Annotated in this window: 43 protein-coding genes and 2 tRNA genes; 21 read left to right on the top strand and 24 right to left on the bottom strand. The window is 43.3% G+C overall.

Going from position 1 to position 57,671, the window contains the following annotated elements; genetic code table 11:
- Nucleotides 1–187 precede the first annotated feature (187 nt).
- Nucleotides 188–937: an MBL fold metallo-hydrolase gene (locus JMX89_RS08735; RefSeq protein ID WP_201551376.1), complete on the bottom strand. Its 750-nt coding sequence runs from the start codon at nt 935–937 to the stop codon at nt 188–190.
- A gap of 1,094 nt (nt 938–2,031) precedes the next feature.
- On the opposite strand from JMX89_RS08735, the gene JMX89_RS08730 reads away from it, so the two are divergent.
- The gene (locus JMX89_RS08730; RefSeq protein ID WP_201551414.1) at nt 2,032–2,811 is read left to right on the top strand and encodes a YdcF family protein; all 780 of its coding nucleotides are present in this window, start codon (nt 2,032–2,034) and stop codon (nt 2,809–2,811) included.
- A gap of 83 nt (nt 2,812–2,894) precedes the next feature.
- Complete coding sequence (gene cls / locus JMX89_RS08725; RefSeq protein WP_201551374.1) at nt 2,895–4,334, top strand: cardiolipin synthase; 1,440 nt, start codon at nt 2,895–2,897, stop codon at nt 4,332–4,334.
- A 70-nt stretch (nt 4,335–4,404) separates the two neighbouring features.
- On the opposite strand, the gene JMX89_RS08720 is transcribed toward cls, so the two are convergent.
- The 7 genes from JMX89_RS08720 to rsmH form a co-directional block, all read right to left on the bottom strand.
- Nucleotides 4,405–5,346 (bottom strand): putative RNA methyltransferase, encoded by a 942-nt coding sequence (locus JMX89_RS08720; protein WP_201551372.1) that lies wholly within the window; start codon nt 5,344–5,346, stop codon nt 4,405–4,407.
- A gap of 158 nt (nt 5,347–5,504) precedes the next feature.
- Nucleotides 5,505–6,623: a phospho-N-acetylmuramoyl-pentapeptide-transferase gene (gene mraY / locus JMX89_RS08715; protein WP_201551370.1), complete on the bottom strand. Its 1,119-nt coding sequence runs from the start codon at nt 6,621–6,623 to the stop codon at nt 5,505–5,507.
- A 3-nt stretch (nt 6,624–6,626) separates the two neighbouring features.
- The gene (locus JMX89_RS08710) at nt 6,627–8,075 is read right to left on the bottom strand and encodes a UDP-N-acetylmuramoyl-tripeptide--D-alanyl-D-alanine ligase (RefSeq protein WP_201531874.1); all 1,449 of its coding nucleotides are present in this window, start codon (nt 8,073–8,075) and stop codon (nt 6,627–6,629) included.
- A 111-nt stretch (nt 8,076–8,186) separates the two neighbouring features.
- Nucleotides 8,187–9,905: a UDP-N-acetylmuramoyl-L-alanyl-D-glutamate--2,6-diaminopimelate ligase gene (locus JMX89_RS08705; RefSeq protein ID WP_201531873.1), complete on the bottom strand. Its 1,719-nt coding sequence runs from the start codon at nt 9,903–9,905 to the stop codon at nt 8,187–8,189.
- A 70-nt stretch (nt 9,906–9,975) separates the two neighbouring features.
- A complete protein-coding gene (locus tag JMX89_RS08700) occupies nt 9,976–12,063 on the bottom strand; it encodes a peptidoglycan D,D-transpeptidase FtsI family protein (RefSeq protein WP_201551368.1) in 2,088 nt (695 codons plus the stop codon).
- Nucleotides 12,060–12,572, bottom strand: coding sequence for a cell division protein FtsL (locus JMX89_RS08695; protein ID WP_201551366.1), 513 nt, complete (start codon nt 12,570–12,572; stop codon nt 12,060–12,062). Before JMX89_RS08695 ends, JMX89_RS08700 begins: the two co-directional genes overlap by 4 nt.
- A gap of 212 nt (nt 12,573–12,784) precedes the next feature.
- The gene (gene rsmH / locus JMX89_RS08690; protein WP_201551412.1) at nt 12,785–13,813 is read right to left on the bottom strand and encodes a 16S rRNA (cytosine(1402)-N(4))-methyltransferase RsmH; all 1,029 of its coding nucleotides are present in this window, start codon (nt 13,811–13,813) and stop codon (nt 12,785–12,787) included.
- A 400-nt stretch (nt 13,814–14,213) separates the two neighbouring features.
- On the opposite strand from rsmH, the gene gltX reads away from it, so the two are divergent.
- The 5 genes from gltX (at nt 14,214) to JMX89_RS08665 (ending at nt 17,551) form a co-directional block, all read left to right on the top strand.
- Nucleotides 14,214–15,743: a glutamate--tRNA ligase gene (gene gltX / locus JMX89_RS08685; RefSeq protein WP_201551364.1), complete on the top strand. Its 1,530-nt coding sequence runs from the start codon at nt 14,214–14,216 to the stop codon at nt 15,741–15,743.
- Nucleotides 15,744–15,888: 145 nt separating this feature from the next.
- Nucleotides 15,889–16,254, top strand: a complete 366-nt coding sequence (locus tag JMX89_RS08680; protein ID WP_201531871.1) for a hypothetical protein — start codon at nt 15,889–15,891, stop codon at nt 16,252–16,254.
- Nucleotides 16,255–16,376: 122 nt separating this feature from the next.
- Nucleotides 16,377–16,452: transfer RNA gene (locus tag JMX89_RS08675), tRNA-Ala, on the top strand.
- Between the two features lie 145 nt (nt 16,453–16,597).
- Nucleotides 16,598–16,673: transfer RNA gene (locus tag JMX89_RS08670), tRNA-Glu, on the top strand.
- Nucleotides 16,674–16,897: 224 nt separating this feature from the next.
- On the top strand, nt 16,898–17,551 hold the full coding sequence (locus tag JMX89_RS08665; protein WP_201531869.1) for a LysE family translocator: 654 nt from the start codon (nt 16,898–16,900) through the stop codon (nt 17,549–17,551).
- A gap of 88 nt (nt 17,552–17,639) precedes the next feature.
- Here the strand turns inward: JMX89_RS08665 and acnA are convergent, their stop codons facing one another.
- Nucleotides 17,640–20,447: an aconitate hydratase AcnA gene (acnA, locus tag JMX89_RS08660; protein ID WP_201531867.1), complete on the bottom strand. Its 2,808-nt coding sequence runs from the start codon at nt 20,445–20,447 to the stop codon at nt 17,640–17,642.
- A gap of 411 nt (nt 20,448–20,858) precedes the next feature.
- Nucleotides 20,859–21,902 (bottom strand): DUF3025 domain-containing protein, encoded by a 1,044-nt coding sequence (locus JMX89_RS08655; RefSeq protein ID WP_201531866.1) that lies wholly within the window; start codon nt 21,900–21,902, stop codon nt 20,859–20,861.
- Nucleotides 21,903–22,016: 114 nt separating this feature from the next.
- Between JMX89_RS08655 and JMX89_RS08650 the strand changes: the two genes are divergently transcribed.
- Nucleotides 22,017–22,733, top strand: a complete 717-nt coding sequence (locus JMX89_RS08650) for a metal-dependent hydrolase (RefSeq protein ID WP_201531864.1) — start codon at nt 22,017–22,019, stop codon at nt 22,731–22,733.
- 42 nt (nt 22,734–22,775) lie between these two features.
- Nucleotides 22,776–23,339: a YchJ family protein gene (locus tag JMX89_RS08645; protein WP_201531862.1), complete on the top strand. Its 564-nt coding sequence runs from the start codon at nt 22,776–22,778 to the stop codon at nt 23,337–23,339.
- 23 nt (nt 23,340–23,362) lie between these two features.
- Here JMX89_RS08645 and JMX89_RS08640 read toward each other — a convergent pair whose 3' ends face one another.
- The 3 genes from JMX89_RS08640 to JMX89_RS08630 are packed head-to-tail and all read right to left on the bottom strand — an operon-like array spanning nt 23,363 to nt 25,759.
- Nucleotides 23,363–24,286: a class II glutamine amidotransferase gene (locus JMX89_RS08640; protein WP_201531860.1), complete on the bottom strand. Its 924-nt coding sequence runs from the start codon at nt 24,284–24,286 to the stop codon at nt 23,363–23,365.
- The gene (locus JMX89_RS08635; protein WP_011514694.1) at nt 24,287–24,547 is read right to left on the bottom strand and encodes a hypothetical protein; all 261 of its coding nucleotides are present in this window, start codon (nt 24,545–24,547) and stop codon (nt 24,287–24,289) included.
- Between the two features lie 42 nt (nt 24,548–24,589).
- On the bottom strand, nt 24,590–25,759 hold the full coding sequence (locus tag JMX89_RS08630; protein WP_201531858.1) for a homoserine kinase: 1,170 nt from the start codon (nt 25,757–25,759) through the stop codon (nt 24,590–24,592).
- A gap of 188 nt (nt 25,760–25,947) precedes the next feature.
- Here JMX89_RS08630 and hisF point away from each other — a divergent pair, with 188 nt between their 5' ends.
- The 7 genes from hisF to glmS all read left to right on the top strand — a co-directional run bounded on the left by hisF (nt 25,948) and on the right by glmS (nt 33,845).
- Nucleotides 25,948–26,730: an imidazole glycerol phosphate synthase subunit HisF gene (hisF, locus tag JMX89_RS08625; RefSeq protein ID WP_011514696.1), complete on the top strand. Its 783-nt coding sequence runs from the start codon at nt 25,948–25,950 to the stop codon at nt 26,728–26,730.
- A gap of 205 nt (nt 26,731–26,935) precedes the next feature.
- A complete protein-coding gene (gene ribE / locus JMX89_RS08620; protein ID WP_011514697.1) occupies nt 26,936–27,457 on the top strand; it encodes a 6,7-dimethyl-8-ribityllumazine synthase in 522 nt (173 codons plus the stop codon).
- Between the two features lie 230 nt (nt 27,458–27,687).
- The gene (gene nusB, locus JMX89_RS08615; RefSeq protein ID WP_227673063.1) at nt 27,688–28,749 is read left to right on the top strand and encodes a transcription antitermination factor NusB; all 1,062 of its coding nucleotides are present in this window, start codon (nt 27,688–27,690) and stop codon (nt 28,747–28,749) included.
- A 2-nt stretch (nt 28,750–28,751) separates the two neighbouring features.
- Complete coding sequence (gene thiL / locus JMX89_RS08610) at nt 28,752–29,786, top strand: thiamine-phosphate kinase (RefSeq protein ID WP_201531856.1); 1,035 nt, start codon at nt 28,752–28,754, stop codon at nt 29,784–29,786.
- A gap of 3 nt (nt 29,787–29,789) precedes the next feature.
- A complete protein-coding gene (locus JMX89_RS08605) occupies nt 29,790–30,368 on the top strand; it encodes a phosphatidylglycerophosphatase A (protein ID WP_201531855.1) in 579 nt (192 codons plus the stop codon).
- 96 nt (nt 30,369–30,464) lie between these two features.
- Nucleotides 30,465–31,841, top strand: coding sequence for a bifunctional UDP-N-acetylglucosamine diphosphorylase/glucosamine-1-phosphate N-acetyltransferase GlmU (gene glmU / locus JMX89_RS08600; protein ID WP_201531853.1), 1,377 nt, complete (start codon nt 30,465–30,467; stop codon nt 31,839–31,841).
- A gap of 159 nt (nt 31,842–32,000) precedes the next feature.
- Nucleotides 32,001–33,845, top strand: a complete 1,845-nt coding sequence (glmS, locus tag JMX89_RS08595) for a glutamine--fructose-6-phosphate transaminase (isomerizing) (protein WP_011514702.1) — start codon at nt 32,001–32,003, stop codon at nt 33,843–33,845.
- A gap of 248 nt (nt 33,846–34,093) precedes the next feature.
- Here glmS and ahr read toward each other — a convergent pair whose 3' ends face one another.
- The 5 genes from ahr to recG form a co-directional block, all read right to left on the bottom strand.
- On the bottom strand, nt 34,094–35,095 hold the full coding sequence (gene ahr / locus JMX89_RS08590) for an NADPH-dependent aldehyde reductase Ahr (RefSeq protein ID WP_227673062.1): 1,002 nt from the start codon (nt 35,093–35,095) through the stop codon (nt 34,094–34,096).
- Between the two features lie 369 nt (nt 35,096–35,464).
- Entirely contained in the window at nt 35,465–38,563 is a 3,099-nt protein-coding gene (locus JMX89_RS08585; RefSeq protein WP_201531851.1) for an efflux RND transporter permease subunit, read from the bottom strand.
- Nucleotides 38,560–39,882, bottom strand: a complete 1,323-nt coding sequence (locus JMX89_RS08580) for an efflux RND transporter periplasmic adaptor subunit (RefSeq protein WP_201531849.1) — start codon at nt 39,880–39,882, stop codon at nt 38,560–38,562. The genes JMX89_RS08585 and JMX89_RS08580 overlap by 4 nt, the downstream gene beginning before the upstream one ends.
- Nucleotides 39,883–40,280: 398 nt before the next feature.
- Nucleotides 40,281–41,396: an OmpW/AlkL family protein gene (locus tag JMX89_RS08575; protein WP_201531847.1), complete on the bottom strand. Its 1,116-nt coding sequence runs from the start codon at nt 41,394–41,396 to the stop codon at nt 40,281–40,283.
- A 426-nt stretch (nt 41,397–41,822) separates the two neighbouring features.
- Complete coding sequence (recG, locus tag JMX89_RS08570; RefSeq protein ID WP_201531845.1) at nt 41,823–44,171, bottom strand: ATP-dependent DNA helicase RecG; 2,349 nt, start codon at nt 44,169–44,171, stop codon at nt 41,823–41,825.
- A gap of 267 nt (nt 44,172–44,438) precedes the next feature.
- On the opposite strand from recG, the gene JMX89_RS08565 reads away from it, so the two are divergent.
- Entirely contained in the window at nt 44,439–45,446 is a 1,008-nt protein-coding gene (locus JMX89_RS08565; protein ID WP_201531843.1) for a patatin-like phospholipase family protein, read from the top strand.
- Between the two features lie 124 nt (nt 45,447–45,570).
- Here the strand turns inward: JMX89_RS08565 and JMX89_RS08560 are convergent, their stop codons facing one another.
- Nucleotides 45,571–46,158 carry a hypothetical protein gene (locus JMX89_RS08560; RefSeq protein WP_011514709.1) on the bottom strand — a complete coding sequence of 196 codons (588 nt, stop codon included), beginning with the start codon at nt 46,156–46,158 and terminating at the stop codon, nt 45,571–45,573.
- A 402-nt stretch (nt 46,159–46,560) separates the two neighbouring features.
- On the opposite strand from JMX89_RS08560, the gene argA reads away from it, so the two are divergent.
- Complete coding sequence (gene argA / locus JMX89_RS08555; protein WP_020444499.1) at nt 46,561–47,883, top strand: amino-acid N-acetyltransferase; 1,323 nt, start codon at nt 46,561–46,563, stop codon at nt 47,881–47,883.
- A 125-nt stretch (nt 47,884–48,008) separates the two neighbouring features.
- Here argA and JMX89_RS08550 read toward each other — a convergent pair whose 3' ends face one another.
- Nucleotides 48,009–48,740: an FKBP-type peptidyl-prolyl cis-trans isomerase gene (locus tag JMX89_RS08550; RefSeq protein WP_149409678.1), complete on the bottom strand. Its 732-nt coding sequence runs from the start codon at nt 48,738–48,740 to the stop codon at nt 48,009–48,011.
- A gap of 426 nt (nt 48,741–49,166) precedes the next feature.
- Here JMX89_RS08550 and JMX89_RS08545 point away from each other — a divergent pair, with 426 nt between their 5' ends.
- The gene (locus JMX89_RS08545; protein WP_201531841.1) at nt 49,167–50,864 is read left to right on the top strand and encodes a mechanosensitive ion channel; all 1,698 of its coding nucleotides are present in this window, start codon (nt 49,167–49,169) and stop codon (nt 50,862–50,864) included.
- Nucleotides 50,865–50,985: 121 nt separating this feature from the next.
- Here the strand turns inward: JMX89_RS08545 and JMX89_RS08540 are convergent, their stop codons facing one another.
- Complete coding sequence (locus JMX89_RS08540) at nt 50,986–52,368, bottom strand: hypothetical protein (RefSeq protein ID WP_227673061.1); 1,383 nt, start codon at nt 52,366–52,368, stop codon at nt 50,986–50,988.
- 279 nt (nt 52,369–52,647) lie between these two features.
- On the opposite strand from JMX89_RS08540, the gene JMX89_RS08535 reads away from it, so the two are divergent.
- Complete coding sequence (locus JMX89_RS08535) at nt 52,648–53,460, top strand: SDR family NAD(P)-dependent oxidoreductase (protein WP_020444503.1); 813 nt, start codon at nt 52,648–52,650, stop codon at nt 53,458–53,460.
- A gap of 131 nt (nt 53,461–53,591) precedes the next feature.
- Here the strand turns inward: JMX89_RS08535 and JMX89_RS08530 are convergent, their stop codons facing one another.
- The 3 genes from JMX89_RS08530 to JMX89_RS08520 form a co-directional block, all read right to left on the bottom strand.
- Nucleotides 53,592–54,287: a lysophospholipid acyltransferase family protein gene (locus JMX89_RS08530; protein WP_227673060.1), complete on the bottom strand. Its 696-nt coding sequence runs from the start codon at nt 54,285–54,287 to the stop codon at nt 53,592–53,594.
- A 134-nt stretch (nt 54,288–54,421) separates the two neighbouring features.
- Nucleotides 54,422–56,308, bottom strand: coding sequence for a DNA topoisomerase IV subunit B (gene parE, locus JMX89_RS08525; RefSeq protein ID WP_201531837.1), 1,887 nt, complete (start codon nt 56,306–56,308; stop codon nt 54,422–54,424).
- Nucleotides 56,309–56,418: 110 nt separating this feature from the next.
- On the bottom strand, nt 56,419–57,051 hold the full coding sequence (locus JMX89_RS08520) for a YqiA/YcfP family alpha/beta fold hydrolase (RefSeq protein WP_201531836.1): 633 nt from the start codon (nt 57,049–57,051) through the stop codon (nt 56,419–56,421).
- A gap of 188 nt (nt 57,052–57,239) precedes the next feature.
- Between JMX89_RS08520 and JMX89_RS08515 the strand changes: the two genes are divergently transcribed.
- The gene (locus JMX89_RS08515) at nt 57,240–57,500 is read left to right on the top strand and encodes a DUF1289 domain-containing protein (RefSeq protein ID WP_201531834.1); all 261 of its coding nucleotides are present in this window, start codon (nt 57,240–57,242) and stop codon (nt 57,498–57,500) included.
- The last annotated feature ends 171 nt before the right edge of the window (nt 57,501–57,671 follow it).

Here is a 57,671-nt window from a genome sequence, read left to right as displayed (position 1 = left end):
GGCGATTTTTGGTTATGTCGGTAGGTGCTTAAGGCCGAACGATATTAACGATTTTCCAGTTGATCAGGGTGTCGCACTATACCTCTATGGTAAGCACTAGCCTTTGGCTTGATCATTTATGTCGAATCAATTTATATAGCAGAAGCATTGTATTTATAGATAAAAGCATTACAGAGCTTAACTAAAATCAGCCTTGAGGACTTTGTGCCATCTGACGACAGTATTCAGCTAAATTATTTGGCAAGTCCTCAGGGCAAACACCACATTGCTGGTTGCCAGGAACTGCGTAGTCAATAAATTTCGGATATGGCAGGTTTAGATTATTCATGATTACCCTAAACTCTTCGAGTGTTATGTCCCCACCTAGCCTTGGATTACGCTTTTTTTCCTGAGCGATTGAAGAGACACAGCGCTCTTTATAGTCGTGTGCAGGATAGACCAGCGTCTCATCTGGTAAAGAAAATAGCTTTTCGCGCACAGAGTTGTATAAAGCGTCGGCATCACCGTGCTGAAAGTCAGTTCGACCACACCCTTCAATAAGTAGAGCATCACCAGTAAATACACGCTCATTAAAGAGATAAGCAAAATGTCCTGCAGTATGACCTGGAGTATGCAATGGGTGCAAGGTAATGCCAGCAACTTTAAAGGGTATGCCTTCTTCTAGCCCAACATCCGCACATGCCAGTCGGTCATAAGCAGGTGCAGCGATCTTACTGCCAACAGCGCGCTGCATCTCTAGGGCTGCTGTGATGTGATCTGCATGAATATGCGTATCAACAGTGTAGGCCAGTTTCAGACCTAATTTATGCACCTCAGCTAAGTCGCGCTCCATCGTTGCAATGACAGGATCGATCAGAATCGCCTGCCCTGTATCCTCATCCCCTAGCAAATAGGTATAAGTGCTCGAAAGATGTTCGTATAACTGCCGAAATATCATAATAAAACCTCTTTTGATAATTTAATATGAACAGTAGTAGGACGTGTCATTAATTCAACCAGACCATGCAAGAAGCTAGATGAATCACACTGAAAAAAATGACGAGCTAATTTGTCATATCAAGCAGCAATCGCACGGTACTGCTTAATCTTGGCATAGAAGTTTCTTATCAGATACCGTGCCTTACAAAGCTCTTTATCACAGTTTCTTGGCTGTAGTCAGTCGGTGACATTTAGATGGTATAACAGCACTACCTTATAAGAGCTAATAAGGACAAAGACTGGCCCAATGGAGATGCGCCTAAAGACGTACGTCGATAATAGAATTAGAGCTCAAGTATTCTCTCAAAAGAACAAGGATTTTTTATCATTTTTATACATTGATCTATTTATCTAAAGCGTACTGTTAGGTGGCGCTTAATCTAATTAATGATCATGCTGAAAGTGATTAAAATTTTCTTGTTCAACTATAATCTGCTTTATCTTTAAAGTTCGACACGTTTTGCTAAGAACAGTTTTTTAATGATAATATGTATTTGAAATTAGATTCTCAGTTAAAAATATCTTGTTACAAATAATGGGAAGAAAAATTCTGTTATTCGCTTTCCATCCGATACTTGAAAGATGTTGGTCTAATTGTTGGTCTATACCTATTAATATTTATAAAAAATAATTTAAAATCAATTACTTAAATTACAAGTGCGACTTCCTCCTTCACCGCCAATCTTAGTTATTCCCTGGTTTCCTGTCTTGTCCTACCCCCTCCTAAATATCCCTTAAAAACTTTTAAGATAAATCTTATAGTTTTCTCATGCTTGTTTTTCTGATATCACCTTCTACGATTTCCTTATCACTAAATTTACATTAATGGATGATTTCTTCAACCTTAAACTGCTTTAACTCTCTCTTCCACCCTTATCATTGAATTTGTCTTTCCTAGTAACAACAATGAGACGTTATCTCAAAACAGGGTGCGTTATGATGGGATCAAACAGTCTCTTATCAAACACGCTATAGCGTCCAAACTAATATCCCATAGAAGATCCATTGAATATATTGCCTTTAAACAATCGTACACCCCTGCCAAAAAACTTCATGATGCCAGTGCGAGTTATATTAACCATTATCGGTAGCCTTATAATCGTCGACTGTATGATTTTGATGGCAGTAGGTAAGGTAAATTTTGGTTCTGTTGTACCCTTTTTAGTAGGTATGGTGTTTGTTGCTCATGGTATTTTTTGGCGTAATATCATAAGATTTATCTACCAAAATCGTTGGTTAAACCGTCTGTGGTATGGGCTATGGATGGTGTTTTTTATCTGGTTGATCAGTTTTGGCATTTTTGTTTATGCATTACAGCAGCAGATTAAACAAAGTGCTAAACCCGTACCTGAAGTCGCTGCCATCATTGTGCTAGGGTCAGGTACGGTCGCAGGCAAACCCACACCAACACTTGCCAAACGCTTAGATACTGCTGCGCCCCTTATCGATTCACAAAAAAGCGCGCTAGTCATCACTAGCGGTGGTATAGGTTTTGGTCAGACACGTAGCGAAGCCTATATTATGGCAACCTACTTGTACGATACATATGACATTCCTCTTAAGCATATTTTGCAAGAAGGTCAAAGCACGAGTACAGCAGAAAACCTTATTTATAGCCAAGAGATATTAGCGGCAAAAGGCATTTCTATTAAAGCGCCCATCGCTATCGTGACCAGTGATTTTCATATTATTCGCGCCGCAAACATCGCTCGGCATCAAGGCTACGTGCAACCTATTATGCTTGCCAGCCCTACTCCGTTATCCATCCGCTATAACGCGTGGTTTAGAGAGTACTTTGCCTTTGTCAGCGGTTGGCTTTTTGGAGAATACTAGACGGTTTTCATAGTACTTCTCTTTTTGATTAGTTAAAGCGATTGATACTTTTTAGATATAAAATAATAATAAGGGACGCTGTTATGATCGTAGATATTTTGTTGACGATACATTTTATCCTACTGATACTGATTTCTTTACGGGTCTTATCTCGCCATGATTTGACCTCGCCTGCCAGATTAGCATGGATTGTCATCCTGTTTATTTTGCCTTATTTTGGCGTGCTGATTTACTGGATGTTTGGTGAAGTGCATTTGGGTCATGACTTTGGGCAAAAACGCGACGATATCATTAAGCGATTAAATACTCATAGTCCAAGCGTTCTTGGTCATGAGACGACGTTAGAGAAGATGATCAAGCCCGCTTATCAAGCTTCCTTTGCTTATGCAGCAAAAGCCACCGGTTTTCATACTATGGAGGGTAATCAGGCAGAGCTCATGGCAGATGCAAGCGAAACACGCAGACGCATGATTGCTGATTTTGATGCTGCAACAGACCATATCCATGTGCTGTATTACATTTGGCTTGTCGATGGCATGGGTATTGATACCGCGCAAGCTCTCATCCGAGCAGCAAAGCGCGGCCTTACTTGTCGAGCAATGGTTGATGGCATGGGCTCACGGAAGATGGTGAGCTCAAAGATATGGCAAGAAATGCAAGATGCTGGCGTACAAGTCAGTGTAGCTCTCCCACTGACCAACTTTGTAAAAGTAATGCTGTTTAGCCGTATTGATCTGCGTAATCACCGCAAAATTACCGTTATTGATGGCAAAATTGGTTACTCTGGTAGTCGTAACTGCGCCGATCCTGAATTTATGGTAAAGCCAAAATATGCTCCGTGGGTCGATATTATGCTGCGTATCGAAGGACCTGTGGTCGCGCAGAATCAGATGTTATTTGCCAGTGATTGGCTGATTGAAAACCCAGATACTTCGCTTGATAGCTTTTATTATGATAGCACGCCAAAGCCTAATGGCTTTCCTGCCCAAGTTTTTTCAGATGGTCCCACTCAGCGGCACGGTACCACGCCACAGTTTTTGGGTGCTTTGATTAGCCAAGCGCAAGAGACGCTGATTATCTCTACGCCTTATTTCGTGCCCGATTATTCACTCATCAGTATTTTATGCGCTACCGCCTATCGCGGGGTTGAATTGATGATGGTTTTTCCAAAAAATAACGATTCCTTTATCGTTGCCGCGACCAGTCGCAGTTATTATTGGCAATTGCTCGAAGCGGGCGTAAAAATTTATGAATATAAACCAGGCTTGTTACACGCCAAGACCTTGACGATTGATGGTGAAATTAGCTTAATTGGCTCGACCAATTTAGACTTGCGTAGCTTTGATTTGAATTATGAGAATAACGTTGTCTTTAGCGATAAAAAGCTGACGGCGGATATTATCGAGCGCCAATACCTATATATCGCTGATTCAGACGAAGTAACACGTGAAGAGGTCAAAAACTGGCCACTATCTTCTAGGATTTGGAACAACATCATTGCTACGATGGGACCTGTTTTATAAGCCTTTTACTTTAAGCCCATCAGGTTATTTTGTGAAGTGTCTTGATAAGATGACATAGCGATAAGTAAACTTATAAGTTAGTTGTTTTCTGCAAAATATATATGACAAACTTGGCTTCAGTTGCAAATGTTTCGGTTGCAACTGAAGCTAGTAGCGCTTGTCTTTTTTCGGTATGCGCACGATATGCATAAGGAGTCATAGTCAGCAAATCAGCCAAATTATCTGCTGATAATTTTAACTCAGTACTGACATTATAAGTGTTAAGCAGCGTAAAATATGGCGCTAATTCCTGCAAAAACTTGTCAGAATCGTGCTCACGGACATCGTCAAACAAAGCCTCACGCATCGTTGCTAAATGCCCGATATCTGGCTTAGCAATGATTAAATAACCCTCATCGCTTAATACTTCATTGAACGCTTCTGGCAGAATGGGACTAAAAATACTGCTAATCCCATTGATACTTTGCGCACGCAAGGGCAAATGAGCAGCACTGGTTACTAATGGATAAATCACTGCTGTTTCAATACCATCGTTCTTATCTTGCTGATTCCAAAGAGAACTTGCTGCCTTGCTCGCTTTTGCAAGCTCTACTATGGCAGGTTTACTAATATCTGCCGCAATAAGTGTATCCATACCCGTCTGAGCCATCGCTTGGGTGTAATAACCTTCGCCGCAACCGATATCTAGCCAATTGACTGGTTTACCAGTTTGTTCAGATGGCAACTCGTTTTTTGCTAATAGTTCCACCATTTTTTGGCAGATCAGTGCCTGTAATGGCTGATAATGCCCTGCATTTAAAAACCGTTTCCGTGCCTCAATGGACGCTTGACTATCACCCGGTGCTTTAGATTTTTTTTGTTGGACAGGTAGCAGATTAACGTAACCCTGACGCGCCACATCAAAAGGATGCGCAGTTTGTTTTGGGTGCAAGCTACCATCACAGCGCCATGTATCGATTGCGGGCTGCAGTGGCGACTGACAAAGGGGACAAATAAATAAGGACACAGGCATCTCAAATCATAGCAATATGGCTGTTATTTTACCAAAATTCAGCCATGCTAAGTATTAAAAGGTATGAGAAAAGATAGTATGAGAAACAAAAAAGCCATCTCAAACTTGTTGAGATGGCTTTTTAATGAAGAATATCGAGATTAATCTGAGTTACTGTTTTAACGCAGCTTTAACGTCATCAATCCAAGGATAACCAAGATAATGGCGATAATCCAAAACCTTGCGACCACTTGGGTTTCTTTCCAGCCAATCTCTTCAAAGTGATGATGCAGAGGTGCCATGCGAAATACGCGCTTTTTGCGTAGCTTATATGAGCCAACCTGTAGCATTACCGACAGTGCTTCTGCAACGAACAGTCCACCCATAATTGCGAAAGCGATTTCTTGACGGGTCATCACCGCAATGGTACCGAGCATCGCGCCCAGTGACAGCGCACCCACATCACCCATAAACACTTGCGCTGGATGGGCGTTAAACCATAAAAAGCCAAGCCCTGCGCCAATCATCGCGCCACAGACAATAATGACCTCAGAGTTATAGGCAATATAAGGTACGTGCAAGTAATCCGCAAAGCGTACGTCACCAGAGACATATGCCATTGCGCCCAAGCCTGCAGCAACCAAGACCACTGGCAAAATCGCCAAGCCATCCAAGCCATCAGTTAAATTGACCGCGTTAGAGGCGCCATTAATCACAAAGTAAGTAAAGATAATAAAGCCAATACCAAACGGCACTGTCGAAAATGGAATCATCCAATCTTTAAAAATAGGTATTAATAAATCCTGCATCTCGCGAGTCGTCGCAATATCTGGCTGAAGTGTGGCAATATAATATAAAGAAATGCCGACGAATAATGCGCCCATCGAGAGCCAAAAATATTTTTTGCGAGCGATTAGACCTTTTGGGTTCTTATATTTAATTTTGAGCCAATCATCCGCCCAGCCTACCGCACCAAAGATAATCATGACGATGAGCAAAATCCAGACATACGGATTATTCAAACGCGCCCAAAGCAAGGTTGATACCCCAATCGCGCTTAAAATCAGCACCCCACCCATGGTCGGGGTACCAGTTTTGACCAAATGCGACTGTGGTCCATCATTACGAATCGCCTGACCGTACTTAAGTGCACGCAAACGTCGAATAACGCGATTACCAAAAACCATGCTAAAAGCAAGGGCGGTAACGACCGCCAGTAACGCGCGCAGCGTCAAAGAAGAAACCGCATAAAACGGGGCATAATAATGACCAAGCCAGCTAAACAACCAAACTAACACCGCCTACTCCTCGACTAGCGCATTGATAAGTGTTTCCATTTCCATGGAACGAGAACCTTTAAACAACACCGTACAAGGTTGCGCCTGCTGCGCTTGCAAATAAGGTTTCAAATACGCCAATAAACTGTCTTTATCGGTAAACGCATGGGCATTGATATCAGAAATCTCCTGCGCACCTTCGACTGTATAAGGGGCATATTCACCAACGCAAAGCAGTACATTAATACCTGTGGTCGCAATGGTACGACCCAAGCTTCGATGCTCGCTCACTGCAGCCTCACCTAACTCAGCAATATCGCCTAATACCATCACTTGCGTACCCGTTTGCGCTGCCAATACTTTGGCAGCCGCCCGTACCGAATGTGGATTGGCATTATAAGTATCATCAATCAGTCGATGCATGCCTAACAGCTGACTGTTCAAGCGACCTTTGGCAGGACGCGCATTTTCAAGTCCGACGACGATATCACTAACTTCAATATTTAATGCATGGGCACAGGCAGCAGCGGCTAAAGCATTATTGACATTGTGCTCGCCTGCTAGTGGCAAGTTAATATCATGGACTTGATTGCCGATATGCAGCTTAAATTCACTACGCTCAGGCTCGACATCTAAATGGCTGGCACTGACATCAGTATTACCAAAGCCAATCACGTGTGATGTATGCTTTTCAGCGATACGGCGTAATTGATTGGTAAAATCATCTTTATCAGGAACGATCGCAAATTGGCTATCATTCAAGGTATGGTAAATCTCAGCCTTGGTTTGGCAAATCCCTTCACGGCTGCCAAACTCACCCAAATGCGCCGTACCAATATTTAAGATACACGCAACATCTGGCTGGACAATCTCCGTAGTATAAGCAATTTCGCCGATATGGTTTGCGCCCAACTCCAAAATGGCATAGCGATGATGATCGGATAATTCGAGCAACATCATCGGCACACCCAAGTCATTATTTAGGTTGCCACGCGTGATAAGCGTTGGGGCAAGTCTGCCAAAGATACTACCGAGCATCTCTTTACAGGTGGTCTTACCGCTAGAGCCAGTAATAGCAATAACGGTTAAATTTTGATGCTGTTGACGACGATACGCAGCCAATTGTCCTAACGCTAAACGGGTGTCGCTCACCACTAACTGCGGAATGCTATTTGCATCAGCCGTAGCAATAGGGCGAGCGACGATAACCGCAACCGCACCTTGCGCGATGGCAGTATCGATATAGTCGTGACCATCAAAATTATCACCCGTTAACGCTAAAAATATATCACCAGGCTTTATCGTACGGGTATCGGTGGCAATACGAGTGCTCATTACATCGTTTTTTGAGCCGGATTGTCCCTCACTCAGCTGCCAATGCCCGTCGAGTGCTGCGGTTGCTGCGAGCAGATTGTCTGCTTGCCAAACATACAGCCCTTGCGACTGAATGCTGTTATCGTTGTCGGCTGTCATAATGATTACCTTATATATGATGACTACTTATTTATTTTTTATAGTTAACGACTAATACTTTTTAAATATCATGGAAAACTAATTATAAGCGCTATTATTTATCTATAAATGCTATACACGCCCTGCTTGTTTTAAGGCGTTTTGCAAAATAACACTGTCGTCAAAATCATAACGAACATGATTAATCTCCTGATAGGTCTCATGACCCTTGCCAGCAATAACGACGATATCATCAGCCGCTGCTTGATTGACCGCATACTCAATCGCTGCTTGGCGCGCAGGCTCAATATGGGTACGCTGATATTGCTCAGTGCTCATCCCTGCCTGCATATCTTGCAATATCGCATTGGGATCTTCGGTGCGTGGATTGTCTGCCGTTAACACGACTTTATCTGCGCCTGCCAATCCTGCTTGCGCCATCAAAGGACGTTTGCCCGCATCACGGTCGCCCCCACAACCAAACACTGCCCACAGCTGACCCTTACAATGGGTCTTTAGGCTGGCAAGCACCTGACTTAAGGCATCAGGCGTATGTGCATAATCAACGATAAAGCAGCCATCATTCGACGGTACACGCTGCATACGCCCAACTGCACCTTGCAATTGCGGAATGATTGCAGCAATCCGCTCAAGATTAATGCCCAAAGCTACGGCAGCTGCCATAGCAGCAAGTAAATTGGCAACATTAAAACGCCCCAATAATGGGCTGACGATATCTAAATGATTCATTGTCCCATCGCCAAAATCTGTACGCAGGCTAATCTCAACACCTTGCAGACTTGGCTTGATTTCAGCAGCAACAAAGGTTGCAGATTTTGATGGGTCTAAACTATACGTCCAAACTATTAATTGGCTAGCGTGTGCCGTATCAAGCATAATCTGGGCATGCTCGTCATCGATATTGATAATAGCGTGGGTCAAATCTGGAAAATGGGCTTTATCAAACAGCTTGGCTTTTGCTGCTGCATACTCTGCCATATCAGCATGATAATCTAAATGATCGCGACTCAGGTTGGTATAAATCGCCACCGACACTGGCATACCTTGCAGACGCTGCTGATCCAAACCATGTGAGCTGGCTTCTAATGCCAATAATTCAGCATTCTCTGTACCCATTTGATATAAAAATTGCTGGACCGCTAAGGCATCGCCCGTGGTATGGCTGGCTTGTACCAAAGCACCAAGCCTACCATTACCTGCCGTGCCCATAACTGCGCTGCTTATACCTGTCAGCTGCGTCAATTGCGCCACCAATTGACTAATGGTGGTTTTGCCATTGGTGCCCGTCACCGCTATGACAGTTGGTAATGTCACGGGCTGCTGATACTGTAAACGTGCTTGAATTAAGCTGCCCAGAAAATCACGGATATGAGGTATATATAATACGGGGCAAGGCAAAGTATCTAATTGCTGCTGTGCGATAGATTTTGCATTATCAGTTTTAGTCAATTCGAGATTGGCGTGAGGCGAGACATTAGCCGTGGCAAGCAAAGCAATAGGGTCGATTTCCGATAGGATAAAAGCCGCATTGTTAGCGGCTTGATAGAGGTGGTCACGGCTTTTTTGGCAATTTGGCGTATGGCTTTTTAACAAGACGAACACGTCGTTGCTGGCTAGTTGACGGCTGTCTAAACAGAACTGCTGGAATGGAATATTAATCACCGCATCCAGTTGAACAGCGGTCATTTGATTCGATAACTCGCTAACAGATGCGGTCATATTCGCTGTAAATACCTGCTGTAGACTATGTCTATCGTCGCTGCTACTAGCTGCAAGCAGCTGGTGCAAGGTAACTGTGATACTGCATGGCGACGAGGTAGACAGGGTCATTGGCAAATCCTAAACGGTTAAAACACATCAAATAGTTAAGAGCTGGATATTAAAAAATTTACTTTTATATCTATTGAGCTTCGGTTTTGAGCGGCTTATCTAAGGGCACATTATATAAACGTAGTGCCTCTTTCATGACATTATGGAAAACAGGAGCCACGGTTAAACCAGCATAAATCTGACCACGCGGGTCTTCGATTAACATGACACCGACCAGTTTTGGATTAGAAGCTGGTGCCATACCCGCAAAGACATTACGATACTGGTCAGTATAGTAGCCACCTTTTGGATTGATACGGCGCGAGGTTCCTGTTTTACCAGCAACGCGGTAACCATCAATAGCCGCACCTTTAGCCGTACCGCCGTCTTCTGTGACACTTTCCATCATCTGTACGATGGCCATCGCTTGTTCATGCGCCATAATACGTTTGCTTGGTAGCGCTTTGTCATTTTTATTCAACGTTAGCGGATGCATGACGCCACCTGCCGCCAGCGCTGAATAAGCTTGCGCTATCTGTGCCAGCGTCACCTGTATACCATAGCCATAACTGACCGTTGCCCGTCTCGAAGTTTCTTTTTCTTCTGGTGTCACCACAAGCCCACTGCCTTCACCTGGGAATTGCAGTGGTGTTTTTGCCCCAAAGCCAAACTGTCTTTGCATATTGGTAATGCCGTCAGCCGGTAGAGACAAAGCAATCTTGGTCGAGGCGACGTTACTAGATTTCTGTAGTAGCGTTGCCATCGTGATCCGCCCTAGATTATTATGGTCACGAATCGTATAACCACGGACACGGATAGAGCCAGGATTGGTATCGATCAAAGTAGTGGCAGTGTATTTCCCTGAATCTAAAGCCGCAGCAACGGTGAATGGCTTCATGACTGAACCGGGTTCAAAGACATCAAGGAGCGCACGGTTACGCTGATTTTCACCCGTCATCTCATTTAGATTATTAGAGTTAAATGACGGCCATGTCGATAGCGCCAATACTTCACCCGTTTGTACATCGACTACCATACCCGTCGACCAGCGCGCTTTTTGCAAACGCCCCGCCTTTTCTAACTCTTTATAAAGCAAATATTGCAAACGCGAATCAATGGTCAATGTCACATCTTTGCCTGGTACTTCTGGCTCAACCTGCTTGATTTCTTTAAGACTGTTTTGTTTGGCGTCTTTGAGCACCAAAACCTTGCCATCATCGCCTGCCAGCTCTTTCTCATACTGACGTTCGATACCAGCACGTCCTTCGTAACCACCTTCAGGATCGTTGGCATTTTGTCCCATGAAACCTAGTAGTTGCGAGTTAGGCTGTGGCTGCGGATAATAGCGCTGAAAAAAGTTTTTCTCATTAACACCAGGAAAATCAAGCGAGCTAACGCTTTCTGCAATCTCCGGCGTTACTTTATTTAATAGTGGCAAATAATGCGAGCCTGCACCCGATGGCAGCGCTGCTTTGACTGCCACTTCATCCGTTACATCAATAGTAGGGTCGATAGCTGTCACTTTTTTTAGCTCATCGGCTGAGATGTTGGCAGCCGCCGCAAGCGTCGTCAAATCCATATTATCCAAGCGCTTTTGCATACGTGCGATAAGCTGCGGACTTTCAGGATTGGTGATAATAATACGCTTAAGCTCGTAGTATTCACGGGCATAGTCATGCGGGCTAAAAGAGACTGTCGCAAGTGGTGCACTGACAGCCAATGGCAAATCGTTGCGATCCGTAATCATGCCACGATAGGATTTTTGCGTGCGTACACTGGTGATGAGCTCATTGCCTTTATCTTGATAAAACTGAGTATTGGCAATTTGAATATAGTAAGCACGACCGATAAGTGCCACCAAAATAAGCAGCGCTATACCCCAAATCAAACGGAAACGGTTCTTATCTTGTTCGACACCGCCGCGAGAGGAAGCGCCAGACGCTTTACCCAAAATTGATCTTTTACTTTTTAGGTTCTTGACACTGGTATAAGCACCCTGTTCTTCATTCTTTTTTAAGCGACCAAATAGCTTGGCTTTACGGCCATCATCTGATTTATTGTCAGGCTTGCTACTCGTTTGCCCAGATTTGGCCGCACTAGCACGGCGTAGTGGCTTAGTAACCTTGCCGCTGGCGGGTTTTTTGCTGGTCGCTTTAGCACTGGGTTTTTTATCGCTCATTGTCCTGCCTCCGCTAGGTCAGAATCGGTAGTAGCAGTCTTAACGGGTGCATCGCTCACAGCATCAGCTTCGAAAACATCAGAATCATTCGTCGTTAAAGTGTCTGGATTACTGGCATCAGGGTCCACAAGTGCAACTGCTGTCGCAGCACCTGGCTGGATAATCAGCTTATCTTTGAGTGTTGGTGAAAACATACCCAATTCAGCAACCGCACGACTGGCAATCTGCGGCGTCGCACTAAAGGTCTGCTGTTCAATAAGCAGACGCTGATGCTCAACTTGTAATTTTCGCTCTTGTTTTTTCATGTCTTGCAAGGTTTTATAATCCTGATGATATTGCTGAACACCTTCAGCCGTTTTGATGCCACTCCATACAATACCAGCCGCCAACAGTACCAATATAGCCACATAGATATTTGATATTTTAAATTTACGCACAAATAAGGCGCCAACATCGGTATTCGATGGCGTTGCGGCGCGGCGGTTTGCAGGTTTGTCGGATATTGCCATGACAATCTCAAAAAAGTGAACTTCAAAATATAAAAAGCGATAACCATTTACGAGTTATAAAACTCTTATAAGCCATCAGCACCATCAATAAAAACAATACCAAGCAAAAAAGTAACTGCTGAGCCTAGCAGATAATGTTTACAGCTTTTTAACAGCCGCGTAATCATTAAAACATTCAGTCATATTTAAACCACATAAGTTAATAATGGCATTCATGGATGAATATCTGCTACATAGTCAGCATCAGTACGTGTTGCCATGCGTAACCATGCACTACGCGAGCGTGGGTTATGACTTATCTCTGCTTTACTTGGACCGACCCGTTTAGGCTTACTAAAGTAACGCGGACGCTTGGGCGGCATCGGCAAATTCTCATCTTCTGGATATTGCCCTTTACTATGACGCTGCAAAAACTGCTTGATACGTCGATCTTCTAAGGAGTGGAAACTAATCACTGCTAGCTGTCCGCCTACCTTTAATATCGGGATACTTTGCTCTAAAAAGTTATCGACATCACCAAGCTCGTTGTTAATAAAAATCCGCATCGCCTGAAAGCTCTGGGTCGCTGGATGCTTGCCGCGTTGCCAGTTTGGGTGCGCAACTTTTATCACTTCAGCCAATGCTAAAGTAGAGTCGTAACTGTCCATCTGCTTAATCGCACGAGCGATACGGCGACTGTGACGCTCTTCGCCAAATTCATAAAGCACATTGGCCAAGGTTTCATCATCGACCGTCTCAAGCCACTCAGCAACCGACTGCCCGCGGCTGATATCCATACGCATATCGACCGCGCCATCGCGCATAAAACTAAAACCACGACTGCCATCATCAATTTGCGGTGATGAGATACCTAAGTCTGCCATTAAGCCGTCAACTTGAGTGATTCCCATTGCAGCAAGACTGTCTGTTAACGTCGCAAAGCTATCATGCACCACTTTTACGCGACTGTCGCTATTTGCCAATTCACGAGCAACGCTAATGGCCGTTGGGTCTTTATCAAAAACAATCAAGGTTGCGTCATCGGCAAGCTGGCTCAATAGCAAGCGACTATGGCCACCACGACCAAAGGTAGCATCGACGTAGATACCGCTTGCTTGCAAGCTATTTTGACTTTCGTCGTCTGTCTGCTTCGGTAGCGCTTTGACACCCAACACTGCGGCGACTGCTTCTTGCAATAGCACCGCATCATGGACAAAACTCAATTTGTCAGACGTAGCTTGATCTTCACTAGGCTCTTGCATAAGTTTTTGAGTAGAAGTGCTTTCTTCAGAAAACAGACTCGCCGCTGACATAGAATGATCAGGGTCAGAAGGATTGTGATTAGCATTTGGCGTATTTTTTGGCTTACTATTCGATATGGACACAAACAACTCAATAGATGATGGTCAAATTGACCAGTAATAGTAAAAAATCAGATGAAAATAAACAAGTTATGACTTACCTAACATTATTATCGCAAGGATACACGGGTAGTCAAGCGCTAGAAGGGCATTTCGTTAAAAATATCCCATCTCTCTGTTATACTAGCGCTATATTTTACGCTATTTTTCAACGTTGACTTCCATTCTTTCGTTCATATTTTCACTTTTCACTACTACTTTTGACTGTCCCATTCATTAACAACAACATTCTGAGATTTTTATGATGCAACCATCTACTTCTACTAATAGCATACGCCCTGTTCGTACCCGTATTGCCCCTTCGCCTACTGGCTTCCCGCACGTTGGCACTGCTTATATCGCACTGTTTAACTTGGCCTTTGCCAAAGCTCATGGTGGCGAATTTATTTTGCGTATTGAAGACACTGACCAAACGCGCTCGACAGAGCAATCTGAAAAAATGATTTTAGATGCATTGCGTTGGGTCGGTCTTGACTGGGCGGAAGGTCCAGACATCGGTGGTCCACACGCGCCTTATCGTCAGAGCGAGCGTAGCGATATTTATAAAAAGCATGCAGAGCAGCTGATAGAAAACGACCATGCGTTTCGCTGCTTTTGTAGCAGTGAAGAGCTTGATGCCATGCGTGCTGCGCAAATGGCCAATGGTGAAACGCCGCGTTACGACGGTCGCTGTGCCCATTTAGCACCAGAGAAAACCGCGCAATTGGTTGCTGAGGGCAAACCAAACGTCATTCGTATGCGTGTGCCAACCGAAGGCGTCTGTCAGGTACAAGATATGCTGCGCGGTACGGTCGAGATTCCTTGGACGCAAGTGGACATGCAAGTGCTTCTCAAAACCGACGGCATGCCAACTTATCATCTAGCCAACGTTGTCGATGACCACTTGATGGACATCAGCCATGTGTTGCGCGGTGAAGAGTGGCTCAACTCTGCGCCGAAACATCAGCTGCTTTATGAGTATTTTGGATGGGAGATGCCAGTCCTTTGCCATATGCCACTGCTGCGTAACCCTGATAAATCAAAACTGTCTAAGCGTAAAAACCCAACCTCTATCACGTATTACCGTGATGCCGGCGTGCTACCTGAAGCCTTGCTAAATTACCTTGGTCGTATGGGCTACTCCATGCCTGACGAAGCTGAGAAATTTACCTTGGATGAAATGATTGCCAGCTTTGATATTCAGCGTGTGTCACTTGGCGGCCCTATTTTCGATATCGAAAAGCTTAATTGGCTCAATGCAGAATGGCTACGGGCGCTAACGCCAGAAGAACTCAAAAACAAAATCCTCGACTGGGCAAGTAACAGCGATAAATTAACCGCTATCGCAGCAGCGATTCAGCCGCGTATTGAGCTGTTATCTGATGCAGTTAATTGGGGTGGCTTTTATTTCCAAAACCTACCTGATATCAATGCTGAGAGCTTTACCCATAAATTACTCTCGGCTGAACAAATTACTGAGATGCTGCAATTAGCGCTTTGGCAGCTAGAGACCTTACCAACGTGGTCGGAAGAAAACATCTATGCCACCTTAAAAGGTCTTGCTGCTCACCTTGACATTAAAATGCGTGATTTTATGGCGCCGTTCTTCATTGCTATCGCTGGTAGCACCTCATCGACGCCAGTCATGAACTCTATGGCAATTATCGGCGCTGATATGACATTGACACGCTTGCGTCATGCGGTTGACGTACTTGGTGGTTTGGGCAAAAAGAAGCTGAAAAAACTAGAGAAACAAGCGGCAGAGTTGCCAGATTTTTTGGCAGCTGAATAGTTGTTTGTTAATAATATTGTTGATTCATAATACTATTAGTGAATAAAAAAGAGGGGTCAGGCTATTACTGACCCCTTTTTACGTGAATATCAGCATTTGCATACGAATACTGATTCTTTATTTAATACTTAAATTGGAAATAAAAATGGCCGCCAAGACCGTCACCATCGAAAGCAAAGACTATGTCTTTAACACGCTAAAAGAAGCGCAGAAATACTACGATGCCATCGTAAAAGAGCTATACGATACCAAGTTAACCCTCACTACCGGTCAAGATTTTGATGACTTAAAGTGGATATATCTCTCTTATTGCAGTTATATCAATCATAATGTCGATCGATTGAAAGAATCTGACATCGTTGGCTTTAAAGGTATCAGCACAGTACAACTAAAAGGTGGGCAATATATCCCCACAGAATGCGGTGCAGTTATTTTTTCAGATGGTACTGAAGAAGAATTCTTTACCGATAAAGCCATCAAAGAGATAGCCAGTCAGCAAAACCCACGCTAAATTGGGCTTAGTAAGTTAATAAAATAGCTTTGAACACTTTTTTTTGCATATTTATGCATTATTTTTAAAATAGCAGTTGACAAGACTGCTGGTCTTACATAAAATACGCACACTCTTAGCGAGGGGCTATAGCTCAGTTGGTAGAGCACTTGCATGGCATGCAAGGGGTCAACGGTTCGACTCCGTTTAGCTCCACCATACTATTTATTGCAAAGCTCAGTTCACTGAAACTTTAACGTAAATACTCGCTAGTAGGACGATATCAGCACCTAGGCAATGCTTATTTATAAGCTATCTGATATTGTGAAGTACCGTTGTAACCCCTGGTTATAACACTCTATGCGTCCCCATCGTCTAGAGGCCTAGGACACCGCCCTTTCACGGCGGTAACGGGGGTTCGAATCCCCCTGGGGACGCCACTATACGGCGTCACTTATTAGCACTTTTGCTTAGCATAAGATTAGACTAATAAGCGAACAATAAAAAAGCCCAGTCATCATACGGTGACTGGGATTTTTTATGTCTGTCATTTCTGAAAAATGCTAGCAAGGCTATATATACCATTAGGAATATTGATAGAATGCAATGTAAAGGCGCTCTATAAAATGTTGAGCTGAATTTCTATCACAAGGAGGGATTGGCTATGTTTGGTATTGAAAATTATCTGGGATTTATTCTTGCTGCCATTTTATTAAATATAACACCCGGAACAGATAGCATGTATATCATTACTCGTAGTATGTCACAGGGACAGACTGCAGGATTCTACTCTGTATTCGGTATTATCTCTGGTATTTTAGTACATACTTTGCTGGCTGCGCTCGGGTTGTCCGTCCTATCAGCCAATTCACCATTTGCATTTACGCTAGTGAAATATATTGGCGCAAGCTACTTATGCTATCTAGGCTTTAAAATGCTGACTAGCAAACCAGTACCTTTACTTGCCAGTAATTTACCCATTGAAGAAAAATTAGCGTCTACTCGACCGTTAGATAGGTGGCAGATATATAAGCAAGGGGTCATAACTAATACCTTTAATCCAAAAGTCGCCTTATTCTTTTTGGCGTTCTTCCCACAGTTTATCGACTCGAGTTATGGTAATAGCATGCTGTCTTTTTTAGGTCTTGGGCTAACTTTTGCTACGACCGGTTTTATGTGGTTCTCGTGCTTGGCATTGTTGGCGTCAAAGTTCAGTGAAAATCTGCGTAAGAATCCTACTATTGAAGTAATTTTAAATAGAATAAGCGGTGTGATATTTATCGGCATGGGAGTCAAGCTGCTGACTGAGAAAGGTTGAGCAATAAAATTACCTAAGCACGATAATATTGCATAAAAGAGCCCAATCATATGATTGGGCTCTTTGTCATACTAAGTCTAATCAATTATTACGCAGCGTCTTTGCTCTCAGCTGCCAGTTGACGTAGCACATAGTGCAATACACCGCCATGACGCACATACTCGCGCTCTTTTGGCGTCTGTAGCATGACATTCACATCAAAGCTCTCAGTTGAGCCATCGGCACGTATGGCCGTAACTTTCGCGGTTTTGCTTTCGCCATTATCTAGACCTGTGATACTAAGGACTTCAGAACCATCTAGATTATAGGTCGCTGCATTTTCACCATCTTTAAAGGTCAATGGCAAGACACCCATACCGACTAGGTTTGAGCGGTGAATACGCTCAAACGAGCTGGTCAGTACCGCTTTTACACCGAGTAGAATCGTTCCCTTCGCGGCCCAGTCACGGCTAGAGCCAGAACCATATTCTGCACCGCCAAGTACCACGAGCGGACGTTTGTCTTCTTTATACTTCATCGCCGCATCATAGATAGCCATTTCTTGACCATCTTGTAACGTGGCACTATCACCGTTGAAGTAATAGGTATAACCGCCCTCTTTGCCCGCCATCATGGCGTTTTTGATACGGATATTGGCAAAAGTACCACGAGTCATGACCGCATCATTACCACGGCGTGAGCCATAACTGTTGAAGTCAGCTTCCATCACACCACGCCCTTGCAAGTACTTGCCCGCAGGAGAATCAGCATCGATATTACCAGCTGGTGAGATATGATCGGTGGTGATTGAATCACCGAACAACCCTAAGATACGCGCGCCTTCGATATCAGGGATACCTTCCGGCTCCATGGTCATGCCATCAAAGAACGGTGGGTTCTTAATGTACGTAGACTCTTCGCTCCATGGATACAGCTGGCTATCGGCTGAGCTAATGGCGTTCCATGCTGCACTACCGTCAAACACTTCGCCATAGTTTTTACGGAACATATCCGCGTCGATATTATTGGCAATTAGCTCGTTAATTTCTTCTGACGTTGGCCAGATGTCTTTTAGGAATACATCATTGCCTTCTTGGTCTTGTCCTAGCGGATGCGTGGTCAAGTCAATATCGACAGTACCTGCTAGGGCATAAGCAACAACCAATGGCGGTGACGCCAAGTAGCTGGCTTTTACATGTGAGTGAATACGACCTTCAAAGTTACGGTTACCTGATAGTACAGCAGCGGCAACCAAATCACCTTCTTCGATAGCCCCTTCAATCGCCCCTAATAACGGACCTGAGTTACCGATACAAGTGGTACAGCCATAACCAACTAGGTAGAAGCCTATTTTCTCTAGCTCATCCATCAATTTGGCTTTTTCAAGGTAATCAGTTACTACTTTTGACCCTGGAGCCAGTGAAGTTTTAACCCATGGTTTAGCCGTTAGACCTTTTGCAGCGGCTTTTTTCGCCACCAAACCTGCGCCAATCATCACTGCTGGGTTTGAGGTATTGGTACAAGAAGTAATCGCCGCGATAACGACAGAACCATCACGCAATCTATACTCTTCGTCTTCGATTTTGACCGTGCAATAAGTACTGCCTTCAGCGCAAAAAGGATTAGGTTTTGCCGCGAGCGTTTTTGCTTGCTCTTGCTTACCGCCTTCTTCATCGAAGCGAACCTTGGCTTCAACTTCTTTCTTACGGTCTTTGGTCATCGCCGTCAAGGTTTCGCCAAATTTTTCATGCATATCAGATAAATTAATACGCTGTTGTGGCAAGTTCGGACCGGCAAGTGCGGGCTGTACTGATGATAAATCCAATTCCAACTTACTTGAGTAGGTCGCTGCTGGCGTATCTGCATCATGCCATAAGCCTTGCGCCTTGGCATATTTTTCAACCAACTCTATTTGGGCTTCATCACGACCTGATAGACGTAGATAATCAATCGCCATTTGGTCAATCGGGAAAATACCGCACGTTGCACCATATTCTGGTGACATATTGGCAATCGTTGCACGGTCAGCCAGTGGCATACTATGTAAGCCTTCGCCATAAAATTCGACGAACTTACCAACCACGCCATGCGCACGCAGCATTTCAACCACACGCAATACCAAATCTGTTGCAGTAACGCCTTCGGTTAACTTACCTTTTAGCTCAAAACCAACCACTTGTGGAATGAGCATTGATGATGGCTGACCGAGCATTGCCGCTTCCGCTTCAATACCGCCCACGCCCCAACCAAGTACACCAATACCATTAATCATAGTAGTATGACTGTCAGTACCAAATACCGTATCAGGATAAGCGGTCAACTCACCGTCGACATCAGCAGCCATTACCACACGGGCCAAGTACTCTAAGTTAACCTGATGCACAATACCTGTGGCTGGTGGCACGACAACGAAGTTTTTAAAGGCATTCTTGCCCCAATGCAGAAATTCATAGCGCTCATTATTACGCTTAAACTCAATCTTTTCGTTAAGATCTATGGCATCTTCGCGGCCATAAGCATCGACTTGTACTGAGTGATCGACGACCAATTCACTTGGGATAAACGGGTTAATTTGCTCAGCTTTGCCGCCAAGCTCAACGACGGCATCACGCATCGCTGCCAAATCGACTACCGATGGCACACCAGTAAAATCTTGCAGGACAACACGGGCTGGCATAAAGGCTATTTCTTTTGACGCTTCTGCGCCTGCATCCCAATTGGCGACCGCTTCGATGTGATTTTTGCCAACAGACTGCCCGTCATCTTCATTACGCAATAAGTTTTCTAAAACGACTTTCATGCAAAATGGTAACTTTCTGATGTGCTCAAAAGTCTCGGTTAGCTTGGGCAGACTATAATAGGTATGGTCCTTGCTATCGACCGTAATGGTGTCTTTTACATTAAAAATATCACTCATGGTAGCTTCCTTATCGTTGTTATAGATCCTGAACATAAATGACTCTTGAACTAATATGACTATCAATCAATAAGCATTTATGCTGATAATTGGTGGCTAAATAATAGTGCTTAAATTTTTACTAAATGAATTTAATGGCTAACTTTAGTAGCTGTTATTAACAACTCAAATTAATGATTCATAAGAGTTGCTAAGAAAAATAGACCGCTGTATTTTTATACTAACAAAATCTTAGGTAACAAAAGACATAAGCATATCTTTAGTATTTAACAGTAACGTCCTTTTACCATAACAAATAACCCGAGCTTTGTTAACGTCTAGACGTAGGCAAATCGTGGCACAATCGTAAACGTAACAATGCTTTAGCGGTTAAGCATTAACGGTTAACTCGTAAGGTATTCCCTTATCTTTTTATTTTTGACGGCGACCACTGCGAAACACTTGGCTATCATCATAAAAGTTAGGCTTGGCATTTTCAGCCCAAAAATGCGGCACACCCAAAATAGGCAATGGAGACAGTTTGCGCGGTGTCACATCCGGTTGTGATAATAATGCCTCCATATAATCAGCTACTTTCTGATCCAAATGACTAATACGCTCAGATAGCGATAAGACAAAAAAATCTGGCGTCACATAAATAACAATACTATGGGCGCATAATGCCTTGCGCGGCTGAAGTAGCTTCTCTAATAGTGCATGACCAAAAATATAAACCGCCGCCCGAGAGTGGTTATTCGATTGCTTTGGCTTATCCCACTGCTCACGCGGTTCTACCAAACTTTTTTGCCAGTCAAAATCCACTAGTGCCTCACCAATACTAGGCTCTGCTGTCACTAAAATCGCGCCGTTCTCATCAAGTACGGTAATGGTATCGCGGACACGCCCGCGACTGGCACCAATACCTTGTTGTTCGATTTCAAGCATATGATAATAATTCAGCAGGGCTTTGGTCTTAGGAAAGGTTAGCCAAATGCTGCCGTTAAATAAATCATGCAAATTATTACGGGTCGGAATATTACCAGTCGTACCGATAAAACTCTCGTATGCTTCGCCTGCTGGCAACGCATTTTGTGAGACAAATCGTAAGGTTTGGGCTTTATTATTTAGTGCAGGTTTGGTTTTCGGTAATAGCTGACGTAATTCATCAGCCTGTTGCTGCAACGCTGTATTTAAAACCTTGGCGATAATATCAGGCGTATTCTCAATTATATCTGTCTGAGCAGGCTCATTTTTTAAGCCACTTAGCTGAGTAATGGCGTGACTTACATAATCTAACTGATTTAAGTGACACAGCCATGGCGCTTGCCAGTCAATAGTAGCAAAGCAGTCATCAAGCTGACTATCACATGCAGACGGGTTATTAATAGCAGCTTCAACAGATGCATTAACAGGCACATCGAAAGGAGCGTTGCAAATATTGTTATTAGGCTTGGCAGGTAAATCAGTGGCGGTCATATTGACTATCTCTATTAGACGGCTGGCTTGGCTATGGTATCATGGAGCGCTTTTTTACGGCTAGACGAGCCGCTCGAAATGACGTTTTCGTGCGCTACTTATTGATGAGTTTTTATGGCAAATTTTAACACCCACTTAAATGTCGCATTCATGGTCAGTGGTACGCTGAGTCTAACGGTTTATAAAGCTGGCTTGATTGAGGATTCAGGTTTTTTGATGTGTGTGGCGCTCGGTACCATCGGTGGGTTGCTGCCTGATTTAGATTCAGATAACTCGACGCCGATTAAACTTGGTTTTAATATTACCTCGTTTATTTTTGCCTTTGGTCTGGTGATGCATTGGCGTAGTGAGCTGAGTTTACTGGCGTTGATAGCCTTATGGTTAGCCGGCTACGGCTTTATGCGTTATGTGGTATTTTCGATTTTTACCAATATGACCGTGCATCGCGGTGTCATTCACTCGGTGCCCTACATGGCGATAATGGGGCTTGGAATGACCTATATCAGCTACGATATTTTAAACTTACCGTTGACGGTTAGCTGGTTTTACGGCTTATTTTTATTCGGCGGCGCCATGGTGCATTTGGCATTAGATGAATTATATAGTGTGAATTTATCCAATATGAAAATGAAGCGCTCATCGGGTACGGCGATGAAGTTCTATCAGCATAAAGATAAATGGTGGTATCTGCTACTGTACGTCATCCTTGCGCTCTTGGTATATTTTGCGCCACCATTTGATGAATTTTGGCAGCAGCTATGTGACCCCGCCCCTTGGGCAAAGCTTAAAATCGGTCTATGGCCAGAATTGATAAAAAACTGGCTAAATTAAAACTTATGAAGCTATCAAAACGAATAATAACTTGAGTAAATAATGTCAATTTCTCTACAGACCTGCCCTTGCCAAATGAACCCGTCATCGGATGACATTAGCGCGCCGCTACTTTATCAAGATTGCTGCCAGCCTTACCATGACAGTTTATTGAGCGAAGAAACTGATAAAGCTGACGGCATAAAAGCAGAAACTGCTGAACGCCTCATGCGGTCGCGTTATAGTGCGTTTGTGTTGGTCAAGCCAAACTATATCGTCAAGACTACACTACCCGCGCAGCAAGCATTACTTGATATCCATTCGATTGAGAGTTGGGCAAAGGAGACGAACTGGGCAGGATTGGAAATCGTCGCGCACACGCCAAAGCTAGGTAAACGTCATGCGCAAGTTGAATTTAAAGCTTACTTTAATGTCTCTGATAATGAAGATGATGGCTTGCAGGCGCATCATGAATTGTCTGCCTTTGTAAAAGTAACAGACAAAGCGAACAACGATGCGCGTTGGTACTTCCTCGACCCAACAGTAGAAATGACTATAACCCAAAAACAGCCGTGTATTTGCGGTTCGGGTGAGAAATTTAAGCGTTGTTGTGGGGTTTATATTTAATTAACATCTAATATTCGCTATTCCTAAACACTCGCCCCAACAGCGCGCGCTACTGCAATCCCTTCTTCAATGGTCAAAAACTTACGCTGGCTTGGACTGTCTTTATAAATGACATCCCCATCTTGGAATATCAGGCATTCATTGACTGCCAACTGTTGCCATTTTTCATTTTCAGTCAATGGCACGGTCACTAGTATCGTGACTTTATCGGTATCGGTAGTCACATCACCAAAGTTAATCGCCAAGTCATCATCAGCCAATTTTGCTTCACCAAATGGTGCTTTTCGCGTCAGATAGAACAATAAACTGCCCGCATACGCCATCTGCCAACGACCATTCGATATGAGGCAATTAAACAAACCATTGGCAGATAAATAGCGACATTGAGTCGTCAAAAAGTTAAACAGCGTTTTGTCATCCGGACGAGTTTTAAAGCTACTTTTCAGGCGATTGACCAGATAACAGAATGCCATTTCAGAATCAGTTGTACCGACTGGTTGGCAATGTGAGGCATTACCATTGTCTTGCAGGCGCTGGCAGCGTTTAATAAATTCGCTATTCATCTGTCCATTATGCGCAAATACCCACTGCTCACCCCAGACTTCACGGACAAAAGGATGGGTATTCGCCAAACAATTCTGACCTTGGGTTGCTTTACGAATATGTGCGATAACATTCATCGCTTTGATTGGATAATTATTAACCAAATCAGCAACGGGCGATAAATGGCTTGGGCGATTGTCATGGAATAAGCGTAGACCAGTCGAGGCATTGTCCGACTTTTCACTATTAGAGCTGTCACTATTAGTACATTCGCTACGCTCAAAAAATGCAATACCAAAACCATCTTCATGACTGTCTGTCATGCCGCCGCGACGACGGAAGCCTGCAAAGCTAAAACCGATATCGGTTGGCGTATTACAGTTCATACCTAAAAGTTGACACATTTATAGAGTACCGCCGTTATCATCGTCTGTTTCAGGCAAGCTTGCTGCATCCTTATCAATACTATCCAAAATGCGTTTTGCATGCACCAAATCGGTATCTTGTACCCAAAGCACGATGCCAGAATTCATACCAGGCATCGCACTCAGCGGTTGTAGAGAAACAGTAATATCATTATTACGTAGCAAATTGGCATGTAACTCACCTTGGATATTGGTATCGTAGCGTGCCAGTTTGTGCCAGTTATCAACTTGATCGGTCATGAGGTCGCCTTTATATTTTTGATACAGGAATGCTCAAAAAAATTATACTAATTGATCGAGCGTATATTCTTTAATAATAAAATCGCTGCTATTACCTAAACTATCACATGTTTGCTCAGCTTGCGTAATACTGCTAAACACACCGGCTATCGGCTTTTCGATCTTATTATTAATAGCTAACAGTACAAATACCGTATTTTGTGCTTTTTCAACATGTGACCAATGATAAGCGGCTAGACGCTTCATCAAGTCAGGGTTTTTGACCATGATGTTATCACCGGTACGACCTTCGGTACGGTTATAATGGATGACGTTGAGACGTAATAGCCAAAAAATCACCGCAGCTTTTGCGAGCATAACAGGTAGTGCATGCTTTTCATCTTCACCGAGCATGCGTTTCGACTCATAGCCTTGCAAAAAAGCCACCATTTTGCTGCGGTCAAAATTCACCGACTCGCCTTGTTCAGCCATACCCCAAGTAGTACAAAAGTCATTAATGGTAATGGCAATATCCATCACATAGTGTTCGACGCTGACTTCGGTGAAATCTAATAACCCAGTCAGACGCTCTTCACCTTTTTGGCTATTATTTAACGATAAGTTCCATAGCGTGTTATCAGCAAACATATCTAAATGACATAAGCCTTTTGGCATGCTGGCAAGCGGCAAATTCGTATAAGACTGCCAAATATCGCTCATGAGTTTGGCTTCGTCAGCTGGCATAAACTGCATTTCACGGTCGCGTACATCGCTCCATGGGTATAATGGCACGCCATATTCTTCCGCAGGCTGTAGCTGTTGTAGCGTTTCATGCAATACTGCCAAAGATGCGCCAATTTCATGGCACATCGCTTGCGTAGTCTGCTGTGGATGAGAGCCTGCCAAACATGGCACTAGCGTAATGGCTTTATTGTCATAACGTATGACATAACATTTTTCTGCGCTATCAACTAATGATAATGGCGCCGCTACCGGCAATTTACCATCTAATTGGTTTAAGATAACCGCCATTTTTTCGATGTCTTCTGGTGGACGCTCTTCAAACAAGGTAAATACATAAGAGTGTGCACCATCTACATCATCAGTCGTCTGAATAAACCAGTTAGAGTTTTTGATACCTTGGGTAATCGGAATGGCACGGGCGAACGATACGCCAAAACGTTGGCAAAAGGTAGCAAATTGGTCATCGGTTAACTGGGTATAGACGGACATGACATCTCACTTATGGCAATTAAATAAAGGTAAATAGGATAAATATAGACGGTGATGGCGACGATTACACCGCTTATAGATAAACTTTGGCAAAAAGCACATTAATCTTGCGAAAACCTGCCTGAGATGGCAGTGATTTTGCTAGACTAGCGCTTATAGAATGAATTGATTATAAGGTGAAAGACCCTATGTTAGCAAAGCGTATCATCCCTTGTTTGGACGTTGATAATGGGCGCGTGGTCAAAGGCGTACAATTTGTCGATATTAAAGATGCAGGTGACCCTGTCGAAGTGGCCAAACGCTACAATGAACAAGGCGCCGATGAGATTACTTTTTTGGACATTACTGCGACCAATGACGAGCGTGACACCACTTATCATACGGTAGAACGTATGGCGGAAACGGTATTTGTGCCATTAACTGTCGGCGGCGGTGTGCGTAAAATTGCCGATATTCGTAATTTGCTTAATGCAGGCGCGGATAAAGTAGCGATTAATTCTGCTGCGGTATTTACCCCTGAGTTCGTCGGTGAAGCCTCGCAGAAATTTGGCAATCAATGTATCGTCGTTGCTATCGATGCCAAGCGCGTTGCTGATATCGAGGTTGATGGCATTATCATGCCGCGTTGGGAAATATTTACCCACGGCGGTCGTAAGCCAACGGGCATTGATGCCGTCGCTTGGGCAAGCAAAATGGCTGAGCTTGGCGCCGGTGAATTATTGGTGACTTCTATGGATGGCGATGGCACCAAAAAAGGTTACGATTTGGCGCTCATGAAGCAAATTACCAGTCGTGTAAATGTACCGGTCATTGCTTCAGGCGGCGTCGGTAATTTACAGCATTTAGCTGAAGGCGTATTAGAAGGCGGCGTCGATGCCGTCCTTGCTGCCAGTATTTTTCACTTTGGTGAGTATACCGTTCAAGAAGCCAAAGCATATATGGCAGCGCAAGGTATACAAATGCGTTTGTAAGACGTTGGTAAAATACAAATATAGCAGAAAAAAATGTTATCATAGCGCTAACTGCTTATTATCATTTGGTTTTCGTTCATTTTACTGCCTATTTATCTGCTCACTAGCCAATTAAATAAGCGATTTGAACCTAGCAATATATTTAGATTCCTAATACTTAGATTCTTATACTTCTATTAATAGCCCATTCGGCAAAGGATTTTTTATGTCAAATTTACAACAGCAACGCAATGACGTGACCCATATTGATGGCAATTTACATCAAAACGAGGACGTGCGTATCGGTATCGTCGTCGGTCGTTTTAATGGTTTTGTCGTTGAGTCATTGGTTGATGGTGCGATTGATGCATTGCTTCGTCATGGCGTATTGGGTAGTAATATTACTGTGATTCGTGTGCCAGGTGCGTTTGAGTTGCCATTGGTTGCACAGCGCGCTGCTGAGTCTGATCGCTTTGACGCTATCGTTGCTTTGGGTGCGATTATCCGTGGTAGCACGCCGCATTTTGACTTTGTCGCAAGCGAATCTGCTAAAGGTTTAAGCAGTGTTGCCATTGACTATAATATTCCAGTAGCAAACGGCGTATTGACTACTGACAGCATCGAGCAAGCGATTGAGCGTGCTGGTACTAAAGCTGGTAATAAAGGTTCAGAAGCAGCGATGGTTGTACTAGAAATGCTTGCTGTGTTATCACAGTTAGACATTGATGATGGCAGCGAAGACGCTTAATTGCACTCACTGTTAGCCGCATTTATGAGTATAAAATTATTATTTATTGTTTGAAATGGGGCTATGGTTATAACGATAGCCCTCAGCACTTTACAATAGCATTAGCATTAATATTTTAAGTGATTATCGAACATTCATCTCCAAGACTGACTAGCAACATTTGCGAGTCGACCACTATTTAACATTTTATTTTTAAACTTATTATCTCAAAAACTAGGTATAGACCCCTTATGACTGACCAACTCAAGCGCGCTATTAGCGCTGCACAAACCGCACAAGTTAATGACCAACAAGCTGAAGCCACGCGCATCGCGAGCAGCAGTGCGGGCGATCAAACCTTTGATATGAGTGAGTCTTCTTATAAGACCAGTCACACCGCTATCCGTAAGGCACGCCGCTTTGCTATGCAAGGTCTATATGAATGGCTGGTTACTGACCGCCGTTTTGATATCGATGGCAAGCTTGGCTGGAAAGCCAATGCCCCGCACGATATTGCTGCTCGTACACGCGCGACTAATGCCATGCATACTGTACATATTGGCTACTATCATGAAATGATGCGTGATATCCCAGAGCAGATTGATGCCTTAGATGCGCTTATTAGCCAGCATCTAGATCGTGAAATCAATAAACTCGATACGGTTGAACATGCCATTCTTTTGGTTGGCGCTTATGAGCTACAAAATCGTTTAGAAATTCCGTACAAAGTGGTACTTGATGAAGCGATGAAGCTAAACAATCATTTTGGCGCAACCGATGCACATAAACTGATTAATGCCGTCTTAGATAGAATGGCAGTTGAGCTACGTGCTGCCGAAGTAGAAGCGGATAGCAAAGCCAATCTTCGCACCTCACAAAAAGCAGCAACTAAGCCTGTTACTAAAGCGGATAAAAACACAGATATCAATGCTAATAATAGTGATATCGAAGAAAAACCAACAGCATCAAATAAACCACGTATCAGTGCTAATAATGCCAGTGTTAAACGCAATAGTGTCAGTAAAGCTTTGGCAAATATTACTGATTACAAAGCCAGTAAGCAGAACGATACTCAAAATACGGTTGAAGAAATTATTATTAAGCCGACTAGCATCGAAACAGTCATCGTTGATAAAGCAGACGAGATTGCCGTTACTGCCGAAAACATTGCCAATGATCAGCCAGTAGAAGAAAACATCGCTGCTAGCAATGACAAAGTTACAGCAGAGGTCGAATTACTTGACTCGAATAGCGTTGATTTTGATACCAAAAGTGCTGAATTAAATGATGCTGATGAAAAAAGCAAAGACTAGCCATGAATGAATTTGAGCTGATTGAGCGTATATTTTCGCAAATGCAAGCCACTCAGTCATCATCTAACGCTGTCGAAAAGGGCATCGGTGATGATGCAGCAGTCATGGCACTGCCACAAGGCGCGCGCTTGGTCAGCTGTATTGACACACTCGTTCAAGGTCGTCACTTTAGTGAAGACTGGGATCAGGTTAACAAGTTAGCATTTGCCATTGGTTATAAAGCTGTGGCAGTTAACGTCTCTGATATCGCGGCTATGGGTGCCACCCCGCATAGCATTTTACTGGCATTAGCATTACCTCAGCGCCTTGCTAATAGTCAGTGGCTGACTGAGTTTGCCAAAGGTTTATTTCATGCTTGCCAGTTATTTGGTGTGACCTTGATAGGCGGCGATACGACCCATAATGATAGCTTAGTGTTAAGTGTTAGTGCCCAAGGGCTGCTTGCCGCAGATACTCCAGCTGTCTATCGCTCAGGTGCGCAAGTCGGTGATAAAATTTATGTATCAGGTACACTTGGTGATGCCGCTTATGCCTTACAGCACCCTGATAATGCTATCGGCATTGAACTTGCGCATCGACTTCATATGCCAACACCACGTATTAGCTTAGGTGCAGCACTAGCACAAATCGGTGCAACGTCAATGATAGATATCTCTGATGGTCTTTATCAAGATCTTGGTCATATCTGCGAGCAAAGCGGCATCGCTATGAGACTTAATTTGGAAGCTCTTCCTACCAGCAACCCTTTAGCTAGTATCGATGTATCTGAGCGGCTATTGTGTCAACTGGCTGGTGGCGATGATTATGAGTTGGCTTTTACCTTGCCTCCCCATATCGAGCCGTCTTCTTGTACCGACGTTAATACGCCTGTGACTTACATTGGTAATGTGATTGCATTGGCGAGTGATAGAAATACAGATAATGCGGCGCATAAACGTCCTGAACTTTATTATCAAGATCAGCCAGTGACACCCACCCATCCCTCACCGTTTATTACTTGGCCCAATCTTACGGGTTACCAACATTTTGCAGGTTAACCCATGACCGATCACGACCTAGTTAAGCCCGATATCCGTAAAGCCAATGATTGCCCTCCTCTGCCAGTCAACGCCACCATGCTTGACCGCGCAGTTTATTGGCTCGGTATCGGCTTGGGCAGTGGTTTACCTCGCCGGGCGCCCGGCACTTGGGGTACGGTTGGCGGCTTAACTGTTGCAATACCGCTGCTAAGCTTAGGTTTTATACCATTTTTAATTATTACACTTTTATCTTGTATCATTGGTATCTGGATATGTGGTCGCACCTCAGATTTGATGGGCGGTCATGATGACCCACATATCGTCTGGGATGAGTGGGCAGGTATATGGATTACCTTATTGCCGTTGTCTTATATAGGTATTGCTGACGGTAATTTTTGGCACAATATCTCGCAACCTTTTTCTGTCGCTGCTCTGATCATGATCTTTATACTTTTTCGCTTTTTTGACATCATTAAGCCACCACCCATTGGATGGGCAGATAAAAAAGTCGCTGGCGGTCTAGGTATTATGCTCGATGACATCATTGCAGGTATTATGGCAGCAGCTGTTTGGATAGTTATTTACATAATTATCACTTAATCACGCCATTACAAAGTTGTCACGACATAGCGTTTTAGTTACCTAGCAATCTGCGCTATAATTCGACCTTATATTTTGTTACATTTGTAGGCTATTATGACATCTCCTCTTTCGGTAATCATCCTCGCTGCTGGTAAAGGCACGCGTATGCAGTCGGCCAAGCCAAAAGTTCTACAGACATTGGCTGGCAAGTCATTGCTAGGTCACGTGTTAGACACTTGCCATCAATTGACGGTTGATGACACCATCATTGTCCATGGTTTTGGTGGCGAGCAAGTACAAGATCACATTGACCAGCAATATGCGCATTTGCCCATTACTTGGGTTGCCCAAACTGAGCAGTTGGGCACGGGACATGCGGTCAAAGTGACTCTATCTGAGCTACCAAAAGATGGACAAAGCCTCATTCTTTATGGTGATGTACCCTTGGTTAGCTGTCAAACTTTAGCGACACTACAGGATGCCAATACTGACGGCATGTCTATGTTGACGCTAACAGTAGATAATCCATTTGGTCTCGGTCGTATTAAACGTGATAAAGATGGCAATATTGAAGCCATTATTGAGCAAAAAGACGCCAATAGCGATGAGCAGCAGATACAAGAAATTAATAGCGGTATTTACTGCGTCGATAATGCTTTATTGCATAAATTTTTGCCCAAGCTATCAAATGACAATGCGCAGCAAGAATACTATCTGACTGATATTGTCAAAATGGCGGTTGCTGATGGCATCACTATTGCAGCGATTGAGCCTGAGCATACCTTTGAGATTGAAGGCGTGAATAACCGTCAACAACTTGCTAGCTTAGAGCGTACATGGCAAGGTAAACTTGTCGCCGACTTACAAGAAGCTGGCGTACAGTTCGCTGACCCTACTCGTGTCGATATTCGTGGCACCTTGAGCGCAGGTCAGGACGTGTTTGTCGATGTGGGTGTGGTATTTGAGGGTGATTGTGTCTTAGGTGATAATGTTTATATTGAAGCGGGCTGTGTCATTAAAAACGCCCAGATAGGCAACGCTTGTCATATAAAGCCTTATTGCGTGATTGATAGCGCTGAAGTTGGCGCAGGTGTAGATATTGGTCCTTTTGCGCATTTACGTCCTGAGACCATACTCTCTGACAACAGCAAAGTCGGTAATTTTGTCGAAATTAAAAAATCAACAATTGGTGATGGTAGCAAGGTTAATCATCTAAGCTATATTGGTGATGCCACTATTGGTACTGGTGTCAATGTTGGCGCTGGTGTGATTACTTGCAATTATGATGGTGTGAATAAATCACAAACCATCATTGACGATAATGCCTTTATTGGCTCTAACTCAAGTCTAGTGGCGCCAGTGAAAATTGGTGATACCGCTACTGTGGCAGCTGGTTCAGTGATTACTAAAAACGTTGATGCTCATGCACTAGCCTTTGGTCGTGCTCGTCAAACACAGAAAAATGACTTTAAGCGTCCGACTAAAAAATAATGGCAGCGTTGACAGTTAGTTAAATAAAAATGGCTCTTAGCAATCTCAAGCAGTACGACAATGATTTGTGGTGCTGCTTATTTATATTTATAGATTAACCAGACATCGTCATACATAGAAATACATAGAAATACTAATAATTAAATTTAAGGAATAGTTATGTGCGGAATAGTTGGAGCAGTGGCTGAGCGTAATATCGCCAATATCTTACTTGAGGGACTTAAGCGCCTAGAATATAGAGGCTATGATTCTGCTGGTCTGACTGTCATTCGTGATGGCGAGCTCCACCGTGAGCGCCAAGTGGGTAAAGTTCAGGCCTTAGTCGATGCCGTCGCAGTCAACCCAGAGTTTTTCGATGGTCATATTGGTATTGCGCATACACGCTGGGCAACGCATGGCGAACCGGCTCAGCGTAACGCCCATCCGCATGTTTCAGGCAAGATTGCTGTGGTACATAATGGTATCGTTGAAAACTACGCCGAGCTAAAAGAAGAATTAATTGCCAAAGGGTACGAGTTTACCTCGCAAACCGATACCGAAGTCGTCGCGCATCTTATTAACGATATCTATAAAGCAACGCCTGACTTATTAGAAGCCGTTCGCACTGTCACTCCTTTGTTACATGGAGCATTTGCCCTTGGCGTTATCCATGTTGATTGCCCAGAAGAGCTGATTACGGTACGTTTAGGCTCTCCTTTGGTGATTGGCGTCGGTATTGGCGAAAACTTTATCGCCTCCGATCAATTGGCACTTTTACCAGTGACCAATCGTTTTATGTATCTAGAGGAAGGCGATATTGCCCGATTAACGCGTAACAGTATTCAGGTTTACGCTGATGGTGTCGAGGTCACACGCCAAATCCATGAAATTGACGCAGCACAACACAATGCAGACAAGGGCGAATTTAAGCATTATATGCTCAAAGAAATCTACGAGCAGCCAGATGCTGTCGCTCGTACTCTCGAGATGGCATTAGATAATGATGAGCCAACTAAACTGCGTGATGATTTTCTGCAACGTCATGAAACGCAATTAAAAGGCATTAAGCACGTACAAGTGATCGCTTGTGGTACTAGCTATCATTCAGGTTTGGTCGCAAAATATTGGTTTGAGAGTCTTATTCGTGTGCCTTGCTCAGTGGAAGTTGCCAGTGAGTTCCGTTATCGCAATCCAGTCGTTATTGATAACTCTTTAGTGATTTGTATTTCTCAGTCGGGCGAGACTGCTGATACTTTATCTGCACTACGTGATATTCAAAAACAGTCTCCTATTGGACTGGTTAGTCTGGCATTGTGCAATGTGCCAACCTCATCATTGGTACGTGAAACGGATATCTTTTTACCAACGCTTGCCGGTCCCGAGATTGGCGTGGCATCTACCAAAGCCTTTACTACTCAGCTTGCAGCACTGATGTTATTGTTATTAAAGGTAGGTGTGACCCAACAGCGCATGACTGATGAAAATTTGAGCACGCTGCTTAGTCAACTGCAACAACTACCGGGTCAGCTCCATGCCAGCTTACACCTGGACGCGCCTATCAAGATCATGAGTGAGCATTTTGAATATAAGAAAAGCTGCTTATTCCTAGGTCGTGGTTTACAGTTCCCAATTGCTCTAGAAGGCGCATTAAAGTTAAAGGAAATCTCTTATATCCACGCTGAAGGCTATGCAGCAGGCGAGCTGAAGCACGGACCATTGGCATTAGTTGATAAAGATATGCCTATCGTGGTGCTAGCACCTAAAGACAGTATGTTTGATAAGTTAAAAGCCAATATGCAAGAAGTTCATGCCCGTCATGGTGAGTTGTTTGTCTTTGCGAGCGAATCCAGTCAAATGGTCGCAGCAGATAGATTGCACGTGGTGTATGTGCCAGATGTTTGCGAAACGCTTGCGCCGATTGTTTATAGCGTGCCAGTACAATTGCTGTCATATCATGTCGCAGTAATGCGCGGTACAGACGTCGATCAGCCACGTAACCTAGCAAAATCAGTTACAGTCGAATAATGTTTACTAATTTAACAATATTTATTGTCAGCGAGTAATAAAGTATCATATTAGACAATTCATTCTATTGACTCAACTATTAGCCCTTGCTGTTGTTTAATACCACAGCAAGGGTTTTTTATGCGCTCAAAAAAAAGCAAAGATGGCTTAAAGAAAGTAGAGGTACAATACAAAAAAATAGCGATACCCCGTCTTTCATTAAATGAGGTATCACTACTATGACTATGCTTCATTACCTTTAAAGACTTTTAGTCTCTTTCTAATACCACTCTATAGCGAGCGTTACCACTCTCTAGGCGCTCAAATGCTTCATTTATCTCAGACATTTTGTACGTTTCAGTCACTGGCTGAATATTATGTCGAGCGGCAAAATCCAACATTTTTCGCAGGGTTGACGGTGATCCAACTGGTGAGCCTGACAGACTGTTTTGAGCCATAATCATTGGTGCAGCTGATATTTCTAATGGAACTTCTAACAGTCCAACAAAGTGTAGCTTACCTTTTGGTCTCAAAGTCTTGATCACAACATCCCAGTTCATATCGACGTTCACTGTTGATATGATTAAATCAAAAGAACCAGCGGCTTTTTCAATTTCACTATCCTCTCTTGAGTTTAATGAGTGATGAGCGCCCATCTCTTTTGCTTCTTCCATTTTCGATTCACTGGTAAATGCCGTCACTTCACAGCCCCACGCATTGGCAAATTGAAGCGCTAGATGACCTAAACCACCAATACCGATAACAGCTACTCTTGAGGTTGGCGTGATGTCGTACTGCATAAGCGGATTAAACACCGTAACGCCGCCACATAGCAACGGTCCTACAGCGTTAAAATCAAGCCCTTCAGGTATCTTGATAACGCTAGTATCTTTTGCGCGTACTTTATCTGCAAAACCACCATGGTTACCAATGATAGTACCTTCTTGCTCAGGGCATAGATTGTGGTCCCCACCGATACATAGATCACAAACGTTGCAATATCCTTTATGCCAGCCAAGCCCGACTTTATCGCCAAGCTCTAGGTGCTTGACGTGCTTACCCTTTGCGAGGACTTTTCCTGCGACTTCATGCCCACCTACAAACGGATATTGGGTCATTCCCCATTCGTTTTGCCACATCGATAGATCGCTATGGCAGATACCGCAGCTATGTACTTCGATTTCTACTTCATGATCCCCTAATGTGCCAGGATCATATTGATAAGGCACAAACTCACCACCTTTTTCTTTTGCTGCATAGGCATTAATCATAGTTATTCCTTGTTTTCTAATATGTATAGAAACTGGTTTATAGTTCTAGGAATGTTAAAGACACGGATAGCATCCAAATATCGATATAAACCGTTTCTTTGATAAATTTAACTGAATCGACTATAACAAAGACTTGCTCAACTAAACCACTAAACTTACCAGTTTCAGACTAACGTCATACAAAGAACCATAATTAAAGCCCATTACCTTGATAACCTGTCTCCCAATAACACACATTACGACTCTTTGACCTCATAATAGCTTGAATTAATCTAATAGCTAACATCTTACCCATAAAAAACTCAAACTATACCTGAATATAGTTTGAGCTTTTTGTAGCGCTTACTAACAGTAATACCGTTAGAACTGCTACTTTTCCTCAGTCACTATATCTGGCTTACCATTTGGAGCAAGCCACTTAGCAAACCATCCTGATAGGTCATCCATCAGCGTATAGACAACTGGAATAACAACGAGGCTTAATAAGGTTGAGGTGACTAAACCTCCCAATACTGCTGCTGCCATCGGTCGACGGAAGGTCGGATCGGCATCACCCCAACCAAATACCAACGGCAACATACCAGCGCCCATCGCAATGGTAGTCATAATAATCGGACGCGCACGCTTACGACAAGCATCGATAATTGCCTCAAAACGTGCTAGACCGCGCCGCTGAGCAATCAGTGCATAATCGACCAAAAGAATAGAGTTTTTGGTCGCAATGCCCATCAACATAATAAAACCAATCATCGAGGGCATCGACAGGCTGCTATTGGTAATTACCAAGCCGACAAAGGCACCACCGATAGACAAGGGCAATGCCATGAGAATCGTAAATGGCTGCAAGATGCGTCCAAATAATAATATAAGTACGCCCAAAATACAGACCACGCCGACCGACATCGCAATCACAAAGCCGCTAAATAACTCGGCCATATTTTCTGCTTGTCCTTGATCAATAATAGTAATAGAGGCTGGCAGCTGTTGCATACTAGGTATGCTCTTGACCGCTTGTACCAAATCACCAAGCTCACCATTGGCAGGCTGAACAGTAATACTAATCGCCCGCTCACGATCAAGGCGACTGATTTGCGCAGGTCCAGTACCAAAGTCGAGCGTCGCAACTTCGCCAACACGCACGCCTTGTCCTGCTGGTAGCGCACTTGGTACATATAAGCCTTCGAGTTGGCTGACGTTTTGCTTAGCGATATCTGGCAAGCGCACGACAATTGGTATCTGCCGCGTATCTAAATTCAGCTTGGACAAACGTTGCTCATAGTCACCAACGGTCGCCACACGTAAGGTCGTGGCGATGTCTTGCGTCGTCACCCCTTTATCCGCCATTGCTAGCCTATTTGGCGTGACGGTCAACTCTTGGCGTGGCAGGCTGCGATCACTCGTGACAGCACCAGCACTTGGTAGCTCACGGATCTCTGACATCATCTGCTGTACGGTTTGCTCAAGCAGTTGCGGGTCGGTGCTGGTCAAAGAAAAATTATAACCTGTCTCACCACCACTCGATAACCCGACCGTAAAGCGCGCACCGGGTACTTCTGCCAATATAGTACTCATCTTACGCTCAATCTCTTGCTTAGAGCCGCGCTCTGCTCTTGGCGCAAGTACAATATCTAGACCTGCTATATTTTCTGCCTTGCCACCGCTAGAGTTTGAGTCCATTGTCGCCTGCGCCTCACCTACCGACGTAAAGATATTGGTCACTTCAGGCATGGCCAAGATACGCTCACTTGCCAGCGCGGCAACTCGTTCCGTGTCCGCTAACGCCACATCGGGTGTCAGCTCAATGGCCACCCGTGTTTGGTCAATATCATTATCAGGTATAAAAGAGGTGGGTAATAATTTTACCAAAGCCAATGAAGCCACAAACAATACTAAGGTAGCACCCATCGTCATCCAGCGATGATCTAGCGTCCATGAGACCACTTTAAGATACCAATCCATCAGCGCGCTCTGCTTTTCAACGTGCTTCTTTTCTGGTTTCAATATATATGCTGCCATCATCGGTGTGATAAGGCGCGCAACCATTAACGAGGCAAATATTGATAATGCCGCCGTCCAGCCAAACTGCCGGAAAAACTGCCCGACAATTCCGCCCATAAACGCAGTCGGTAAAAATACGGCAATCAGAGTAAAGGTAGTGGCGACCACCGCCAAGCCAATCTCGTCCGCTGCTTCCATTGCCGCTTCATAAGGCGTCTTACCCATACGTAAGTGACGAATAATATTTTCCACTTCTACAATGGCATCGTCGACCAGTACACCAATGACCAGCGACAATGCCAATAAGGAGATAATGTTAAGACTAAAACCAAACAGATACATACCCAAAAAAGTAGGTATGACGGACAATGGCAATGCCACAGCAGCCACAAAAGTCGCGCGGATATTGCGCAAAAATAAGAACACCACGACTACGGCAAGCAAACCACCTTCTATCAGCATTCGTAATGACGCTTGATAATCTTCAGCGACTGGCGTTGCTCGATCATAAACCTTTTCAATACTAATATTGCCTACATCTGCTGACAGCTTGGCAAGCTCAGCGTCAACCAGCTCCATGACTTCTACTTCACTGGCACCACGCGAGCGCGTAATATTGAATGCAACCACCGTTTGCCCATCGAGCTTGGCAATAGAGCTGGGATCAGCCGCGCCATCCGTAATTTGCGCCATACGCCCAAGCGCTTGAGTACCACCCGTAGGCACTGCAACTTGTAAGTGATTTAAATCGCTTGCGCGCTCAACAGCACCAAGTACACGAATGGTCTGCGTGGTTTTGCCGACTTCGGCTTCACCGCCTGAGCTGTCCTGCTGAATACCGGTGATTTGATTGGATAATTGTATGATAGAAAGCTTTAGACCACTCAAGGTAATAGGGTCAGCGGCAACCGTAATTTCACGCTGCAAACCGCCGATACGGCTGACAGTACTGACACCGGGTATATCAGATAAACGCTTAGTGACGGTATCATCGACGAACCAAGACAAGTCTTCTACATTCATGTTTTCAGCAGCGACAGAGTACGTGACGACTGGGAATCCTGATGTTGAGACTTTGGTAACGATAGGGTCATTGGCAGCGGCAGGCAAATCGCCACGTACCTCACCGACTGCCGAGCGCACATCATCAACCGCTTCTTGGATGTCTTTTTCTAAGACGAACTCAGCGACCATAGTAGCGGCGCCCGTCTGTAGCGTGGTACGAATGTGCTTGACGCCTTCAATACTGGTGAGCTTATTTTCCACCTTTTTTGCAATATCGTTTTCGAGCTGCGATGGCGCAGCGCCCGGCAAGGTCACCGTGACCACCACCGCTGGTAGGTCTATATCGGGAAACTGCTGCACCTTCATTTGCATAAAGCCATAGATACCGCCTAAAGTCAGCAGTACAAACAGCAAGATAGCCACTAATGGATTTTTAATCGAGTAGGCGGAAACATTTAAACTCATGAGCGCGCCTGCGTGTCTGTGCTAGTAGCCTGCTTACCAGTTTGACTCAGACCATCAACGACACGTACCAAGTCACCATTATTTAAAAAGCTTCCCCCTTGCTTTACAAGCCGGCTCTCTGCAGGCAAGGGTTCTGTGAGCGTAACATTATCGCCAAATCGCTCACCCAATGTCACGCGCTGTTGTTTGATACGGCCAATGTTATGACCGTTTTTACCGTCTTTAGTACTGATATTGGTCACTAGCATCACATAGTCATAGCCGTCATTGCTGACAATGGCGCTATTAGGAACCGTTTGAGCGCTGCTACTACCCAATAAAAACTCGCCCGTTTGATACATGCCTGCTCGTACTTTTGCGTTAGCAACGAGGCTAGCATAAATGGTAATTTGCCTATTATTATCAGCAGTTGGTGCAATGCGACTGACCTGCCCCATGACAGAATCGCCGCCCGGTAGGCTAACTTGCACTGGTGTGCCAACATTAACCTCACCAATCAGCTTAGGATCGATATCCGCACGCCATTCCAAAATGCCACCTTTGATAATAGTAAATAGTGGGTCTCCACCAGCAACCATACCAACTTCAGCCATTTTTTCACTAATAATACCGCTAACCGGTGCAACCACATTGGCATTATTGACACTCAAGCGCTGCGTACTCAGTCGAGCTTTAGATGCTTGTAGTGACGCCTGCGCTTGCAGTTTGGAAGTCCGATAGCGATCCGCTTCTTGTTTGCTAATGGCATCAATATCAATAAGTGGCAGGACGCGGGCGGCATCGGCAGTGGCATTGGCAAGCGTCGCTTCTGCTTCGGCAACATCTGCTTCTGCTTGCAAGACTTGCTGCTCCATCGCGTCGGTATCAAATACAGCCAGTATTTGACCAGCTTTAACACGCTGACCTTCTTCGACCAAGATCCGTTCAATCGCTACGCCGTTTACTTTGGCACTGACATTAGCGACATCTTTAGCATTGATGGTTCCGTCAGCACTGAGCGTATTACCAATATTATCTTGGCTTGGTAGCACTGTTTCGACCGATAATACAGCTTGCTCAATGCTAGCATCTTTTAGGTTAGCGCTATCGTTTTGCACATTGTTAGCAACGGGCGACTCATTGCTCGCTTCCTCATCATTGCCCCAGTACTTACCAACCAATACCCCAATAACGAGCACAATGGCCAATACTGGTAATAACCATAAAGGAAATTTTGATAATGGCTTATCTGATAAAGGCTTAGACGCTCGCGCATCAGATTGGCGGTATGGGGGTAGCTCAGATTCAACTGGCAGCTTGTTGTCTTCAACATCGCTCATGATAACTCTCTGTCAATACAGGCAATAATAAGGATATATAATATGAGGAAAATAATAGGTGAAAATAGGCTAGCATTACGTTAAACGAGCATCTTTATATGGTCAAAATGCTGTTTATGACTACAATAGTCTGTAAATTTATTGAGGATAGCATATATTAAGTTGTCATCTGATTTATATATATAGTGTCTGAGCTTCGTAAGTTCCATACTGACTCAATATCGGCAGATGTAAAAACGCTCCAAGCGAACATATTAAAAGTGATAAGCAATACATACTGCTTATTAATGAATTTGACAGGATAGAGATTCTTTTTGTAGATCGTAAGACAAAACGCACATTCCTAAGAATGTGCGCTATGTTTATCCTACTATTCTGTAGTTACTATAAATCTTCTATTAGAAACGATAGCCGACGCCAAGGAAAGTAATATAAGGATCGATATCGAGGTGAGCTTTCGATCGAATCAACTCTTCATTCTTATCATTTTTAACGGTGATGGTCGTATCGCTGTCCAGTTTTGCATAAGACAATGACCCGACTCCAAACCATCTATCATTGAAATCATAAGTAGCGCCAACAGTGACGATAGGTGCAAAAGCGCTTTCTGCCTCCACATCCACGTTCATCTCTCGATTGGATGGCACATTTTCTAGCGCAGCACCCGATTTGCCATCTTTGATATTCTGAATTTGATGTCCAGCTGCCTCTAAATCTTTACGAATACCCTCATTTAGCTCAATACCGTTAAAATAGGCATACATGACCCCAGCACCGACATAAGGGCGAAACTTATTGACCCCAGATTTGCCAAACTGATATTGCACCCCCGCTGCCGGTAGCCATGCGCGAGCCCTAGATGCCACGCCATCACCTTGTTCTAAATCGGTTATAAGCTGTTCTTTTTTAATTTTAAATTTTGGTAGTGCATATTCTCCTATTCCACCAGCTGTAACCTCACCAGATATAGGTGCATACACTTTCCCTTTACCCATAATATCTACTTTAGGAGGAAATCCGGCTTTGACTTCAATCGACCAGTTATCATTTAGATAATAGTTAAATAGCGAACCAAAAGTATCAACATCAGCAGACTCAAGACCCGTACCTGGACTGCTAAAATTCTCTAAACCGCCAAGCTTAACTTGACCTGATACATCACCTAGGGTAGTTCTAGACAAATCAGTTTCTTCACCTCTAAAGCTTACTACCCCTATAGCAGTTAGGCCTGTATTTACTTTAACTTTAGTGAGCTCACTTTGATCAGGATCAATAACCTCTCTGACAGTTTTTATTTTAACACTGCCGTTTTTAGCGACAGTACCATCTTTAATGGCTGTCGTATTTTCTAGAGGATTGGCCGTGCCTTGCGGAGAGGCATGCAACCAGCCAGCAGAGACCGAAAAGCGTTTGAAGCTACCATCGGTTTTAAAATAATCGAATGCAGCAAAAGCAGACTGGCTAAATAATAATGGTGTGGCGATAGCACAAACGAAGGTTAACGTCTTTTTCATGAAACATCCTTGTTAATAAATTCAGGTCGTTAATAAAAAGCATGAATGGCACAGTAGTCATCAGACAAAGCAGATAGATTGCCACTATGAAGTTAATCAAGTTCTCATCCTAACGTCCTGTTAGAATCGATAAAACGACTAGAAATACGCATATTTTAACCATATATCATTATGTAAAACGCGATATCCTAGCAAACGCATGGAAGACACTGTGCCAATCCATTATCGTAAACTGCCACACAAATAATCATAGTTCAATAATAACTCATGAACACATAAGTCAATATTAGTTCATTAAAATCAGAATACAGTGTTAATTATTGGTTGATAAATGATTTATAAAACCATAAAAAAGCCATTATTTTAAGAAAATAATGGCTTTTTTTATGGTAATCAGTAATAGAAAACAGGTTGAGTTAACTATCATTAAGCATTGGTATAACGACTTGCCTCTGGCATCCAACGATGAATCAGTTGGCTGACATCGGCTTTGCGTGCAGGATCTGCAATCAGATGCTTTGCCAAACGCTGGGCAATAGCAAATAACTGCTCATCCCGAATAAGGTCCGCCAAATAATAGCCGACATTACCTGTTTGACGCTTTCCTAATAACTCGCCCGGACCACGCAGCTCTAAATCTTTTTGCGCAATGACAAAACCATCAGTACTATCACGCAATACATTTAGACGTTCAGTACCTGTCTCCGACAACGGCTTCTGATACAACAGCACGCAATAGCTTTTTGTTGAACCACGCCCGACTCGCCCGCGTAATTGGTGCAATTGCGATAGACCCAATCGCTCTGCATTTTCAATGACCATCAGAGAAGCATTGGGCACATCAACACCCACTTCGATAACTGTGGTAGCTATTAACAAATCAAGTTGTCCTGCCTTAAACGCTTGCATAATGGCTTGTTTATCAGCGCCTTTCATTTTGCCATGCACCAAGCCAATACGAATATCCAAACGCTCGCTCAAATCTTCATAAGTCGCCTCAGCAGCTTGCGCATCGAGTACACTCGACTCTTCAACCAGTGAGCACACCCAATATGCCTGCCTGCCAGCTTCACAATTAACTGCAATACGTTCAATCACCTCATCACGGCGGTTGCGGTCAATTGTTACGGTAGTAATTGGTGTACGCCCTGGTGGTAGCTCATCGATAATAGAAGTGTCCATATCGCCATAAACACTCATTGCTAGCGTCCGCGGAATGGGCGTTGCAGTCATAATCAGCTGATGCGGTGTGCTACCAGCCACGCCTTTATTGGTCAACGCCATACGCTGCTCAACACCAAAGCGATGCTGTTCATCGATAATAACCAAACCCAATTTGGCAAATTGTACCTGCTCCTGAAAAAGCGCATGAGTACCAACGACTACTTGTACGGTATTCTCGCTCACCGCTTCTAACGCTTCGCGGCGCTGCTTAGCGGTTTGTTTACCAGCCAACCAACCGACACCAATACCTAACGGCTCAAACCAGTTTTTGAAATTAACCAAATGCTGTTCCGCTAAAATCTCCGTCGGTGCCATCACCGCCACCTGCCAACCACTATCTAATGCATAACCCGCCGCGCCTGCCGCGACTAAGGTTTTACCAGCGCCAACATCGCCTTGTACCAATCTGAGCATTGGTATTGAAGTCGCCATATCAGCGGTAATATTTCTCATAACTCTTTTCTGCGCACCCGTTAAATCAAATGGTAACGCACCAAATAATTTATCTGCCAATGGACTTTGGATAGCACATTTTGGCGCTTTATACTGATGCAATTGCTGACGGCGATATAATAAGCTGAGCTGATGTGCAGTCAACTCTTCAATAATGAGGCGTTGACAAGCAGCATGAGTACGAGCGCTTAATTGGGTTAATAATTTGTATTGTTGACCAGCATCAGTATAAGTAGGCGGCGTATGCAGCAATACCAACGCCTCAAATATGGTTAAATTATAGACATTATTGTTAGCCATATTTATAGCATCGGAACTGGTATTATTTTGACTATGATAAAAAGAGGGCTTCGTTCTATTGACGCTACTATTACTGCTATCACTACTACTAAAACCGTTGTCAGGCACACTACGCGCGAGGGTAGAAAAGATATCTTCTGGATAATCTGGCTCGGTTATCGGTATTTTAGCTGGTTCAAAAGGCACTAATGGCAAATCCGCAACGACTGAAAAATCCTCAGGCGTAAATAAAGTCATCGGCAAGCCCTGACTACGAACCGTTTGCAGTGCAAGCTTAATTAATGTACGCAGCTTATTTTGATGTAAACCTTTAACGCTTGGATAAACAGGCTGTAAACCCGTATTTACTACCGTCTCGTTACTGCTGATAATTTGATATTCAGGATGATGTATCTGCTTACCGTAGCGGCTCACTTTGACTTCACCGAATAATTGCAGATGGGTACCTAGACACATAGTTTGAGCAAGTCCACGATATACCTTAAAAAAGCGTAGAGATATCGTACCCGTGTCATCATCTACAATCACCGTCATGCCGCTGCGATTGGTATCGACATGCACGACGCGACCAGTAATCATGGCGGCTTGTCCATGAGCCACATCGCCTATTGACACCAAGCGACTACGATCTTCATAGTCGCGCGGCAGATGTAGTAGCAAATCAAAGATACGGGCAATGCCCAATTGCGTCAATTGCTCGGCCACTTTTGGTCCAACACCTGCCAGCGCCGTCACCGGCATATCAAGTGCCAAAACATCTAGTAAATGAGGTGTAGCAGGGTTAACCGATGTGGGCATCAAAAATCCTAACGATGTTAATATAAATTTTATAGGGTCAAGTGTCTTGTTCAAGAATTCATGCTAGCTTATAAGCTGTCTTATCATGTGATAATGATCAATATTGTGTAACGTGCCTAGCTATACCGCTAAATTATTATGCTAACTAATACCTTATGCTAAGCTATTTCGCCATACAACGTCTAGCTGATTTCTGCGTAACCTATTGATGAATACCCTACTACACCGCTATTTATTCCTCTATGATAATTTTTGATAAGGTTTTTTATGTCCTCTCATTCTATCTGCCACCCTTATTATCATTTTTTATTGACGCTTCGTCTGAGCCTCTTCGCTATATTCGCTATATTGATGAGTGCTTGCAATAGTTTGACGCCAGTCGCGCCAGCAGATACGTCAGTACCGAACAAACCTACGGTAGCTTTAGTATTAGGTGGTGGCGGTGCAAAAGGTTTCGCTCATGTAGGCGTGATTAAAGCATTAGAAGAGAACGGTATTAAACCGACACTGGTAGTAGGCACCAGTGTCGGGAGCTTAGTTGGTAGCTTATATGCCAGTGGTTATAATGCAAAGCAGCTTGAACACTTGGCACTGACCACCACTGATAGTGAATTGACAGACTTTACCTTATCTAACCAAGGTCTTATCGAAGGTATTAAGCTCAAAAACTTTATTAATGCAAAAGTACGAAAACAGGTTATAGAAGATTTTCCCATCTCCTTTGCCGCGGTTGCTGCTGAAAAAAATACGCTGAAAAAGACCGTCTTTACCACGGGTGATGTTGGGCTTGCGGTACAAGCATCCTGTAGTGTGCCTAATATCTTTATTGCACCGCGCATCCCTGAAAAAGTCGGCAAAAAATATATTGATGGTGGCGTGGTCAGCTTAGTGCCTGTGGATAGCGCCCGTGATTTGGGTGCCGATATTATCATCGCCATTGATGTGACTGCTGCTAACGCTAATACATCGACTGTCAATCAAAAACCGAACCTCAATTCATTAACCAGCTTTTGGGGCTTTCTTGAAAACAGTTTAATCGCCAATGCAGCCTATAACGCGAAAGCATCTCCGATTAATCATAGCGCTGCATCAATGCGTCATGAGCGTGAGCGTGCTGATATTGTGATTATGCCAAATGTTGGTCATATCAGCACGCTAGATACCAGCCAGCGTAGCGCTTTGATTGCTGCTGGCTCGCAAGCTACTACCGCCCAAATTTATGCCATTAAGCAACTTATTAACGAAAAATCCAAGAGTAAATATGCCACTCTTTAATTTATAGTGGAAAAGGATATATAAAAAATCCTGCTAACTACAGATATCAAAGATTGATGATAAAAAAAGCACCACAGTGATTGCTGCGGTGCTTTTTTGTTGAAGCAGATATCAAAGCATAAACTTATTTGACACGTGCCCGGTATTTCACTGCGACTGTATCATTAAGACCTACGCCTTCTAGATCCCAGCGTACGGCTTTATAGAATTTTAACGGAATTTCTTGCAACTGATTATCAACTTTTCCACGTAGCGGCATACGGGCAAAGGTATTGCCATCTGCACTACCATAAGGAAAATCAGGAGAAACAGCACGCAGCAATTCTACTTGTTCAGGAATACTCATCGTCACGGTCATTTTACGAACACGATCGGCATTGGTATTGGTAAAATAGCCTTGATACTCTAAAACATTACCTGACTGCAAACGCGTATTTGCATCCACAGGAACCAGTATTTCTTTACCATTGGCATCAACACTAATCAATGACGCTGTAATTCTACTGTTAACTGCTTGCGCATTTGACTGACTGTTTTGATTAAAGTTTGACTGAACCGCTACTGAATTATTAACGGCTTGTTCTGGTGTGGGCAACATCGCTGATGCTTGCGTGACAGCCATAACGCCAACGAGCGTACCAGCGACAACATGAAACAAACGGTGTCCAGTCCATGCACTGAATGGGTTCGCAAAATGGTTACTTTTCTTCATGACATTCATTATCCCTAGTTGATGTATCGGTAAAACAAAGCTGGTAAAAAAGGAGATGGTAAAAATTAGTAGTTTTAAAAATATAGGAGAATAAGCAATTTACCATCATATATGGTCATACTCAGTCATGTTAACTTTTAAACATTATTATTTTTATCAATTATCTGCGTAAGCCATCGGTAAAGCAATAGCGCTTAGCATAACAAAAAGCATTTATACGAACATTAACCCTGTGTTGATGTTGTGTATATCGTTAATCTGCTGTGAAGACTCTTTAACGCTACTGAAATAAAAGATAGCTCATAACGACGTTTTTTGCTATGGTAAATCTTTAGCGATCCTTTAGCGACAGGCATTCTCTGTCACGCCCTTTTTCTTATTCTAACGACTATTGCTCCCATTATGACTACTAGCGCCATGCCCCAGATTAACCCTGAATACGTCCATTGGTTCCGTAATTCTGCCCCCTATATCAATACCCATCGCGGCAAAACGTTCGTGATTATGTTTGGTGGTGAGGCGGTCAATCATCCAAATTTCAGCACACTGATTCATGACTTTGCTTTATTGCATAGCTTGGGTATCAAGCTGGTATTGGTGCATGGGGCGCGACCGCAAATCGAGAAAAACCTCAAAGATGCTGATATTGAATCGCCACTGCATCAAGATATTCGTGTGACACCTCGCGTCGCGATGCCTTCTATATTACAAGCGGTTGGTGCTATTCGCTTGCAGATTGAAGCACAGCTATCGATGGGGCTTGCCAACTCACCTATGTACGGCTCACGTATTGATGCAGTGTCGGGCAATTTTGTCACTGCGCGTCCTTATGGTATTCGCGATGGCGTTGATTACCAGATGACAGGCGAAGTACGCTCTATCGATGTTGAAGCCATCAAAAATAATCTACTACACGATCATATTGTAATTTTAGGCTCTATGGGCTATTCGGCAACTGGCGAAGTTTTCAACTTGCTCGCGGAAGATGTTGCTCTTAGTGCCGCCGTGGCGCTTGGTGCTGATAAGCTGATTTTCCTAGGCGAAGAAGCAGGTATCAATCACAATGATCGTTTGTTACGTGAGATGATTCCAAATGAGGTCGATCGCTTCTTACGTGACCGTGATCTAAACTGTGAGATTAATTACTTTTTGAGCTGTGCCAGCAATGCCTGTCGCCAAGGGGTTCATCGCACCCATATTATCTCTTATGCCAAAAACGGCGCACTACTTGAAGAGCTATTTACCCGTGATGGTTCTGGCACCTTAATTAGTCACGACCCTTACGAAGAGATTCGCCGCGCTGATGTCGATGACGTGGTAGGGCTGATAGAGCTATTATCGCCGTTAGAAGAGCAAGGTATCTTGGTCAGTCGCTCACGCGAACGCTTGGAGCAAGAGATTGATAATTATAGCGTCATCGAACGTGACGGCATGATTTTAGGTTGTGCAGCGCTTTATCCACTCGATACGGATTCAGCAGAAGTTGCCTGCGTCGCGGTACATCCAGAATATCGCAGCGGTAGCCGCGGCGCTGATTTACTGGCATTTTTGGAGCAACAAGCACGCAGCCATGGTCTACACAAGTTATTTGTATTGACCACTCGTACAGCACATTGGTTCGTTGAACAGGGGTTTGCTGAAGTTGAGGCAAGCGCCTTACCTGAAGTACGCCGCGAGAAGTATAATAACGGTCGCAATTCTAAAGTTTTCCAAAAGAACCTTTGAATAATGGCTCATTAACGTCGAAAGCTTAAGTGCTATTTCTTACGCAAAAAGAAGCCCTCTTACATTAAGAGGGCTTCTTTTTGCGTCTATTGTATCAATACTAAATTAGCATTAATTACTACTAATTACTTTACCTTTAATAGCTCAACGGTAAAGATTAGCGTGCTATTAGGCTCGATACCTGCGTTACCCGCTTCACCATAAGCGATATCAGAGGGGATATAAAACTCGTATTTACCGCCCTCTTTCATCAACTGTAGACCTTCAGTCCAACCAGCGATTACTTGATTTAGTGGGAATTCAATTGGTTCACCGCGCTCGTATGAGCTATCGAATACAGTACCGTCAATCAATTTACCTTCGTAGTTTACTTCAACCACGTCTGTAGCTTTTGGCGACTTGCCAGTACCTGCGGTCACTACTTTATATTGCAGACCTGAAGCAGTGGTTTTCACGCCAGCTTTTTTGCCATTCTCTACTAAGAATGCGGCGCCCTTAGTTTTGTTTGCACCCGCTTTAGATTCCATATCTTTCACAAACTTCGCTTCCTGTTCTTTTTGATAGGTCATTAACACTTCTTGCATTTGCTCTTCTGTCAATGCCGCTTTTTTGCCTTCATAGCCATCACGGAAACCTTTTTCAAACGTATCTAGGTGCAGATCCCCAACCGCTTCTTTATTCCCTTCTGCCATCATATAGCCCAAGCTATAGCCTACTTTTTCCTTGGCAGGGCTTTGTTCAGTCACTGAAACACTTTTAGTAGCGGTTTCTTTACTGCCATTATTTGCGCTACAGCCTGTGATTAATAACATAGCACTAGCAAGGGCACTGATGCTTAGGGTAGTGATTTTTTTCATAAAATGCTCTCAAATTGTAATAATAGTGGCGAGATGTCACATTTATCTATAATAGCAAATCTTAGTTTTGCCTGCTATGACTCACTTGAAATTATCGGTCAAATGTACAGTCTATGTTAATATTTACCGTAAAAATAACAACTTATCACACAAATATAGTAAGACGTTAAGCTTTCTATCTTTAAATTCATAATTACATAAGTTAAGCTAAATTGGTTAAGGAAAGAAATAACAAAAGATATGTCTTTTTAATAGTGACTACTGATTGTTAAGTATAAATTTCTTATAAAGAACTAAAATCAAGTTTACAAATAATTTTAATTAAAAATACTAATAAATAGGTGTGTGTTTGCCTCGGATGAAACGCTTGAATTAAAGTGATTTTCTTATCTTATAACAGACACATGATCATTAGAGGAGGACAGGATGAATCCAATGTTTACATCGTTCAACGGTTATCTGGGTGGCCCTATCGGCTCCATCATCGGCGCTATTCTTATTTTTATCATTGGTTGGCTTGTCGCCTTGGGCATTGCTGCTCTAGTACGCGGCGTGCTGTCTAAAATCAATCTCAATCAACGTATGAACTCTTCAACAGGTAAAAGCTATGACTTAGAAGGCATCATCTCTAAGATTGTTTTTTGGTTTATTTTCGTTATCGCTATTTCTGGCGCATTAAGTCAGTTAAACCTAAACTCTATATCAGCACCGTTTGCCAACATGGTAAACCAAGTACTCACCTTTATCCCTAATCTTATCGCTGCTATTGCAGTTGGTGTGATCGGTTGGGTTATTGCAACGGTTGCACGTACTGCCATCAATGCTGCACTTTCAAAAACCTCAATGGATGAGCGTTTAAGTGCAAAAGCTGGTGTAAAACCAATGAGCAGCACGATTGCTGACATGGTTTATTGGTTCATTCTATTAGTAGTATTGACCATGGTATTAGGCCAACTAGAGCTTGACGGTTTATTTGCTCCATTAACCAATATGGTTGATAAAATCTTCAGCTTTATCCCTAATATTCTGATTGCTGCTGTAGTATTCGTAGTAGGTTACATCATCGCCAAAGTGGTACGTGGCATCGTAACCAACCTTGTTTCTACTTTCGATGTCCAGAAGCTTGCAACCAAAGCTGGTTTAAGCGAACAGAATAGCTTACCCAACATTGCAGGTTCTTTAGCCTTTCTAGTAGTGATTATTCCAACAATCATTGCTGCTTTAAATGCCCTAAAAATTGATGTAATTGCTCGTCCTGCAACCAACATGTTAAACAAAATCATGGAAGCCTTGCCAAATATCTTTATGGCAATTGCTATCTTGGTTGTGACTTTTTATGTTGTACGTATGGTTGCAAACATCATCAAAGGCTTGCTTGAAAATACGCAAATCAATCAGTTACCTGCCAAAGTTGGTCTTCAACAGACCATGGGTGACAAAAAGGTTTCTGACTTAGTTGGCTATGCCATCGTATTTTTTGCCATGTTATTTGCCTCTATCGCTGCTGCTGACTTATTAGGTTTTGAGCCTATCTCAGCCATTATTGCAATGTTTATTGCTTTCGGTGCCAATATCATCCTAGGCGCAATCATCTTATTCATCGGTTTTTGGCTTGCCAATATCATCGCTGGTGTCGTTGAGCGCTCTGAACAAGGTTCACAGTTCTTAGCAAATATCGTGCGCGTTTTGATCATGGGCTTAGTACTTGCCATGGGTCTAAAAGCGATGGGTATTGCGGATTCTATCGTTAACCTAGCATTTGGTCTAACTTTAGGTGCAGTTGCAGTAGCATTTGCCCTATCGTTTGGTCTAGGTGGTCAAGAAGCAGCAGCACGTTTCTTACGCAAAATGCAGGATAAAATGGACAGAGAACGTGATGAAGCAAAAGCAAAATCTGCTTTGACACCAAGCTCATCGACTCAAGATAAGGTTGCTGCTTCAGTACGTGACAATACGCCAAGTACAGCTACTGATACGTTTGGTAGCAGCACAACCCAAGTAGATAATAATACCATCACACCTAATAACTTAAGCTCTACCGGTGATGTAAATTCTTCTACGGTTGATATCAATCATATTGCAACTGATGATAGTGATATCGATGGTCCTAATAATCTAAGATAATTTATCGTTATTGATTTATTTTATAAAAAAGACAGCTTAGGCTGTCTTTTTTTATGTTTGATAATAAGTAATTTTAGTCAGTATTATTAGGGCGAGATGCACTTGGAATATTTAAGCGTCTTTATGATAGATGATTAGAATCAGCTTTTTTCTTATTATCTTCGGTAATTTCACTAGCGTTACTCTGATTATTTTGCTGTAACTGCTGAACCTTTTTAGTCAGTTGGCGCTCGCGCTGGGTCATGGGATTAACTGGCTGAATCCATAAATCAATATCCATAAAAGCATCTTCAGCCTCTATTATAAAATCTATACCCAATACAATCACATGATGTAGTTCTGCCATTGGTAATCGTGTCGCCACATCTAAAGCAATTTTCGCTAAATTTGGGCATATAGCCGACTTACTATGCTTTCCTTCTGCATCTTGTCCATAAAATATTAGTACATAATGCCGCCCCAAACACTCGTAAGAATGTTGGTGAACGACATAGCCTTGTTGCTGCAACTGCTGCGCTTGCTTGGGATGCTTATATAAAGTGCGAATTAACTCATGACGCGAAAACAATGACTCATCTAATATCTGCTGTTGCCAATGAGAAAAATCTGCCTCACTAGACTTCTCCGATGATTCTTTTTGCTTAAACGCAGCAGGATTTTTATAAACTGTTTCTAACATCTGCATGCTAAGTTGTGACCATAAGACAGTGGCTTGCGCCATATGCTGTTGATACATCTGCTTAGTTGGGCTATTGGTTTTTTGCGCCAGCGACATCGCTATCAATGCCGAGTTAGGCTCATTTTGCAAACCATATTTTATCAATGCATTATCTATCGTAATTGCAGGTGCAAAGAAGTCGGCAACATTTAGAAATCCAGTAATAATATCGTTTTCGGAATTTGTTATATGATCTTTATTATCCTGCTGTGAATGCCCTAAACGATAGTATAAAAATCGCCATAGCTCGCAAGGTATCTGTAATTTATTTAAATGAATATGCCAGTCATGCCAGCCAAATGCTTGTAATGGCTGAATAGATGCACTTGTATCAACGGGCGAACCCTCTACTAAATCACTGTCCGTAAAACTATGGGCTAGACGTTGAACAGGATTTTTTTTGCAGGATTTATTATGAACATCATGTTCATTATCAATATCATTTTGACGTTGGATATCCAAAACCAAGACATCAATACTACGTAACTGGCTGTCTATAGATCTTGATATATGAGTCTTGCGCCATATATTTACAGCATTAAAAGCTGTCCTACCTAGTGCCTCAATATCAGCTGGCAGCATGTCAGTAGGCAAATATATCACCAACTCTACTAAGTTAAGTTCGCCCAGTGGTAGCTGGTACTGAGAATATTGCGCTTGATAGTTACTCTCTACCACTGGCATATCCGGTAAGATAATCTTTAAGATATCTGTTCGTAAATAACAAGCCATTTCATGCATAAGATAGCTTCCATCAGACATTACCATCGTCGAATCACTGGGCACAGTCACCACCTTTTTGTCTGAAAAAAATACGCTATTATAAGCGGCGCAATTGGTTTGCAGCGGATAAATGCAACTGCTACTCCAAGACTATTGGATAAAAAATAAACTACATAATAGCAATTATACATGGTCGCTTTCAGCACAGTGTCTTGTTATGATGATATAAAAGCGGTATTACTCGCGTATTGAAGAATCAATTAATACGCATGCTACTTTACAATATAATTAGCCCATTTATGTATCAAATAACTCTCTGATGATAACAAGGACTTGCCCATCATGAAACGCTTTAAAGAGAAAACAGTCGTCGTAACAGGTGCCGACTCACATATCGGTCGTGCAACTGCCATTCGTTTTGCGAATGAAGGTGCTAATGTCATACTCGTCGGACGCTCGACCGATACATTAAATCAAATCACTGAAGGGTTTCCACAAGACCGTACATGGATTCATACCGACAACTTTTTAACCATTGCTTGTGACATTGGTGTTGAGAGCCAAGTACAAGAGATGATAAAAAGAGTCATCGATAAGTTTGAAACAATCGATATATTGGTGAATAACGCAGCACAAACGACGCAAGGCAGAAATAGTGGGTTATCTACTGAACAGAAGAGTCCAGCTGTTGATGACTATTTAAGTGAAACCTTGTATGTCTGTCAGACGGCGATGCCTTACTTAATACAGAGTAAAGGTAGTATCATTAACGTTCCTTCATTTGCAGCTTGTAGTAGCGATCAGAGTGCAGCAACTTATGATGCTGCCACCTCAGGTATTACTGATTTGACCCGTACGTTGGCTTCGGCACACAGCGCAGACGGCGTGCGCGTTAATGCAGTAAATCCAAGCGTCACTCAGTCTGATATATCAGATGCGATTCAAAACACCGATATTCAAAATACTGATATAACAGATCTTCAAGCAAATATAGATGAATCATCAGATAATAGTCCATTAGGACGCTGTGCCACACCAAACGATATTGCCGCGGTGATTACTTTCTTAGCAAGCGATGATGCTGCCATGATTACTGGTACCAATTTGCCCGTCGATGGCGGTGTAAGCACTTCTAACCGTCAGTTACCTTTATAAGAAGTTTACTTATAAGCAACTTTATAAAGCCTTAATGTGTAAGGGCTCAAGATTAATAAGCGCAAACAAAAAACCCCTGATACTCCATATCAGGGGTTTTTTATAAATATAATCAGCTACTGCTTAAAAAACTACTCCGCTGATTTATTAACGTCCTGTAGCGGCTGCGATAAACGCTCAGGATGTCTTGGAATTACACCTTGATATTGAGCATATATTTTTGGCAAATCGGCTTCGATATCTCCGGTAGGATAGACCAAAGGCATAAAGCGTATCTCTTTGGTATTGTAATCCAGCGCCACTGGCAAGATTGGCACACCGGCACCCACTGCTAAATAATAAAAGCCTGACTTCCAATTTTTGGTGTACTGACGCGTACCTTCTGGCGACAACCCCAAAAACAATGGCTCACCTGTTTTAAATTTATCAATACTCGCTTGTAATACGGAGCCTTTATTACGGCGATCAATCGGAACAATACCTATCCAATGCAGTAATTGTGCAAGGACCGGCACCTTAAATAAGGTGTGTTTGCCCATAATACTGATTTTCAAATCGAGCGCAAACAAACTGGGTATCGCATATACACCATCGATATTTGATGTATGCGGAAGCGCTAGCACCACCGCCTGTGAAATATTTGCTATCTCACCAACGGTGCGCCAGCCTGCCGCTTTTAACAATGCAGACGCAATCACTGGCGCAATCTTGTTGCCGCGTCTAGGAACCAAATTCCCAAGCTGTTTTTTATTGAGACTTGGTAATATTTTAGAGCGTGGCGGCTTAGCACTGTTAGCATTAGAGCGATTAAATAGTTTTGATGTCATAACGGCACCATGTAGTAGAAGATATCCATATAATACCATTAAGCTGGTATCACTAATCTGGATTTTACATGCTTTTGTTATGTTATAGCTTACTCAATCATGACTATAAATAATGCTAAGCGTCCTAAAAATAGCTATGAGATATCAGCTAGATTACCTTTATCTTCTAGCCATATCTTACGATCAGCAGCACGCTTTTTGGCTAGCAGCATATCCATCACACTGTTGGTTAGTACCATGTCATCCATATCCAACTGAACCAGACGTCGAGTATCACGGTTCATGGTTGTTTCACGCAACTGCTCTGCACTCATCTCACCCAAGCCTTTAAAACGTGTGATTTGGGCTTTTTTATTGCCCGGTACATTGGCTAAAATATGCTGAAGCTCGGTCTCATCTAACGCATAATGCACTTCTTTAGCCACATCGACGCGATAGAGTGGCGGCATTGCGACAAATAAATGACCAGCATCGACTAAGGCAGGAAAGTGCTTCACGAATAGCGCACAGATCAAGGTAGCAATATGCAGTCCATCAGAATCGGCATCCGCTAAGATGCATACCTTGTCATAACGTAGCTCAGATAAATCGTCAGATGCCGGATCAACGCCAATAGCAATCGCAATATCATGAATTTCTTGACTTGAGAGCACTGTATCAGATGATACCTCCCAGGTATTTAAAATCTTACCACGTAGAGGGAGTATCGCCTGATAATGACGATCACGTGCTTGCTTCGCACTACCACCCGCAGAATCACCTTCTACCAAAAACAGCTCAGCCCCATCACGCAAATCACCGCGGCAATCTGCCAACTTACCGGGCAATGCAGGTCCCTGAGTGATTTTCTTACGGGCGACTTTTTTAGCAGATTTTAAACGACGCCCTGCTTTATTAATCGCCAGTTCAGCGATTTGCGTACCCATGTCTGCATGCTGGTTTAACCATAGGCTAAAGGCATCTTTTGCCAATGTCTGTACAGCGCCTGCAGCCTCGCGACTAGACAAGCGCTCTTTGGTCTGTCCAGAAAACTGTGGCTCAGAGAACTTCAGAGACAGAATATAGTTCACCCCGTCCCAGACATCTTCTGCGGTTAGCTTCACACTACGTGGTAGCAAATTATGAATATCGCAGAACTCACGCAATGCTTCTAAGATACCCGTGCGTAGTCCATTGACGTGAGTACCGCCCTGAGCTGTCGGAATCAGGTTCACATAGCTTTCTTGAATCGGCGTCCCACCATCAGGCAACCAAGACAAGGCAAAGGTAATGGCAGCTCGTTCGCCCGCTTTCGCATCGTAATTATAATAAAACGGTGCTTCAGGCAATGTCTCAAGACCATCTAATTGTTCGTTTAAATACTCGACCACCCCATCGGTAAACTGCCAAACCACCTTTTCATCATTAATGTCATCAGTGAATTCAATCGTCAGTCCAGCTGCCAAAACCGCTTTGGCTTTCAAATTATGCTTGAGATGCTTTACATTGAATTTTGGCGTATCAAAAAAGCTACCATCTGCCCAAAAGCGTACCCTAGTACCACGTTTGCGCTTATTTGAGCTGACCGCTTCGGTCAACAGCGTGACTGGTGCGCCGTTTTCAAACGCCATATCAAACTGTGTGCTATCACGCCATACCGTAACCTCAACACGCGTTGATAGCGCATTGACGACAGAGATACCCACGCCATGCAAACCACCTGACACCTCATAATTGGAGGTCGAAAACTTCCCTCCTGCATGTAAGCGGGTCAAAATCAGCTCAATACCTGATTGGTTAAATTCAGGATGAATATCCGTTGGCATACCGCGTCCATCATCTTCGACAGACAACGACCCATCACTATGCAATTGAACCTTGATAGTTTTGGCGTAACCACCCAATGCCTCATCGACGGAGTTATCAATAACTTCTTGCGCCAAATGATTTGGGCGCGTGGTATCGGTATACATACCGGGACGACGACGTACTGGCTCAAGACCTTCTAAAACTTCTAACGATTGCGCATTATATTGACTCACAAATGCATCCTTAACTGTTCGCGTGCGTTTAATTCTATTAAACCATTATAACGAAAAATAGCGACATTAACGTTAACAGTCCATCGCTTACGTCATATAATGTCGTCTGTTTAGACCCGTCCTAAATCTTGTAGAATATCTATCACCATTGGCAACTGTTTATCGAAGTCACTAAACCTATGATCGCCACCTGCTTGCACCGTTACCGATGCGCCCTGACTCCGATAAAAAGCTTTAGACAATTCAGAATTTAACAGCTCATCGCCTTTTTTCAGTAGCAAAGCAACTTTATCGGGATAATTTACTGCTAAAAGTTGATGGTCTGCAAACCATTGTAAATCTGAGGGAGTAATATTCCAGCCGCCCGCCGTCGTATGCAGGACTTTATTATTAGGTAACCCATCACTGCTATCTCGATTTGATATCGATGTATTATAAAAACGCTGTAGGGTGATATGAGGCTGAGTGCTAGGGTTTAGCAATAGTGCAGGGCAACCTGTATGATTGCTTACCAAGGTGGAAAAATAGCCCCCTAACGAGCTGCCAATCAGTACGGTTTTATTATCTTTTTTCAGCTCAGTGACCAAATCAGTTAAATAACTAAAGACTTGTTCAGGTGACTGGTTTAGATCAGGACGATATACTTTAATGTCAGAATGGTTTTTTTGGCAATAGCTTTCTAATAATATGCCTTTGGTCGAGTTGGCATCACTGTCCAGTCCATGGATATAAATCAGGTTCACGTATCATCTCCTTTGTTAATTTTGTTATGATTATCTTATATAGGCTAGTGAAGCTAAGCATAGCACCCGATAGACAAAAATAATAACAATAAAACGGCACACTATTAGACAGCATTTGCGACATAAGAATATTGTTATAGTGATTGTATGCAGGTCAAAGGAATGACGGTAATAGCAATGGAGTCGCCATGAACCAACAGTTTGAGCTGTTTGAGATTGCCAATCCATGTATTGGTGTCTGTCAAAGCAACAAAAAAGGCTATTGCTTTGGTTGCCTGCGCAGTCGAACGGAACGCCAACGATGGCATAATATGACCACAGAGCAACAACGCGAAGTGCTGAGGCTTATCACAGGACGTAAACAACGTATAGAACAAATGAGACAGCGTAAAGATGAACAGTTAGGATTTGATTTTGAAGACACAGTAGAAGCGGGTAAGCTTTTCTAAAAAGCTTATGATAAAACCCCACTATCCAATAAACGCAACCCTTTCCAAAACCGCACACGAAAGAAAACCCCCCAACGAATTAACGTTGGGGGGTTTATCTAGGAATAGAGAGCTGACGATGACCTACTCTCACATGGGCGAACCACACTACCATTGGCGCGACGATGTTTC

It is taken from the genome of Psychrobacter sp. DD43 (assembly GCF_904846555.1).
Lineage (GTDB): Bacteria > Pseudomonadota > Gammaproteobacteria > Pseudomonadales > Moraxellaceae > Psychrobacter > Psychrobacter cryohalolentis.
Note: the sequence above shows the minus strand (reverse complement) of the source record. Positions and strands in the feature narration are given on the sequence as shown.

Coding starts and splice junctions, on each gene's coding strand:
- JMX89_RS08735 (WP_201551376.1), bottom strand. CDS start 937: ATGATATTTCGGCAGTTATACGAACATCTTTCGAGCACTTATACCTAT.
- JMX89_RS08730 (WP_201551414.1), top strand. CDS start 2,032: ATGATGCCAGTGCGAGTTATATTAACCATTATCGGTAGCCTTATAATC.
- cls (WP_201551374.1), top strand. CDS start 2,895: ATGATCGTAGATATTTTGTTGACGATACATTTTATCCTACTGATACTG.
- JMX89_RS08720 (WP_201551372.1), bottom strand. CDS start 5,346: ATGCCTGTGTCCTTATTTATTTGTCCCCTTTGTCAGTCGCCACTGCAG.
- JMX89_RS08710 (WP_201531874.1), bottom strand. CDS start 8,075: ATGACAGCCGACAACGATAACAGCATTCAGTCGCAAGGGCTGTATGTT.
- JMX89_RS08705 (WP_201531873.1), bottom strand. CDS start 9,905: ATGACCCTGTCTACCTCGTCGCCATGCAGTATCACAGTTACCTTGCAC.
- JMX89_RS08700 (WP_201551368.1), bottom strand. CDS start 12,063: ATGAGCGATAAAAAACCCAGTGCTAAAGCGACCAGCAAAAAACCCGCC.
- JMX89_RS08695 (WP_201551366.1), bottom strand. CDS start 12,572: ATGGCAATATCCGACAAACCTGCAAACCGCCGCGCCGCAACGCCATCG.
- rsmH (WP_201551412.1), bottom strand. CDS start 13,813: ATGCAAGAGCCTAGTGAAGATCAAGCTACGTCTGACAAATTGAGTTTT.
- gltX (WP_201551364.1), top strand. CDS start 14,214: ATGATGCAACCATCTACTTCTACTAATAGCATACGCCCTGTTCGTACC.
- JMX89_RS08680 (WP_201531871.1), top strand. CDS start 15,889: ATGGCCGCCAAGACCGTCACCATCGAAAGCAAAGACTATGTCTTTAAC.
- JMX89_RS08665 (WP_201531869.1), top strand. CDS start 16,898: ATGTTTGGTATTGAAAATTATCTGGGATTTATTCTTGCTGCCATTTTA.
- acnA (WP_201531867.1), bottom strand. CDS start 20,447: ATGAGTGATATTTTTAATGTAAAAGACACCATTACGGTCGATAGCAAG.
- JMX89_RS08655 (WP_201531866.1), bottom strand. CDS start 21,902: ATGACCGCCACTGATTTACCTGCCAAGCCTAATAACAATATTTGCAAC.
- JMX89_RS08650 (WP_201531864.1), top strand. CDS start 22,017: ATGGCAAATTTTAACACCCACTTAAATGTCGCATTCATGGTCAGTGGT.
- JMX89_RS08645 (WP_201531862.1), top strand. CDS start 22,776: ATGTCAATTTCTCTACAGACCTGCCCTTGCCAAATGAACCCGTCATCG.
- JMX89_RS08640 (WP_201531860.1), bottom strand. CDS start 24,286: ATGTGTCAACTTTTAGGTATGAACTGTAATACGCCAACCGATATCGGT.
- JMX89_RS08635 (WP_011514694.1), bottom strand. CDS start 24,547: ATGACCGATCAAGTTGATAACTGGCACAAACTGGCACGCTACGATACC.
- JMX89_RS08630 (WP_201531858.1), bottom strand. CDS start 25,759: ATGTCCGTCTATACCCAGTTAACCGATGACCAATTTGCTACCTTTTGC.
- hisF (WP_011514696.1), top strand. CDS start 25,948: ATGTTAGCAAAGCGTATCATCCCTTGTTTGGACGTTGATAATGGGCGC.
- ribE (WP_011514697.1), top strand. CDS start 26,936: ATGTCAAATTTACAACAGCAACGCAATGACGTGACCCATATTGATGGC.
- nusB (WP_227673063.1), top strand. CDS start 27,688: ATGACTGACCAACTCAAGCGCGCTATTAGCGCTGCACAAACCGCACAA.
- thiL (WP_201531856.1), top strand. CDS start 28,752: ATGAATGAATTTGAGCTGATTGAGCGTATATTTTCGCAAATGCAAGCC.
- JMX89_RS08605 (WP_201531855.1), top strand. CDS start 29,790: ATGACCGATCACGACCTAGTTAAGCCCGATATCCGTAAAGCCAATGAT.
- glmU (WP_201531853.1), top strand. CDS start 30,465: ATGACATCTCCTCTTTCGGTAATCATCCTCGCTGCTGGTAAAGGCACG.
- glmS (WP_011514702.1), top strand. CDS start 32,001: ATGTGCGGAATAGTTGGAGCAGTGGCTGAGCGTAATATCGCCAATATC.
- ahr (WP_227673062.1), bottom strand. CDS start 35,095: ATGATTAATGCCTATGCAGCAAAAGAAAAAGGTGGTGAGTTTGTGCCT.
- JMX89_RS08585 (WP_201531851.1), bottom strand. CDS start 38,563: ATGAGTTTAAATGTTTCCGCCTACTCGATTAAAAATCCATTAGTGGCT.
- JMX89_RS08580 (WP_201531849.1), bottom strand. CDS start 39,882: ATGAGCGATGTTGAAGACAACAAGCTGCCAGTTGAATCTGAGCTACCC.
- JMX89_RS08575 (WP_201531847.1), bottom strand. CDS start 41,396: ATGAAAAAGACGTTAACCTTCGTTTGTGCTATCGCCACACCATTATTA.
- recG (WP_201531845.1), bottom strand. CDS start 44,171: ATGCCCACATCGGTTAACCCTGCTACACCTCATTTACTAGATGTTTTG.
- JMX89_RS08565 (WP_201531843.1), top strand. CDS start 44,439: ATGTCCTCTCATTCTATCTGCCACCCTTATTATCATTTTTTATTGACG.
- JMX89_RS08560 (WP_011514709.1), bottom strand. CDS start 46,158: ATGAAGAAAAGTAACCATTTTGCGAACCCATTCAGTGCATGGACTGGA.
- argA (WP_020444499.1), top strand. CDS start 46,561: ATGACTACTAGCGCCATGCCCCAGATTAACCCTGAATACGTCCATTGG.
- JMX89_RS08550 (WP_149409678.1), bottom strand. CDS start 48,740: ATGAAAAAAATCACTACCCTAAGCATCAGTGCCCTTGCTAGTGCTATG.
- JMX89_RS08545 (WP_201531841.1), top strand. CDS start 49,167: ATGAATCCAATGTTTACATCGTTCAACGGTTATCTGGGTGGCCCTATC.
- JMX89_RS08535 (WP_020444503.1), top strand. CDS start 52,648: ATGAAACGCTTTAAAGAGAAAACAGTCGTCGTAACAGGTGCCGACTCA.
- JMX89_RS08530 (WP_227673060.1), bottom strand. CDS start 54,287: ATGACATCAAAACTATTTAATCGCTCTAATGCTAACAGTGCTAAGCCG.
- JMX89_RS08515 (WP_201531834.1), top strand. CDS start 57,240: ATGAACCAACAGTTTGAGCTGTTTGAGATTGCCAATCCATGTATTGGT.